Below are 53,142 nucleotides of genomic sequence, written 5' to 3'. Positions count from 1 at the left end.
GACTCCACCTGCGCTGCATCCAATGACGGCCGCACGGTCTCGCGAGCCTTGGCGACATCGGCCGCGGTGACATCGGCGGCATCGATGGACCGGCGCATCGCCGTCAAGGCCGCCTCCCGCAGCAGCGCCGCGCAATCGGCCGCGCTGTAGCCATCCAGCTCGGAAGCCAGGGCGTCGAGGTCGACATCGGGGGCCAGCGGAATGGATTTGCCTGCGGTGCGCAGGATTTCGCGGCGCGCATCGGCATCCGGCGGCTCGACGAACACCAGTTTCTCCAACCGTCCCGGCCGCAGCAGCGCGGGGTCGATGAGGTCGGGGCGGTTCGTCGCACCCAGCACGACGACGTCGTTCATCGGTTCGATGCCGTCGAGTTCGGTCAGCAGGGCGGCCACCACGCGGTCGGTCACCCCGGAATCGAAGCTCTGCCCGCGCCGGGGCGCCAGCGCGTCGATCTCGTCGAGGAACACCAGTGACGGCGCCGAGTCACGCGCCCGGGCGAACAGTTCGCGCACCGCCTTCTCGGATGAGCCGACCCACTTGTCCATCAGCTCAGCACCTTTGACGGCGTGCACCGAGAGCTTCCCGGAACTCGCCAGGGCCCGCACCACGAAGGTCTTGCCACAGCCGGGCGGGCCGTACAGCAGCACACCACGCGGTGGCTGCACGCCGAGCCGCTGGAACGTGTCAGGGTGCTGCAGCGGCCACAACACCGCCTCGGTGAGGGCCTGTTTGGTCTCGACCATGTCGCCGACGTCGTCGAGCGTCACCGAGCCGACCGACACCTCTTCGGTCGCGGACCTCGACAGCGGGCGGATCACGGTCAGCGCCCCGGCCAGGTCCTCCTGCCACAGGACCGGTTCGTTGCCGTCGGCGCTGGCCCGCGATGCGGCCCGCAGCGCGCCCTCACGGACCAGGGCGGCCAGATCCGCAACCACGAAACCTGGTGTGCGGTCCGCGATCTGACCCAGATCCAACTCGGCGGCCGGCACGCCGCGCAGCAGCACCTCCAGCAGCGCCTTGCGGGTGGCGGCATCGGGCAGGGTCAGGGCGAGCTCACGGTCACACAGATCGGGCGCCCGCAGTCGGGGGTCCACCCCGACCGGAACGGCCGACGTCGCGATGAACGCCACGCCGCGGGTTCCCACGGCCTCACGTAGTTCGGCGATGATCAGGGCCGCGACCGGTTCGGGGCCCCGGTCTGTGGAGGCCGGCAGCAGGGCGTCGATGTCGGAGATCAGCAGCACCCCACCACCGTCGCGCACCGTGGCGACCGCGTCGGATATCCGGCGCAACCGGTCGTCGGCGGCCAGTGCCCCCACCTGCGGCCCGTCGAGTTCCACCAACCGCCGCTCGGCGCACACCGTCCGCACCATCGTTGCCTTGCCGACGCCGGCGGGACCGGTTACCAGAACACCGAGATTCGGTGTGGCGCCCAGGGTTTCGAGAAGTTGAGGTTCATCGAGCGACAGCTTGAGCCATTCGGTGAGCTTGCCGGCCTGGGTATGGGAGCCCTTGAGGTCATCGAAGCTGACCGCCGGCTCGGCGCGCGCGGGGCTGATCGTGTGCGCCCCGGTGGAATCCGATGTGCTCGGCTCGAGGCCCGATCCCCACGACACCACCGAATTCGGTTGAATGCTCACGGGTCCGGACGGATCGACCCCCGTGACCGTCAGCAGCTCCGAGGTCCAGGTGATGCCCACCGAGGACGCCAGCGCCGCAGTGGCCGCCGAGGTCGACGTTCCCGGCCCCAGATCGCGGGGCAGCAGCGACACCGTGTCGCCGACCGTCATCACCTTGCCCAGCAGCGCCTGGCGCAGCGTCGCCGACGAAATCGAGTCGGTCGCCAGCCTCGACCCGCTCACCGTGACGGCCCTCGCGCCGTACACCGTCACCGGCGCGACGATCACCGTGGCGGTTTCGCGCACCCCGGCGTTGGACAACGTGACGTCGTCGAGCAGGGCGGTTCCGGTCGGGGTACCGCCGGGGGCGATGCCGACGACTGCGGCGGTGGTGCGGGACCCGGTCAGCGAGATCGCGTCCCACTCGCGGATTCCCAGGGCGGCGATCGCCTCCGGATGCAGCCGGACCACCCCGCGACGCGAGTCGAGTGCCGAGGTGTTCAGCCGTGCCGTCAGACGCAGATGCCCGAGCGCGTGATCCTCATCGACCTCGAGCTGCGACATGTCAGCGGCCCGGCTTCCGCAGTCCCAGGCGGGCCATCGACCGGCGGTGCGGCTGTGCCCGGCGAATCGCGCGCCGCGTCGCACGGCGCTGTTGCGGTTTGTCGTCCCATGATTCGGGGTGGCTGGCCACCCACTTCTTGGTGCGTACCGCGAACGGGATGTGGATCACGTAGGCCACGATGATCACCATGATCACGATGTAGCCGTAGAAGACGGACGCCGCCACGCCGATCGCGACCAGGGCGAGCAAGGGCGCCACCATGTTCGGCGGCACCGCGAACGTGTGGATCTTGCGCATCGGGATCCGGCTGACCACCAGCAGCGAGACGCCGATCATCCAGATCGACACGGCCCACTCGCTGGTCCACCAACCGTCGCCGAACTGCATCTTGGCCGCCAGCGGTCCGATCGCGCCGAGCGCACCCGCCGGGGCGGGCATCCCGACGAAGTACTCCTTCTCGTACGCAGGCTGATCCACGTCGAGCAATGCGTTGAACCGGGCCAGCCGCAACACGATGCACACCGCGTAGAGCAGCACCACGATCCACCCGACCCGCGAGTGCGACAGCAGGGTGCCGTAGACGATGAGGGCCGGGGCGACACCGAAATTCACCGCGTCGGCCAGGGAGTCGATCTCCTCGCCCATCTTGGAGGTGGCATTGAGCATCCGCGCGACCCGGCCGTCGAGCGCGTCGAGGATCGCTGCGACCGCCAGGAACGCCATCGACTCGGTGGGCCGGTTGTCGAGGGCCATCTTGATCGCCGACAAGCCCAGGCAGATGGCGGCCACCGTCATGGCACTGGGCAGCATCCGCACGCTGAACGGCGGCGGTTTCATGCGTCCCTTGATCAACGACGGGGGTCGCATGCGGGGTTTGATCATGGCAACTCCGCCAGGACGGTTTCTCCGGCCAGCGTCCGCTGGCCCCGGGTGACGAGCAGTTTCGAACCAGCAGGCAGGTAGGTGTCCAGCCGGGAGCCGAACCGGATCAACCCGTAGGTCTCGCCGATGTCGAGCTTGTCGCCGACGTGCGCGTCGCACACGATGCGCCGGGCGATGAGCCCGGCGATCTGCACGGCGATCACCTCGGCACCCTCAGGGGTGCGGATGACGACGCTGTTGCGTTCGTTGTCCTCGCTCGCGGCTTCGAGCTCGGCCGAATGGAAGCGCCCGGGGCGGTGCTGCACGGCCACCACGTCACCGCCGATCGGCGCCCGTTGCACATGTGCGTCGAGGACCGACAGGAAGATGCTGATCCGCGGCCGCGGGGTATCGGGCAGGCCCAGCTCGGCCGGTGGGACGGCGTCCTCGATCAGGCACACCAGCCCGTCGGCGGGGGCGACCACGACGCCGGGGCGGGTCGGCGGTACCCGGGGCGGGTGGCGGAAGAACGCCGCGTTCGCCCCGGCGGCCAGCAGGCCGGCCCGTCGCACCCAGCGGTGCTTGCGGCCCAGGGCCGCGACGGCGAGGCTGGCGCCGACAAACGGTAGGCCCGCCGAATGCATCGGCGGAACACTGGATCGCACCAGCGCCGCAAGGCGTTCTGGTCCGGACTGGAGGTCGGGGCGTCTGGCCATCGGGAGGATTCTACGTGCGGGCGGCGTCGGGATTGCTAGCTCAGGTCCCAGACGGGAACCGTCGACCCGGCCGTGAGTTCGGTGATGTCCTCGCCGATCTCCAACAGACAGTTCGCCGAGGCGAGCCAACGCAGATGATGCGAGGCCGGCGGACCGTAGCTGCTCACCGAATCTCCGGTCAGCACACCCCGCCGGAACTGCCGTTTTCCGCGCGGCGACGTCAGATCTTCGGTCAGCTGCGCGGTGCGTCGCGGCCGGTCGGGTTCGGCGAGGCCCATCGCGGCACGTAACGGTGAACGGACGAACACCTCGAAAGAAACCAGCGCGCTGACCGGGTTGCCGGGCAGCGTGATGATCGGCACTCCGTCGACGGTGCCCGCGCCCTGCGGCATGCCGGGCTGCATCGCCACCTTCACGAACTTCACCTGATCCGACAGTGAGTCCTTGACCACCTCGTACGCGCCCGCGCTCACCCCGCCGGTGGTGATGATCAGATCGGCATCGCCGGCGTGCGCGGTCAGTGCGGCGCGGAAGGCGTCGACGTCGTCGGCGGACATCGGGGCGATCGTCGCCTGGGCGCCGGCGTCGCGGACCGCCGCGGCCAGCATCACCGCATTCGACTCGTAGATCTGGCCCGGTTGCAGTTCGGTGCCCGGAGCCACGAGCTCGGTGCCGGTGGACATCACCATGACACGTTGCGGCGGCAGCACGGGCAATGTGGCCAGTCCCAGCGCCGCGGCCAGTCCGAGAGCGGCCGGGGTGATCACCTGACCGGCGCGCAGCACCGCCGTCCCCGCGGTGACGTCCTCACCGGCACGGCGGATGTGCTGGCCACGGGCGGCCGCGCGGATCGTCACCGTGTCCGTCGCCCCGTCGGTGGCCTCGACCGGGACCACTGCGGTGGCACCGGACGGCAGCGGAGCCCCGGTCATGATGCGGTGCGCGGTTCCCGGCTGCAGCGTCAACGGGTCCGTGCGCCCGGCCGGGATGTCCTCGGCGACCGGCAACCGCACCGGGGTGTCCTCGGTGGCGCCCGCGACGTCATCGGCGACGACGGCGTAGCCGTCCATCGCGGAGTTGTCGAAGCCGGGCAGGGAGAGCGGGGCGACGACATCGGTGGCCAGCACCAGTCCGAGCGCGTCGTTCAGCGGAAGATCTTGCGGTGCGCGGGATTTGATCAGACCCGCGACCACCTTCTGGTGTTCTTCGACGGTCCGCATCATCACACCGGGAAGCTGACGCCGGTGAGCTCTTCGGACACCGCCCACAGCCGGCGCTGCAACTCCTCGTCATGCGACTGCTTGCTGGAGGTCACGAGCTTCGGGTAGCCGCGGAGTTCCCGGAACCCGTCCGGTCCGTAGTACTGGCCGCCCCGCACGCCGGGATCGGTTGCGGCGCGCAAGGTGGCCAGGGCGCCCTTCAGCGCGCTGTTGACGAGGAGGGTGGTGATCTTGCTGACGCCCGGCAGCCCGGCGCCGGGGATGTGCCGCGTGAGTTCGGTGTCCGAGATCCCAGGATGAGCGGCCACGGCGATCGTCGGCTCGTTCTTGGCAGCCAGACGCCGCTGCAGCTCGTAGGTGAACAACAGGTTCGACAGCTTGGACTGCCCGTACGCGGCGACGCGGTTGTAGCTGCGTTCCCACTGCAGGTCGTCGAAGTGGATGCCGGCCTGGATGTCGTGGGCGATGCTGGCGACCGCGACGACGCGCGATCCGTCCACCGGGAGCAGGTGATCCAGCAGCAGTCCGGTCAAAGCGAACGCGCCGAGGTGGTTCGTGCCGAACTGCAGCTCGAAACCGTCGATGGTGGTCTGCTTCGGCGGGTACATCACGCCTGCGTTGTTGATCAGCAGGTCGATGCGCGGATAGGCGGCCTTGAGCTCGTCGGCAGCGGTCCGGACCGAATCCAGCGAGCCCACATCCAGCTGCTGCAGTTTGAGGTCGGCCTTCGGTACGGCGGCGGTGATCTGGTCGACGGCCTGACGGCCCTTGTCCAGGTTGCGTACCGCGATGACGACGTGCGCGCCTCTGGTGGCGAGCACACGGGCGGTCTCGTAGCCCAGACCGGTGTTGGAGCCGGTGACGATCGCGACCCGGCCGGACTGATCGGGGACGTCGGCCTCGGTCCATTTGGAATTGGCGCTCATGAGTGTTGAACATACGGAATCTGGGTGCTGGACGGCACCCCGGCGCCATAGCAGTCTGGGAGCCATGCGGAACCTGCCGGCCGTCCAACCGTGCCGCAGATCCCGTTGTCCACGTGGAACGAAACAGACTGGAAGACGGTGTTCGCCCGGTGAAATTGATCGATCCGGCCCAGCCGCCGAGCCGTAAGGCACCACTGGTGTGGGCGTTGAGCGCAGCTGTCCCGTGGGCGGTGCTGGCATTCGCGCAGTTGATCTGGTTCGCAATCGACTCTCGGATGCTGTGGTTGCACGGCGCGGCCGCGATCGTCACGGTCCTGGGCGCGGTGCTGTTCATCGCGGTGGTGCCGATGTGGCGTTACCGCGTGCACCGGTGGGACATCAACGTCGGGTCCGGGACGCCGGCGGTGTACACCCGCACCGGGTGGCTGGTGCAGGAGCGTCGTATCGCGCCGATCTCCCGGGTGCAGACCGTGGACACCTACCGGGGTCCGCTGGACCGGTTGTTCGGCCTGGCCAACGTGACGGTGACGACGGCGTCCTCGGCGGGGGCCGTACGGATCGTGGCGCTCGATGACGACGTCGCCGAGCGGGTGGTGGCGCAGCTGACCGACATCGCGGCGATCGGTGAACAGGACGCCACGTGACCACGCCCGCCGAGCGGGCCACCGAGCCGACATGGCGCCGGCTGAGCCCGCGTATGCTCCTGGTCCACCCGGTTCATGAAGTGCTGCAGCAGATTCCGCTGCTGATCGGCGCGGTGGTGCTGGGCTCGGCGACCGGCAACTCGGGGTGGACGATCGCGGCCATCGCCCTGACCATCGCCGTCGGTCTGGCGCGGTGGTTCACCACCAGCTACCGCATCGAACCGGACGAGGTGCAACTGCGCACCGGGCTGTTGCAGCGCAAGGTGCTGTCGGTGCCGCGCAACCGGATCCGGTCGGTGTCCACCGATGCCCGGCTACTGCACCGGCTGCTCGGGCTGACCGTGCTGCGGATCAGCACCGGCCAGGAAGCCAAGGGCGACACCCAGTTCGCCTTGGACGCGGTCGAGGCGCAGCAGGTGCCGAGGCTGCGCGCGATCCTGCTGGCCGATGCCGTCCCGGTCGCCGATGCTCCGGCGGGCCGGGAGCTGGCCCGGTGGCAGCCGTCCTGGCTGCGCTACAGCCCGCTGAGCCTGACCGGCCTGGCGATGATCGCCGCCGCGACGGGGGTGATCTATCAAGCCGGAGTGGGTGTGGCACTGCGAAACTCGGCGATAGCCCAGTCCGGTATCGCGGTCGCAGAACGCCTGGGCGTCCTGATCAGCGTGGTGGTTGGCGTCGTGGTCGTACTGGTGGCCTCGGTGGTGCTCTCGGTGTTGCGGTCCTTGCTCACCTACGGGAATCTGGTGCTGCGCAGAGATTCCGACGTACTGCACCTGCAGCACGGCCTGCTGCGGCTGCGGGAACACACCTACGACATGCGCCGGATGCGCGGCGGCACACTACGTGAGCCACTGCTGGTCCGTGCCTTCGGTGGTGCCCGCCTCGATGCGGTGATGACCGGCGTCGGCGGCGAAGGGGAGGCCTCGCTCCTGCTGCCACCGTGCCCTGCGGCCACCGCCAGATCAGTGCTGGCCGAGTTGGTCCACAACCCCGGCGTAGTGGAAGCACCGCTGGTCACCCACGGACCGGCGGCGATGCGCCGGCGCTGGACTCGTGCCCTCGTGCTGCCCGCGGTGGTCGGGTTGGGGATGCTCGTGGTCGGGGTGCCGGCGTGGGCCTGGGTGCTGTGGGTGTTGTTGGTCGGGTGTTCGGGGCTGGTGGCCGCGGACCGGTCGCGGTCCCTGGGCCACCTGGTGCGCGACGGCTGGTTGGTGGCTCGCGCCGGAAGTCTGGAACGCCGCCGCGATCACCTGGACACCGCCGGGATCATCGGATGGACGGTGCGGCAGACGTTCTTTCAGCGTCGCGCCGGGGTGGCCACCCTGATCGCCGCGACGGCGGCGGGGGAGAAGCACTACCAGGTGCTCGATGTGCCGGCCGAACAGGCATGGTCGGTGGCGGTGGCCGCTACGCCCTGGGTGGCCGACAACGGTTGGGTTGAGAGTTGATGCGGCCGGCACCGGCACGCAATTCGTGCCAGTGCCGGCCGCTTTGCCGCTAGCGCGACGGAACCCAGGCGAGGTCTTTGACGTCGGTCGTGACCCGATCGTCGTCCCGGTGGACCTTCCCCTCCTTCATCACGAAGCACGTCGCTTTCAGATCGGCGATGTTCTGCAGTGGATCCCCGTCGACGGCGACCAGGTCCGCATATGCGCCGGCCCGCAGGCAGCCGATCTTGCCGTCCTGACGCAGGACCTCGGCCGCCACGGTGGTGGCAGACTGAATCGCCTGCAATGGCGTCATGCCGTATTCGACCATCAAGTCGAACTCGTCGAGTTGTTCCCCGTGCGGGAACGACCCGATGTCGGTGCCGAACGCGATCTTCACACCGAGTTCGAGGCCTCGTTTGAACGCACCTTCGTGTCGCTTGACGAAGCGCTTCTCGAAATCGGTGTTCTGGCGCTTGTAATACGTCTGCATCGTCGGTACCCAGTAGGTGCCGATCTGGAGCATCGCCTGCAGGTCTTCCTCAAGCAGCAGTGGACCGTGCTCGAGTGTGCGCACGCCGCCGTGAATGGCGGCCTGCGCACCGTGTCCGCCATAGGCGTGCGCGGCGACGTCGCGACGGAATCGCTTCGCCTCCTTGACGATTGCCCGAACATCCTCGATGTCGAACTGATGCAGCGGCTCCATCGTCTCTGGCTCGACATCTTTGCGAGTGCTCGTGCAGTAGATCTTGATCCAGTCGGCGCCGATCTTGATCTGGCGGCGAACCTCGCCGATGTAGGCGTCCCGTGAGTCGGCCATCGCCGCGACATCGGGCAGATTGAGCTCCGGATTGACCTTGTCGTCGATCCTCATGTCGCCGCCGGTGATGGAGATCGCGTCGGTGGCAACCCACATCCGCGGGCCGGGAACCGTGCCGGCGGCGATCGCGTCGCGTAGAGCCGTATCCCCGTGCCAGACCTGCTCGTTGTCGGTGTCGCGCTGGCTGGTGATGCCGATCTCCAGCGCGCGCGCCGCGGCCGCCACTCCTTCGATCATGCGGTACACCTGGGTCTTGAAAAGGATTGCAGGAGGCCATACCTGGTCCTCCGGCCGCAGCAGCATATGTGTGTGGCAGTCGATGAGACCGGGAAGCAGCGTGCGATCGCCGAGATCGACGACCACGGCACCGGGCGGGGGAGTGTCGACTACCGACTCGATCTTGCCGCCGCTCAAGACGACAACGGCATCCTCCAGATACGTGTCCCGCTCCGGATCGAGAACGCGCTTCGCCCGTATCGCATATTGGGTTTCGGTTTCTACTGTGTTCATTCCTTACCTTCCTGTTGATGGGTCCGGGAGTGTGTCGGCGTGCGCCGAGGTGTGCTGGGTACGAGGTGACACGAGACGCGGTGGGCGTGACCGTCGACGGGATCGAGAGACGGTGCCCGGACCCGACATTCGTCGACTGCCACCGGGCAACGCGTCTCGAACGAGCAGCCGGATGGGGGCTGGATCGGACTCGGGGGGTCACCGATGAGTGTTGGCGTCGGCAGTCCGCGTCCGGCGGCGTCCAAGGTCGGGACCGAACCGAGCAGCGCCTGGGTGTAGGGGTGCTGCGGTGTCGTCAGGACTGTGTCGACATGACCTACCTCTACGATCTTGCCGAGGTACATCACCGCGATCCGGTCACTGATCTGGCGAACGACATCGAGATCGTGGGCGACGAAGACACAGGTCAAGTCGAGTTCGTCGCGCACGAGGGCGAGTAGGTTCAGTATCTGGGCCTGGACCAGGACGTCCAATGCCGATACCGGCTCGTCGCAGACGAGTACCGACGGATTGACGGCGAGTGCGCGCGCAATGCCGATGCGCTGAAGCTGGCCGCCCGAGAACTCGTGTGGATAACGGCTCGCGACCTTGGCCGAAAGCCCCACCAGGTCAAGCATCTCCGAGACCCGGCGATGGATCGACTGCTTGTCTCCGAGCTTGTGCACGACAAGGGGTTCGCCGATGATCGCGCCGACGCTCATCCGGGGATTGAGCGAGGTGTAGGGATCCTGCAGGACGATCTGGACAGTTTTCGTCAGCTGCCGCCGGGTTCGCCGATCGGCCTGGCCGACCTCGGTCCCGCCGACATGGATCTCACCTTCGGTGGGGCGGTCCAGGCCGACGATGAGCCGGCTCAACGTTGATTTGCCACAGCCGGATTCGCCGACCAGGCCCAGGGTCTCGCCGCGCACCACTTCGAGATCGACACCGTCGACGGCGCGGAGCAGTTGGTGACGACCCAACCCGCGGGCGACCTTGTAGTGGCGTCGGACAGCCCGCAATTTCAGCATCGGCTCTGCCGCCGGCTTGGAAATGGTTTCACTCGACATGGCACGCACACGCTCCCTCAGAGGCTCGTGGACTCAGTTGGGGATCGGTTGTGGAGCAGATCTCGATGGCCTCGCTGCAGCGGAATCTGAACGGGCATCCGGTGAGCCCGGCAGTGAGTTCGGGTGGTCCTCCCGGCAGGACATCGAGCTGCCCTGCGCGCCGGTTCGGGCTGGGGATGGCGCGTAGCAAGGCTGCGGTGTACGGGTGGTGTGGCCGCGCGAGCAGAGACCGGGTCGGTCCCGTCTCGACGATGCGGCCCGCGTACATGACAGCCACCCGGTCAGCGATCGCTGCCGCCGCTTTGAGGTCGTGGGTGATGAGGATCAGGCCCATGCCGAGTTGCTCCTGCAGTGACTTCAACAGGTGCAGAATCTGCAATTGCACCGTCGGGTCGAGGGCGGTGGTGGGCTCGTCGGCGATCAGGATCCGCGGCGACTGCGCCAGGGCAATCGCGATGGCGACCCGCTGGCGCATCCCGCCGGAGAACTGGTGCGGATAGCTTCGGTACCTGGCTTCTGCGTCGGGGATGCGGACTTGGCGCATGAGTTCCAATGCGCGCTCTCGGGCCTGTATGCGCGACAGTCCCTGCCGGATGCGAAGTGCCTCACCGATCTGTGCACCGACACGGTGCACCGGGTTCAGTGCCGACAGTGAGTCCTGGAAGACGAGACCGATCCGAGCGCCACGCACGGACTGCATCTGACGTGGGGTGAGGCCGCGGAGGTCGAGGCCATCTGATTCGATGCGGCCTTCGACCGTGCAGGTTTTGGGCAGAAGCCCCATGACCGCCTGGGCGGTGAGGCTCTTTCCCGAACCGGACTCGCCGAGAAGTGCAAGCCCCTCGCCGGCCTTGACCTCGAGATCCACCCCTCGCAGGAGGGGAGTGCCGTCGCGCAGTGACACGCGCAGGTTGTCGAGGATCAGGGCTGGTTGTTGTGATTTCCCGCGCTGTTCGGGTGAAACGACGGGCATACTCGTCGATTTGGAGTTCATTTCGCATCCTTGGGATCGAGTGCGTCGCGCAGCGAGTCGCCGATCAGGATGAAGGCGAAGACGGCGGCGGTGAGAAATCCGGCTGGTGCGAGAAGCGGCAGGGGCGCATCGAGGAAGCGGCTCTGAGCGTCGTAGATGAGCTGGCCCCACGAGATGGTCGGCGGTTGGAGCCCTACTCCGAGCATCGAGACGATCGACTCGTAGGTGATGAAGAGTCCGAGGTTCGTGGTCACGACAACGAACCAGGGCGCCAGGCTGTTTCGCAGAACGTGATGCACAAGGATCCGGCTGTGGGTTCCGCCCGTCGCGCGGGCAGCCAGCACGAAGTCGCGATGCCGGACCTCGAGCACGGCCCCACGCATGATCCGCGCAACCGGGGGCCAGCCGCTGAGGGTCAGCGCGATCACCACTGCGGCCAGGCCGCCGTTTCCGACCAGAGTCAGGAGCACGCTCGCGCTCAGGAGCAGCGGGATCGACAGAGCGATCTCGGTCATCTTGGTCAGGACGGTGTCGATCCAGCCGCCGGCGTAGCCGGCGATGGCCCCGATTGCTCCGCCGAGAAGTCCGGTGAACAGAGCGACGAGCAGACCGACGGTGAGACTTGCCCTCGTGCCGTAGATCGATTGCGTCAGAACGTCGCAACCTTGCAGGTCGGTACCGAGCAGATGTTGTGGACTTGGGGAGAGCAGGGATTCGCTCAGAGAGCAGTCGCTGCTGCTGTACGGCGCGAACAGCCCGGGCATGACGGCCAGGGCAATCATCAGCAGAAGGAGGAAGGCTCCGATCTGCGCCTGCCGGGACTGACGTAGCTGGGTCCAGGACCGCTGCCGGTGTCCACCTGCCGGCTCTTCGACGGGCGGAGCGGACAGGTCGAGGTTATGCATGACGAATCCTCGGGTCTAGGAGGAGGTAGATGGCGTCTATTGCCAGGTTGATCAGTGCGTAGACCAAGATGATCGCGGTCACGATGCCCACCACCGCCGGTTTGTCGCCGAGGTAGATCGCGCGCGCGAGAGCCTGTCCCAGGCCGGGGATGTTGAAGATGAGTTCGACGATGACCGCCCCGCCGAACAGCGCTCCGAACTCGATGCCGGCAAACGTCACCACCGGGATGAGGCTGTTTCGCAACGCGTGATGCCGAACGACGCGCCAACGTCCGAGCCCCTTCGCCGTGGCGAGACGGACGTAGTCCTCGTCCAGCTGCTCGATGAGCTGTGATCGGGTAAGTCGTGTGATGTAGGCCGTCGAGGCAACTGCCAGAACGAATCCGGGCAACAGGAAGCTCTTCCATCCGGCCTCCAGACCCGACACGGGAAGCCACTGGAGCTTTACGCCGACGACGAGTTGGAGAACGAACGCGATGACGAAGAACGGGATGGACAATCCGGCCAGGGTGGCTGCGCGGACGATGTGGTCGATGGTGCGGTGGCGGTTGAGGCTGGCCAGCATGCCGGCACCGATCCCCAGGACACACGCGATGAGTACCGCAACGGCGGCGAGTTGTGCACTGACACTGAGCCGTTCGGCCAGCATGGGCGCGATCGGCTGGCCGGTGACGGTCTGGCCGAAGTCTCCGTGCAGAAGCCCTTGCACGTAGTACAGGTACTGGCGCCACAGCGGCTCGTTGAGGTGGTAACGGCTCTCGATGGCGGCGACGAAGGCCGGATCCGCGGCTCGTTCACCGGCGAGTGCGGCCGCCGGATTGGTCGGCAGTGCAAAGGCTAGAGCGAAGATCACCATTGTGCCGCCGAACACCACACTGAGCGTTTGCAGCGCGCGACCGAGGATGTATTTGACCATGATCAGTTGAACGCGACGTCTTCGACATGGATCCTGCGGAAGGCGTCCATGTGCACGCCGGTGACGCGTTCGGAGCTACCTACCGGGACCCGCTGTGTCCACAGCGGGACGTAGGGCATGTCCTTGAGCACGATCTGCTCTGCCTGGAGGTAGGTGTCGCGCGCTTGATCTGCCGACGCGGAGCCTTTGGCGCTCGCCAATTTCTCTTCGAAGGAAGGGTTTTGGTAGCCGGAGAAGTTCTCGGGAGATTTGGCACCGAAGACCGGCTCGAGATAGTTCCCGATGCTGGGGTAGTAGAAGGTCCAGGCAGTTCTGAACGCGGAGTCGACCGATCCGTTGCCCAGCTTTTCGAGTACCACCGCCAGGGTTGGATACGGCTTCGGCGTGACCTGAATACCGAGACTGTCCGACAGTTGCCGGGCCACAGCCTCGACCCAGGGCTTATTGTCGGGGCTGTCGGTGCTGTACGCGATCGAGAATCCATCACGGATGCGGTTGTTCGCGGCTTGATCGAAGAGGCGTCTGGCGGCCTCGGGATCGTGCGTGCATGTCTGGCCGCATGCGTCTGCCGCTGCCCCCGGCACGAGGCTGGGCACGTAGCCGGTTGCGGGCTCGCGAGTGCCCGCGAATACGGCGTTGCTGACGGTCTGCCGGTCAATGGCCATCGAGACGGCGTGACGAACGTCGGCGGAATCGAATTGCGATGAAGAGAGCGGGAATCCGAGGTACTCCAATCGCCCGCTGCCGAACTCCTCGTAGTTCCCGCCGAGGATTCGCCGCGCTTCGTCGACCTTCGACGCGGGAATCCCCGGCACGATGTCGACCCCGCCGGAGACCAGGTCGTTGTACGCGGTGTCGAAGCTCTGGTAGATCCGGTAGGTCAGAGACGAGGCCTTGGCCGGAGTGCCGGCATACTCGTCGAACCGGGTCATCTGGATCTCTTGGTCGTGGACCCATTCCCCGTTCATCTTGAAGGGGCCGTTACCGATCGGCGCCCGCTCGAATGCTTTCGGATCCTTGAAGGCCGCTGTCGGCAGAGGTGAGAAGGCGGGGTAGCCGAGCATGATCTCGAACTGCGAGTCGGGTGTTTTCAGGTCGATCCGGAATGACTTGTCGTCAATCACGCGAAGACCACTCATCGCGGTCGCTGAGCCTGCGGAGACGTCGTCGTAGCCCTGAATGTTGTTGAACACGTATGAATTGAGCTGGGCCGCATCGCGGCTGGCGTTGAAGTTCCACGCGTCGACGAATGAGGAAGCCGTCACCGGTTCGCCGTTGTGGAACGTCCAGCCGGGGGCGATACGCACATCCCAGTGCTGGCTGTCGGCGCTCTTGATCTCGGAAGCGACCCCGAGTCTCGTTTCATTGCTCCCTGGATCGAACGTCACCAGCGGCGTGAACAGTGATGTCACGACCTGCGAGCCGTACACCTCCGAATAGTTTGCTGGCATCAGCGATGAAGGTTCCAGGATCGCGACCGACATCTTGCCGCTCGACGCGTCCCCGGAACCTCCATTTCCACATGCAGTCGCACTGATGGCGATCGCCGCGATCGCTAGTCCTATGAGTCGTCGCATGGCCCTCTTTCCCGCTACTGTGTTCTGAATACAGTGTGCTACATTTTGGCCCGTGTCAAGGCTTTCTGCGGGATTCGGTGAACTTGATCACCGGTCGGCGGACGGTCGTGTGGCTGCATTCGTGGTGGTTGTCGAACGATGGAAAGGGCACCGATGCAACGACGTACGCTCCTGAAAGGCGCTGGGATCGGCATGGTGGGTGCATCCACCTTGGCCGCGGCCGGATGTGGAAGTGAGGCAGCGACGCTGCGGGTCCGCAGCATGTCGGGCTTCCATGTCGGCGGACGATCGCTGTCGGTGCGCGGCGAGGCGACCCGGCCGATGTTCACCGCGGCCGGCGTGCCCGCGGCGACCGTTGATCCGAACGGCGACATCGAAATCGGGCAGCTGTACGCGCACGAAGTGAGACTCGACAACCCGCGCACCGAGGCCCCGGTCGTGTTCTGGCCCGGCGGCGGACTATCCGGGGTGTGCTACGAAGGCACGCCCGACGGGCGTGCGGGTTGGCAGGAGCGGTTCTTGCGCGATGGATACGACACGGTCGTCTGCGACCCGGTCGGTGGTGGCCGAGCGCCGTCGGCCCGCTATCCCGAGGTCTATCCGAGCGAGCCCCTGTTCCGCACCAAGGCGGAGATCTGGGACATCTTCCGGATCGGGCCGGGCAGCGGGTACGCGACGGACCCGGGGAGTCGCACGGCGTATCCGGGAACGCGCTTCCCGGTCGACGCGTTCGATCAATCGATGCGACAGGTGATTCCGCGGTACAAGCTGTCGGACGATCTGCGGTTGCCCGCTTATGACGCGCTGTTCGAGCGGCTCGGTCGCGGCATTCTGCTCTCCCACAGTGCCTCCGGGCCGGACGCATTCGCCACCGTCGTGGGGAACCCTGATCGCGTGGTCGCGCACATCGCGGTCGAACCGAGCGGTTCAGCGGTTCCGGCCGGCACTGATCTGAGTCCGATCAAACACATTCCGCACCTGGTGATCTGGGGTGACCGCATCGATGACGAGCCGGCCGCCGGGTGGCGAGATCTCTGGAACTCGACCCGCGAGTACACCGACCGGCTGCAGGCGGCGGGTGGCAACGTCACCTGGATCGACCTGCCTGCCAGTGGCATCACCGGTAACACGCACATGTCCATGTGGGACGACAACTCAGACCAGATCGCCGGCCTTATCCTCCGGTGGTTGAAAGACGTTGTCTAGCAGTCCGCGTGCGCTGGACTGCTTTCAGTGGGTGTGGCCTGTCTCGTCACTCCAACCGCCGAGCAGCCGCTGGAGACCCGACATGGCGTCCACCACGTCGCGGTCGCTGGCGGCGAACGAGAGTCGAATATGGCCGGGTGCGCCGAAGGCCTCGCCGGGGACCACTGCGATCCCGAGTTCGTCGAGAAGGTAGGTGGCGAACTCGATGCTGTCGGCGAACTGACGCCCGTTGACGCCTCTGCTCAGCACCTCGGAGACATCCGGGAAGCAGTAGAACGCGCCGGCGGGCTCAGCGGTGTGGACACCGGGCAGTCCGTCGAGCACCTGCAGCATGAGGTCGCGGCGACGGGTGAACGCGGCCACTGCGGCCGGAACATGCTCAAGTCCACCCCGCAGGGCGGCCAGCGCGGCCGCTTGGGCGATGTTGCTGACATTGGATGTCAAGTGCGACTGCACTTTTGCCGCCGCAGCGGCAATTGGCCCGGGAGCGTGCAGCCAACCCACTCGCCAGCCGGTCATTCCATAAGTCTTCGAGACTGCGTGCACGGTGACGGTGGCCGCCGCGATCTCCGGACTGACCTCGCGGATGGTCGCAAACTCACGGCCATCGAAGATCAGGTGTTCGTAGACCTCGTCACTGAGTACGAGGAGACCCCGGCGAAGGGCCCACTCGGCAATCGCCCCGAGTTCTTCGGCGGAGTACACCGCGCCGGTCGGATTGGACGGCGAGCCGATCACCACGATGCGGCTGCGGTCCGTCCAGGCCGCCTCCAAGGACTCGACGACTACCTTCCCTTCCGGATCGGTGGGCACGAATACCGGTTCCGCCCCGACCAGACGTGCGGCCTCTGGGTAGGTCGTCCAGTACGGGGTTGGTATCAGGACCTCGTCGCCGGGGTTGAGAAGGACTGCCATGGCGATATATACGGCCTGCTTGGCCCCGTTGGTCACCACGATCTCGTCCGGGCCGGCGACTCCGGCCATGGCGCTCGCCATCGCCGCCCTCAACTCTGGCAGGCCTGATGATCCGGAGTAGCGATGGGTCGCGCGTGCCGAGCACGCTTCAGTAGCTGCTTCGAGGACATGATCGGGAGGCGTGAAGTCGGGTTCGCCGGCGGCCAGCGACAGCACGTGTCGTCCCATTGCTCGCAGTTGTGCCGACCTGGCAGCGACTACCATTGTGGCCGAAGGTGATACGGCATTGACTGTGCGGCTAACGGTAATCATCGTTGCGCTCCTCAGAATCGGTGAAGGACGCGCTGGCGGGGTTGGCGCGGTCCAGTACTGCCAGGAAGGCTCGGTTGTCTGCAGGCGTGCCGATCGAGACGCGCAGCCATCCTGCCGGTCCGACATTGCGGATGGCGATCTTGGCGGCCGCCAGATCTTCGAAAAGGCTCTCGGAGCACGTCATGCCAGTGAACAGAAGGAAGTTCGCGTCGCTGTCGGCCGTCCTGAACCCTCGGCTTTCCAATTCTGCTCGTAGCCAGTCACGTTCGTCGAGGATGGCCGGAATCCGCTCGAGTAGCCGTGGGGCGTGAGCGAGAGCGACTTTCGCTGTCGCCGCGGCGAGGCTGCTGACCGGGTACGGCAACGACATCATCCGTAGGTCGTGTATGCGAGCCTCCGCCGCGACGATGTACCCGATTCGCACGCCCGCGAGGGCAAAGGCTTTGGACAGTGTCCGGGCGACGACCAGGTTTTGATGTTCGTGGATGCGTGGCACGACCGACCGTGTGCGGGCGAACTCGTGGTACGCCTCATCGACCACGACGATCGAGTCCCGGGCCGCATCGACGAGCTGCTCGATGGTGTCCGGCGGCAGCGGCATTCCGGTGGGATTGTTCGGATTCGAGACCATGATGATGTCGGGACGCACCCGTGCGATGACGGAGCGGGCGTGCTCGGCAGTCAACGTGAAGTCGTCTGCTCGCATCCCGTCGTGCCATTCACTTCCCGTGATGGCTGCCAGCTGCCGGTGCATGCCGAAGTCGGGGGTGAAACCCAAGATCCGGCGCCCGGGGCCACCGTAGGCGAGGAGCAGCTGAAGCAACACCTCGTTGGAGCCGTTGCCGGCCCAGACCTCAGCGGGTTGTATGTCGTGGCCAACGTAGCGGGCCAACGACTCCCGTAGACCGGTAACGGTCGTGTCGGGGTATCTGTGCGCGCCTTCGAGGGCTTGTTTCAGCTCGGCGAGCATGTTGGACAACACGTCGGCGGGCGGCGGGTACGGGCTCTCATTGTTGTTGAGACGGTGCACAACTCCGCTGAGTGCAGACGCTGCCGTGTAGGTTGCCAAACCCGCCAAGTCGTCCCGAATGGAAATCTGTCGTCGCGATGTCCCTATGGTTGTCACCCGGCGCCGCCGCCGTTGATGCGCTCGATGAGTCGTTCCATCCCGGTCAGCCAATTGCGGTCCAGCTCGCGGCAGGCTTCCTTGATGTCACCTGCCGCTATCGCGTCCGCGATACGTGTGTGCTGTCCGGCTGACTCCCCGAGGGCGGAGGGGTCACTGAGGTACGCGTGCTCATAGCGGTGCACCACCAATTTCTGGTCGCAGATAAGGCGTTTCAGGCGCCCGTTCGGGCAGGCGCTCATCAGCAGGTCATGCCACTCGTCATCGGCGGCCTGCGCCACGACAGCGTTCGACGATTGCTGAATATCGCGAGCGTGGTCACCTAGCCGCGGTGCGATCGCGGCGAGCTGGGCGGCATCGGACGTCCGCAACGCGAACTGCTCCAACGCGGAGATGATGGGGTAGGTCTCCCGGACCTCCGTGTCAGTCAACGGCGACAGCCAGAATCCGCGGCTCGGGCGCGCTTCGATCAGGCCATCGTTGGCGAGGGCAGACAGTGCCTCGCGTAACGGTGTGCGACTTACGCCGAGCTCTGCCGCCAGATGAACTTCATTGATTCGCGTGCCGACGGGGTAATCGCCGCGAAGCAACTTGTCCAGAACCGCAGACTGAACGGCGTCGCGGAGCAAATGTCTCTCTACGACCATTGCAATCCCTCCTCGGGTGTGTACTGTACCGCAACAGTAGACTGAATACAGTAGGCAATGGAGGATTTGGTGGTCGAGATAACCCCAATAGCACGGTCGGCATCCGTCATCCGCGAGCTGGCGCTGACTGCTTCGCCGGACGACTACTGGCCTGGTTGCCGTCGATGGCACACGACAATGCCCGGCTATGTGCCGACTGAGCTGGTTCATGTCCCCACGCTTGCGGAATCGATGGGCGTCAAGAACGTCTGGGTAAAGAACGAGCAGGAGCGCTTCGGCCTGCCGTCGTTCAAGATCCTCGGGGCCTCGTGGGCGGTGAACCTGACACTCAGTGCGCTGTGTGGGAAGCCCCCGGCAGGCAGCTTCGCCCATCTCCGGCGACGGGTGAGCGGACGCGAATTCACGTTGACATGTGCCACCGATGGCAACCATGGCCGTGCTGTCGCGCGGATAGCGCGCGATCTTGGTCTCGGCGCTGTCGTCTATGTGCCCAGCACCATTTCCAGACCAAGGATCGACGCCATTCGTTCTGAAGGCGCCGACGTGGTCGTGGCGTACGCCTCATACGACGACACTGTGCAGTTCGTCGCCGACCAGGCCCAGAGAAACCCCCACTACGTGCTGATCTCGGACACGTCATGGCCGGGTTATGAGGACGTCCCCGCGGCGGTGATCGCGGGCTACGCGACCATCATGGCCGAAATCCAACAGCAGCTCGATGCCGGCGGCGTCCAGCCTGCCGAGTCACTGGCAGTCTTTGCACCGGCCGGCGTGGGGGCTCTCGCCGCGGCGGTCGCCCGCCATTTCCGATCCCGGCCCCGGACCTTGTTGGCGACCGTGGAACCGCAAGGGGCCGACTGCATTGCCAAATCGCTACGCGAAGGCAAGCGGGTTGAGGTCCCGGGCCCACATCGTTCGATAATGGCGGGGCTCAACTGCGGTGTTCCGTCGCTGCTGGCATGGGGGGAGCTCTACGGATCGATCGATGCCGCGATAACGGTCGACGACGACGATGCCCGAACCGCCATGCGGGAGTTGGCCGACGTAGGAGTCGAGTCGGGTGAGAGCGGGGCGGCATCGCTTGCCGGCGCGACGGCGTACTTCCGGCACCACCGGGACGGCGCCACCGAAGCCGGCGAGGCGTACGACCATGTCCTGATCTTGAACACCGAGGGGGCGGCGGATCCAGATGCCTACGCCGCCACCATCGCCGGCGACGAGGACACGGTCCAACCCGGCGGCGAGACGATCCATGCCGGGTGAATCGGAAGACGGCCGTTCGGCGGAATCGGAGGTTCGATCGGTAGCGGAAGCCATTGTCGTCGGCCGTCGCATCCGACTCGGCCATGGTCAACCACGCCCGGAACCGGCCGCGATCCTGGTGCGGGGCGGCCTTGTCGAAGAAGTCAGCCCGGGGTGTGATCGTGCTCCGTCGAGTTGGCCGACGGCGCCGACGATCGACCTCGGTGAGCTCGTCGCCGGTCCGTCGTTCATCGACATGCATGTGCACGTCACTGAGCCGGCCCAAGGCGATTCAGACGTCGTGGCCGGCCCCGTCGACAACGGCGAATGCCGTGCGCACGCACGTCACGCACTTGAATCGCTTCTCAGCGTCGGGGTGACCACAGCTCGCGATTGTGGTGGGCCCGCACCGCTCATCTTCGAGATCGCCCGGGATGCGTGGCCGGCGTCAGACCGAGCCCGGCTCTATCCGGCCGGTGCGCCGCTGACACCGCCGGGAGGGCACGCCGCGCGGATGGGCGGCGAAGCATCGGGCGGGTTCGCACTGGAGAAACTCGTGGAGAAATTCGCGGCTGCCGGGGCAACCCAGATTAAGGTCATGGCCTCTGGTGGCGGTACAACGGGATCGAATCCCTGGGATGCCGCGTTCACAACAGCCGAGCTCGAGAGAATCGTCGCGGCCAGTCGAGCAGCCGACCTTCCGGTGACTGCTCATTGCCTGTGTGCCAACTCAATTCGGCAGGTCCTCTCCGTCGGCATTCGCGTGATCGAGCACGCGAAATTCCGCTCTCCCGGCGATCGGCGGATCGATGCCGGAATACGTGCCGAGGTGGCACGCGAACTCGTGGACCATGAGGCGGTGGTGGTATCGACACTCAGCGTGGGCCACTACGTGCTGGACCGAGCTCCCGCCGCGGCGGCCATCCGCGAGGTGTGGACCCGTCGGCAACGAAACGACCTGCTCGACACGCGGGACCTCATCGACGCGGGTGTCACCATCGTGGCGGGTACGGACGCCGGTTGGCGATGGACACCCTTCGACGCCCTGCCCACCGAACTACGCCTCCTTACCCAATCCGGTATGTCCGCGGGCGAAGCGCTGCGCGCCGGGACCGAGACCGCAGCGGCGGCGGCACGGCTGCCGGGGGTAAGCGGGAGACTGGCCGTCGGGAGCTTCGCCGACTTGGTTGCCTATCCGGCCGATCCGCACCGGGACATCACTGTGCTCGAATCAGCCGCACTCGTCGTACGCGGCGTCGCGGCGAAAGGTGCCAGCCCCGAGTTGCGCTGAAATCGCGGGCGTTTACTGTCGCTGCATGGCTATCGGTGGAGTGCTGTTCGACATCGATGGTGTGCTGGTCACCTCCTGGCAGCCCATCGACGGCGCAGCGCAGACGCTGCGGGTTCTGGCCGAGAACCAGATCGCCCGGTCCTACCTGACCAACACCACTACCCGTACCCGCGCGCAGATCGCCGACCTGCTGACCGCGGCCGGCATGGACGTCGCCGCCGACGAAGTCATCACCGCGGCGGCGCTGACCGCCGAGTACGTGCGCGACCGCTATCCCGGCGCCCGGTGTTTCCTGGTCAACAGCGGGCAGATCGGTGAGGACATGCCGGGCGTCGACGTCGTCTACTCGAGTGACTTCACCGGACCGGCCGCACCTGACACCCCCGACGTGGTGCTGCTCGGCGGGGCCGGGCCGGAGTACAACCACCTCACGCTGAGTTGGGTCTACGACTGGATGGCGCAGGGAGTGCCGGTCGTGGCGATGCATCGCAGCACCGCGTGGACTACCACCGACGGACTGCGGGTGGACACCGGCATGTACCTGGCCGGTATGGAGGAGACCTCGGGCCGCAAGGCCACCGCCGTCGGCAAGCCGGCCCCGGAAGGGTTCCTGGCCGCCGCGAACCGCCTCGGCGTCGACCCCGAAGAGATGTACATGATCGGCGACGACCTCAACAACGACGTGCTGGCCGCGCAGGTGGTGGGGATGGCAGGCGTGCTGGTGCGTACCGGCAAGTTCCGTCAGGCCACGCTGGACCGTTGGGCCGCAGACGAATTCGCGATGCAACCCAACTACGTCATCGACTCGGTCGCCGACCTTCCTGAACTGTTGGAGCTGTAGCCGTCCCGGTCGTGGTCCTGGTCGTCGTCCTGGCAGCCGTCCCGGCGTCGGCGCCGCGTCGTTTTCTACACCTGGGTAGTACTTTTCGGCGAGCGCGACGCTCACGTAGAAATCGGCGAGCGCGTTGTCGGGCGCAGGAGCGCCCCGCTACACCGTGTAGCGCCTGTCGTACCCGGCCTGGCGTTCGGCGATCTGCTGGGCGCGGTCATAGTTCAACTGCTCGGGGTTGTAGTTGGGATCATTCGGGTCGTTCACGATGCCCGCGACCTCAGAAGCCTTCACCACACGCGTCGTCACCGTCGGGTTGTTGGTGGAATCCGGGTCCACCCCCTGGAACCGCATCGAGATGGTGCCCTGGTTCAGCCCGCCGGTGGACACCCAGTTCGCCACGCCAGGATCGTTCTTGGACACCACGATCGTGTACGTGCCGTCCGCGTTCTTGATGGCCTGACTGTTGTTGAGACTGGTCTGCTGGTTGCGGGTGTCGTTGGTGATGGTCCAGTCGTTGGTCACCGGCACCACGAAGTACTCCGCATCACCGGGATCCACGGTGATGATCATCGCCTCGTCGTCTTTGAGCTGGAAGTAACCGGCGCTCTGCAACTGCGTGGAGAGGAACTGGGCGTTGTGCTGTGGCTGGGACAGCGTGTTGGGCTGGCCGGTCGCGGTCGCAACCGACATGTAGGTGTTCTCGCCGCTGATACCGGTGACCAGCATCAGGATGGCGGTCTCGGCGGACGACAACAGCAGCGGCACCCTGTCGAACGCCGGGACGATCGACACCAGGCTCATCAGAAGCGGGTTCTTCACCACCGTCTCGCCGATGACCGGGATGGCGAACCCGCCGATCTGGCTGAACAAGCTGCTGGGCGGCCCGGCGGTCTTCTCGATGGTCAGCGTCATCGGCGTCTCGGTATTCCAGTCTCCCAAGGTGTTTCGGGTGGCCAGGATGGTCGAGTTGGCGGGCGCCTGCAGGTAGTTCATCCCCTTCTCGGGGTTGGCCGGCGCCGCGTCCGGGCTCACCACGATGGTGAACGTCCCGTCGTCCCTGACGCTGAGTTCCTCACCGTTGAGATTCGCCGCGGTGACGCCATTGATGCCGGTCAGCACACTGAAATTGGTGTTGGCGGAAGTGGGGTGGGTGCTCGGGTCGGTCGGATCGTATCCCTGGACCTTCCCCTCGATCTTGTAGGTCGAGGCGCCGTTGATACCCGTGAATCGATAGACGGTGTCGGGATTGTCGTACCAGATCCGGGTGCCGCCGGCGTTCTGCCCGTTCCAACTGTGCGGCGGGTTGACCTGCAGCAGCAGCTTCGGATCGTTCGAATTCAGCAGCAGGAACTCGGTCGCCGACTGATTGGCGTACTCGGTCGCGGCCTCGTTGAGCTGTGCCAGGTTCGTGAAGTCGGGGCCGCCGACGGTCGCGAAGTTCTTGGCCGCCTCGACGTACCAGGCCGCCATCAGGACCACCTTGGCCAGCTGAACGAATGGCGTGTTGACGATCTGGCTGACCTGTCGCTCGGCCTCGAGCTGGTCCTCGGTGGCCAAAGTGCTCGTTGCCGCGCCGGTGACCTGCGAGGTGGTGACGGTGCTCTCGACCTGTTGTCCTTCCCGCGACCGGCCGAGGAGATCGAACGACGGGCCCTGCAGGCCGTCACGGCGCGACCAGCCCAGCAGCGCCGCAAGGCTGAGGTCCTGGACCGGGCTCACCGGAGATTCCGGGATGCGTGGTTTGAGCCGCTGGGTCACGTCAGCCACCAACTCGGGTACGGCCTGGGCGGGCGGCGCCTGGATGCGGGGTGTCGACACCGGAATCACCTTGTTCACAACATCATTCGTCACAGTCTTGGTGACGACGGTCAGCGATTCCAGGGGTGTGGTGGCCTCGTCCTCGATCGAGCCTTGTGGCCTGGTGTCGAGCGTGGCCGGTCGCTTGCGGGGCGCATCAGCCGGCGTGCCTACGGCCCGGAAGACCTTCTGCCGGACATTGCCGACGGCGGTCTCGACGGCTTCGGCGGCCGTGGCGGATTTGGCATCGGTCTTGCGGTCAGTTGACGTTGTCGACGTTCGGCGCTCACCGGCCTTCGAGCTACCAAGGGCCGACTCCACTTTGGCGGACACCTCGCCGAGTCGTTTGGCCGGCTTGTCCGGGCCCGAGAGCGACGGCTTGCGGGGACCTCGCTTGGGGGTCGAGCTATCCGATTTCGGATTGTTGGTCGCCCCTGATGACGTTCCGGGCGAGTCCGGGCTACCGGTCCCGGCGGAAGCGATCGCGGTGCCGTTGGCAACCGCGACACCGATGCCCAACGCGACGGCGAGCCCGCCTACCCGTCCGATGAATCGTGCCCCTCCGGCGGTAGCGGACGTCGACGTCATTTGCTCTCCCCCAACTGTTCTGGCTGCAACAGAACGCAATTGGCCGACTGTAACAAGTTCCAGTTCGGTCTCGGGGGAGTTTGGCGGGACTCTGATTTCTTGTCGTGAGGGTGCTTGTCAGGCCTTCAGGTCCCGCACGGCTTCGATACGGGCCTTCAACTGATCGGTCGTCGCCGCGGCCACCGGCGGCCCGCCGCAGATGCGCCGGAGCTCGTTGTGGATCCAGCCGTGCGGCTTGCCGGTGCGGTGATGGGCGATGGTCACCAAGGTGTTGAGTTCACGACGCAATTCCCGTATCTGCCCGTGCGTGGTGCGCGGTGGTGGGGGACCACCCGATGCCGCCGCTTCGGCCGTGCGCTTCGTGAGTTGCTCATCCTGCCTGCGCCGCAGCAGGTCTCGCATCTGCTCGGCATCGAGCAGGCCGGGGATACCGAGGTAGTCGGCCTCCTCGTCGCTGCCGGCCGGGGTGGCGGTGCCGAACGAGGCGCCGTCGAAGATGACCTGGTCCAACTCGGCGTCCGCACCCAGGGACTCGAAGCCGTTCTCCAGCTCGCCCTTCTCGTCCTTGCGTTTCTCGGCGGCTTCGAGCGCCTCGTCGTCCAGCCCGTCGGATTCCCGATGCGGCTTGCCCAGCACGTGGTTGCGCTGGGCTTCCATCTCGCTGGCCAGCAGGAGCAGATTCGGTACCGACGGCAAGAAGATGCTGGCCGTCTCGCCGGCCCGGCGGGACCGCACGAACCGGCCGATGGCCTGAGCGAAGAACAGCGGTGTCGATGCACTCGTCGCGTACACCCCGACGGACAGGCGCGGCACGTCGACACCCTCGGACACCATGCGCACCGCGACCAGCCAACGGCTGGTGCTGGCCGAGTACTGACTGATCCGGTCGGACGCGCTCGGGTCGTCGGAGAGCACCACGGTGGGCACTTCGCCGGTGATCTTCGTCAGCAGATCGGCATAGGCGCGGGCGGTGGTCTGGTTGGTGGCGATGATCATGCCGCCGGCGTCGGGCACATGCTGACGCTTCTGCTGCAACCGCTTGTCGGCGGCCGCGATGACCGCCGGCATCCACTCGCCCGTCGGGTTCAGCGCGGTGCGCCAGGCCCGCGCGGTGTGCTCGGCGGTCAGCGGCTCGCCGAGGCGTGCCGCGTGCTCCTCGCCGGCGCTGTCACGCCAGCGGGCCTCACCCGAATAAGCCAGGAACACCACGGGCCGGACCACGCCGTCGGCCAGCGCGTCGGAATAGCCGTACACGTGGTCGGCCTGCGAGCGCTGGAACCCGGCCTCGTCGGGCTCGTAGTTGACGAACGGGATCGGGCTGTCATCGCTGCGGAACGGCGTACCGGTGAGTGACAGCCGCCGCGTCGCGTCATCGAAGGCTTCGCGCATCGCGTCGCCCCAGCTCTTCGAATCACCGCCGTGGTGGATCTCATCGAAGATGACGAGCGTCTTGTGGTTCTCGGTGCGCACCCGGTGCCGGGTGGGGTGGCTGGCCACCTGGGCATAGGTGACGACGACGCCGTGGTACTCGGCCGAGGTCCGGGAGTCGGAGTTGCTGAACTTCGGATCCAGCGCGATGCCGTTACGCGCCGCCGACTCCGCCCACTGGATCTTGAGATGCTCGGTGGGCACCACCACAGTGATGGCGTCGACTGTGCGGTCGTTGAGCAGCTCCGCCGCGATCCGCAGCGCAAACGTCGTCTTACCTGCGCCAGGCGTGGCGACCGCCAGGTAATCCCGCGGTTTGGCGGTCAAATACCGCACCAGCGCCTTGCGCTGCCAGCCCCGAAGTGCCTGGGTGCTGGGCGCTGCATCAGCCCGCACCCTAGGACTCCTCTCAGTCGGAAAGCATTCTAGGCCAGTGCGTTACGTCAGCGCATATCCGCAGGAGCGCGCCGGGCGTGTCGTTCAGATGAAGTAGTTGTCATTCTTGATGAACCACTCGGCGCGTTCCTCGTCGCTGAGGTCGGCCAACTGGGCGAACCCTTCGAAATAGGCCTCCCGCGGCGCGCCTGGAGCAAACAACATCAACAGGGATGTCGGCGCGTCGGCCTCATTCCGGAAACCGTGGATTCCGCCCGGTGGAACATACAGGAAGTCGCCCTGGTTGCCGTCCACCCAGTCGTTTCCGTCGTAGAGCTTGACGGTGCCAGACAGGACGAAGAAGGCCTCTGACATGGCCCGGTGAAAATGCGGGCCGGGCCCGCCGCCCTGCGGGCTGATGTCGATGCGATACAGGCCGTAATCGCCGTTGGTCTGCTGCTGGTTGGCCAGGTAGTGGTACTTGATGAGGCCGAGCGAATCGTAGTCGGGCGGTTCGTCGCCGCGTCTCAGCCGGGCGCTGACTTCGGGCTCGTCTCTGGTGTAGCGGGCCGGGGGATATGGGGGCACATTCTTGGGATCCCAGAACGACACGAGCGCCAGCCTAGCCGCGGCGAGCTTGTTCGCGCCGAGATCGACGCCAGGGTCGTCCGCGTCGCGCCGGAGCGGCCGTGGTGTCGAAATCGGCGGCGAGAATTCAGGCGTGCGCGTCCTGCAGCTGTGGGTACGTCACGCCGCTGAGCTCCTCTGACACCGCCCACAGCCGACGCTGCAGCTCCAGGTCATGGGACTGGTCACTGGACGGCACGACCTTCGGGTAGCCGCGGGTGGTGAGGTGCGGCCCGAAGTACTGGCCGCCGAGGGCGCCCGGATCGGTGGCTGCCCGCAACGTCGGCAGTGCGCCGGCCGCGGCGTCCTGGAACAGCGGACGCAGCAGCGGGATCGCGCTTTGCAGGATGCCGGGCAGGTGACGCATCAACTCGGTGTCCGAGCCGCCCGGGTGCGCGGCGAGCGCGGTGGTGTGTCGGCCGGTGAGGCGGCGCTGCAGTTCGTAGGTGAACAGCAGGTTGGCCAACTTGGACTGACCGTAGGCGCCCACGCGGCTGTAGCTGCGTTCCCATTGCAGGTCGTCGAAATGGATTGCGGCCTGGATGCGATGCCCGATGCTGCTCACCGTGACCACCCTGGATCCGGTAACCGGCAGTAGGCGGTCGAGCAGCAGGCCGGTCAGTGCGAAGTGGCCGAGGTGGTTGGTGCCGAACTGCAGCTCGAACCCGTCCTTGGTGGTCTCCTTCGGCGGGTACATGACGCCGGCGTTGTTGATCAGCAGGTCGATGGTGTCGTGCTTTGCCTTGATCTCGGCGGCGGCCTCACGCACTGACGCCAGTGACCCGAGGTCGAGGCGTTGCAGTTCGAGATCGGCTTGCGGCACCGACCGCGAGATCCACTCGACGGCGGCCTCGCCCTTGTCCAGGTTGCGGACGGCGAGGACGACGTGGGCGCCCTTGGCGGCGAGGGCCTTGGCGGTCTCGAGTCCGAGGCCGGTATTGGCGCCGGTGACGACGGCCGTGCGGCGGCTTTGGTCCGGAATGTCGGCGGTGGTCCACTTGGTCATGAGAGACTCCTAGGAGGCTAAGCGGAGTGAGCACTCCGGTTGTGTACGAATATACGGAACGTGCGCCCCGTTTTGTCAATGGTTTGCCGCTGACTGATTTGTGAGGTGTGGACGAATGCGTGCGGATGCGGCCCGGAACCGGGCCCGGGTGCTTGAGGTCGCCTACGAAACATTCGCGGCCGACGGACTGTCCGTGCCCATCGACGAGATCGCGCGTCGGGCGGGCGTCGGCGCGGGAACCGTCTACCGGCACTTCCCGACCAAGGAGGCGTTGTTCCAGGCGGTGATCGCCGAGCGGATCCGCGGCGTCGTGGAGGAGGGGCGAACCTTGCTGGCCGAGGATGATCCGGCCGATGCGCTGTTCAGCTTCCTGCGGTCGATGGTGCTGCAGTGGGGTGCCGCCGACCGCGGACTGGTCGATGCCCTCGCCGGTCTGGGCATCGACGTCAAGAACGTGGTACCCGAAGCCGAGGACGAGTACCTCGCGGTCCTCGGCGACCTCCTGGCCGCCGCGCAACGCGCGGGCACGGTACGAGGTGACGTCACCGTCGCCGAAGTGAAAGCACTCCTGGTCGGCTGCCAGGCGATGCAGGCCTATAACGACGACGTGGCCGAGCGGGTTACCTCAGTGGTGTTCGACGGGTTGCGGGCGGGAGTAGCGTCGGCCAAGTGAAGTTCGGCATCGCCACGTTCGTCGACGACGACACCATCGACACCGTGTCGCTTGCTCGTGCGATCGAGGAGCGGGGGTTCGCCTCGCTCATCATCGCCGAGCACAGCCACATCCCGGCGAGCCGGGAGTCCCCGTACCCGGAGGGCGGCGAGCTGCCGCCGTGGTACTACAACACCCTCGATCCGTTCGTGACTCTGGCCGCCGCGGCGGCGGTGACCACCACGATCGAACTGGTCACCGGAGTCGCCCTGCTCATCCAGCGCGATCCGATCCACACCGCCAAAGAAACCGCGAGCATCGACCTCCTCTCCGGCGGCCGGTTCGTCTTCGGCGTCGGCGCCGGCTGGAACCTCGAGGAGATGCGCGACCACGGCACGGATCCCAAGACCCGTGGGGCCCGCCTCGACGAGAGCATCGAGGCGGTCAAGGCGCTGTGGACCACCGAGCCAGCCGAATATCACGGCAAGTACGTCAACTTCGATTCGTCCTACTGCCGCCCCAAGCCGGTCCGGCAACCGCACCCGCCCATCTACATCGGCGGTAACTCCGACGCCACCGTCAAGCGGGTGATCCGCCACGGCGCGGGCTGGATCTCGACCGCGCAGCCACGCGATGTGCTGGCCAAGCGAATCGGGCAACTGCGTGCGGGCGCGGACTACGACGTGCCGCTGCTGATGTTCGGCGCACCCATCAAGGCCGACTATTGGCGTGCCGCTGAGGATCTCGGCTTCGGCCAGCTAGGGCTGTTCCTGCCGTCCGTCGGCAAGGATGAATCGCTACGACTGCTCGATGAGTTCGCAGAACAGGTGCAGAAGTATCGGGCGTAACTGGTGGTTGGTGGCGTTGACCGCGGTCGCCTTCCTGGTATCCGGTGTGGGCCTGTTGATCGTGGCATCGGTGGTTGCCTTCGCTGTATTCGGCTTCGGTGACGATGACCTCGGTCTCCATGACCTCGACGCCGACGGGGCCGCGAAGGCGATGGAACTGCGTCATGTCGGAATCCCCGACGACTTCGCCTTCGAGGACATGACTCAGGCCCGGGTGTTCACCGGGGCCGACTTCTATCGAGGCCGGTACTCGGTGGTCGGGAGCTTCGGTTCGGCGAAACAAGCTCTTGCCCAAGCAAATCCGGATTTCCCGCCATTGCGCGGTGTCGCCTGCGATGACGAGATCGTGGACCGGGACTTCGCCGGCAAGCCGAAATTTCACTGCGATGCCCGAACCCAGCTTGCGGTCAGCACCCGTGCCCTGCACGGTGCTGATGTTCTGACCGACAACTACGCGGGTACGCCTCCCGACTGTGAGACCGTGTTGTTGGCACGCAACGGCGATCGCACTGAGCTGTTCGTGCTGTCCCAGGGGCACTGACGACGCAGGGCCCCAGCCAACCCACAGCTAATCGACGGCCGATCATCAAGAAGCGCTCCTACCGTCGGCAGAGTGATCACCAGGCGTACGTTCCTGGCGGCGTCCGCGGTCGGTTCGATCGCCGCCGGCTACGCATTGCGGGTCGGGGTGCCGGCAGCTCAGGCCGACCCGAACGCGATCGACCCGCCGTCGGTCGCGGTAACCAACAAGCGACGCGCGCCCACACAGTGGGGGATGGCCCTGCCCGGAATCACCACGTCGTTCGCCGCGGCCGGCCGTCAGATCGCCTTGACGTTCGACGCCTGTGACGGTGCCTGCGACGACGCGTTGCTCGACACCCTGCAACGCAACGGTGTGCCTGCGGTGCTCATGCTCAACTCGAGATGGATCGACAGGAATCCGGACCGGGCGCGGCAGTTGGCCGGCAATCCGTTGTTCGAGATCGGGAACCATGGCACCCGGCATGTGCCGCTGTCGGTGACGGGTCGTTCTGCCTATGGCATCGCCGGGACCCGCTCGGCCGACGAAGTGGTCAACGAGGTGTGGGGCAATCACGAGCGACTGACCGCATTGACCGGCCGGCCCCCGACCTGGTTCCGCCCCGGCACCGCACATTACGACGACGTGGCCGTCGAGATCGTGCACGAACTCGGCGAGCAACCATTGGGGTTCACCGTCAACGCGGACAACGGTGCGACGGCGTCCGCCGCGGCCGTACGGTCCAACGTCATGAATGCGGCCCCGGGGTCGATCGTCATCGCCCACATGAACCATCCGCAATCGGGTACCCACGCCGGCTTCGCCGATGCGATCCCCGCCATGCAGGCGGCGGGCTGGCAGTTCGTGTCACCGACCGGGCGGGCCGCGGGGTAGTCAGCATTACCCGTCGAGTGGCCAGTTATGTCACGGATTTTCACGTTCCGCGTGCCACAACTGGCCATTCGCAGGGCCAACGCCGCCAATCGTTCCCAGCCGTTGACTAATCTCGGCGCATGGGGATCGAGGGGGCGGATTCATCTGGTGACGGGCGCAAGACCTATCCGCATTTCAGCGTTCCCATCGGTCTGACCTTCGGGTTCACCACTGCTGGGGTGCTGTGTCTCGCATATGCCTGGATCAACCGGATCCCGGAGACACCGTTCGAAACAGACCACTCCGCGATCACCGCAATGTTGTGGCACACCACGATCGCCGTCGGCGTCGCTGTGGGTTTGGTCCTCGCGACGTTCGTGCCGCGATCAGGGCGCACACGTTCGACGAGTCGCTGTGCCCTGTGGCGGATGTGGGTGGCACCGGGTCTGCTGATCGTTGCACTGGGTGGCCTGCTCTACCTCTACCGGGGCACGCCGAAGAAGATCTTCGACGGCGCATCATGGCAGCAGGCCGGACTGGATCTTGTGCAGGTGACCACGGTGGCGCGGGTTGCCTGGTGGTGCGCCTGCCTGGCGGTATTCGGCTTGGCGTTCGTCTGGCTGGCGGGGCATGTGTTGTCCGAAGATCGGCCGCGACCGGAGATGACCCTCGCATCCAACCCGAGGCTCGTCCTCCCGGTCGCGATCGTCACTGTCCTCGCCGTCGTCGTGGGACTTGCGGTGCACACGGTCAGGGCGGCACCCGGCAGCACGACCGCAGCTCGCATCGATTCCGCGCTGCCGGATCAGATCTCGGGGGAGGTGGCCTACCGGATTGATCTGCCGCACACCCGAAATGTCACGGTGTTCCCCGGCGGCGCCGGTTTCCTCCGGATTCACAGCGGCAGCTTCGATACCCAGATCGAGGGCTACGACGGAGCCACCGGTCAACGACGGTGGGTGTTCAAACTGCCGGGAAACGGTTATCTCCAAGCCCTCGCTGTCACCGGGTTCGGGCCCGACAGCGTCGCAGTGCTGCAGGCGTCATACCGCACCGCGGGCGCACTGATCGGACTCGATGCCACGACGGGTGAATTGCTGTGGGTCTCGCACGGCGACACGGAGCGCAAGTTCCAGGTCGGACCGATAGACACGCCGCAGCTGTCCGAGCAGGTCGTGTTGATGGGACAGGCGGTGTCGGAAGGCATCTCAAGCTGGAGAAATCCCGCGAAAGTCGACTGGACGGCGTTGTCACCGCGGACCGGGGAAACCCTGTGGTCCACGACTGTTCGGCAAGGTTGCCGGGCCCAGCCCCGGGTGGCCCGCGACGTCGTCGTCATGGTGCGGTGCGACGCCGGACCCTACGACGACGAGGTCGCCTACCTGCTCGATCCGCAGACCGGCCAGCGGCGAGGCTCGATCACCGCGTCGCAGTTGGGCATTGATCGTCGCGCGAGTGGCTTGGACGGCGAGGTCTGGGTGTACACCGACCCGGACAGCACGTTCGCCACCCTTTACTTCCACAGCGCCGACCCGCATCGTGACGGCGTAGGCCGGGCGGTCGATCTGGCGTCCGGCCGCCCCGTCTACTCGATTCCCGAGAGCATGTCGGCGGCGCTCATACCTCCGGACTGGTTGAGATCAGCGGACCCTCGCGTGTCGCCTGAAACCCTGGTCGATCTTCCGAGCGGGAGAACGCTGCCCACCGACCGGATCGGGACCCGGAGGCTGCTGGGCATCGGCGGACAGTGGGCACGGGTCGGACCCGAGCTGGCGACACTGCTGCCGTCCGCGGCTGCACCCGACGACAGCCATGCGCCGCTGACCCTGATCGATGACACCGGCGCGGTGCGCACGCTCACCAACCCGTGCGAGGACCCGGATCTGCCCGACACGGCACCTTCCGTGACGACCATCCCCGGCGCCCTCCTCGTGGACTGCGGTTGGCAACTGGTCGGGCTGCGGTGACCGGTGAACATTTGCGGTGGGCCCACTCCCGGACGGGTTAGGTTTGACAGGTGACCGCGGGGGAGCTCGACGAGACTGTCATCGACAGCACGCAAAAAGAGTCATATCGGCAACCCGCTGTGCTGCTCGGGCTGATGCTGGGTCTGCTCCTCGCCGCTGTCGTGTGCCTTGTGTTGGGTTGGCTGCACCGCACACCGGAACTGCCGTTGGGGGAAAACTTTTCGTCGCTGACGACGGTGTTGTGGCGGACCACATTCGTCGTCGTGGGCGTCCTGGTGTTGGTCGTTACCTACATCGTCGTGGGGCGGGCATACCAGCAGGCGGCGGGGTGGCGGGCCAAGTTCGTGGCCTACTCCAGCCCGGCGCTGTTCGTACTCGTCGTGGCGGCATTGATGGCACAGGGCCGGGGAACCATCGCGAACGCCTTCCGCGACGCCGCAGAGGATCAACTCGCGCTGGATCCGTTCGCCGTCACCACGGTCGCGCGCGCCGCCTGGTGGTTCGCGTGCCTGGCACTGGCGGCACTGGCGCTGCTGTGCGTTCTCGCCTACCGCGGTCACCCACCGCACCCGGCACCGCGCCCGCTCATGGTGAGCCGATGGGTGGCCGCGGCAGCGGCCGTCATCGTCGCCGCGATCGGCGTTGTACCAGTGCTGGTGCAGGCCAAGGCTTCACCGTTCCACAACGAGACCGCCGAGCGCATCGACCCACCCACACTGACGACACTGACCGGCAAGGTTGCCTACCGGGCCGAGGTGTCGTCTCTGGCCACCTACTCCAGGCCCGGTGGCGCGGGTTGGGTACACGTCGAGAACGGCCCCGAGTATCGACAGGAAACCGTCGTGGGCTTCGATGGCGCAACAGGGGAGCGGCGCTGGACGTTCAGCGTGCCCCGATTCAACGTCAGCGAACTGCGGACGACTGGAATCGGGCCCGACAGTGTGGTTCTGGTGAAGGCCTTCATTCCCACCGATGCGATGATCGCACTCGATGCCACGACCGGAGCGCTGTTGTGGACGCGGGTGGATCATGACGTGTTCGACGAGGACTATCCCCTGTCGTCCAGCGTGCTGTTGACCAGCAGCCCGGACCCGGCCGGTGGCATGAAGTGGACCTCCCTGGCGGCACGAACCGGAAATGAGTTGTGGGCCAAGGCATTCGCTCGTGACTGCAAGACGTCGATGCGTGCCACCGAGAATTTCATCCTGATGCGCACCTGCGATGACGGTCCCGACGTGGTGACACAGGTGCTCGATCCGCAGACCGGGCAGCAGCGCGGCGTAATCACCGCCTCGTCGCTCGGTATTCAGCCCAGCGAGATCCCGCCGAACTCCAGCCTGAGGATCGGTGCCACGTCAGGCGACCGTGCGCTGGTGTCCGGTGCGGGCGCGCCGCTGGTCGTCGATGTCGCAGCGGGCCGGGTGATCGTCCGGGTCCCCTACCACCAGGACGCCATATTCATCGATGCGGAATCACTCATGCTGACCCCCTCGGTCGGGAACCGCGAAGAGCTGCAACCAGTTTCAATCCACGACTTGCGTGATGGCGTCACCATCGACACGGGCCTGCTGTTGGCGTGGCAAGGCCGCGAGGAGACCTGGGGAGCGATGGCACGGGTCGGGGACCAGTGGCTGACATTGCTGCCCGACGCCCCACTCGCGCCGCTGCCTGTGGGGTCGACGCGTGATCCGGTCCCGATGCGCATCATCGGCAAGTCAGGACCCGCCCAAACGCTGCCCAACCCGTGCGACGGCCGCATGCAAGTCGCTCCGACGGTTTCCCGCGTGCCCGGGTCGGTACTTGTCGAATGCGGCACGTCGGATGCCGTCGCCGCCGTGCGGTAACGCCCTCAGCGCAGTCCGACTACGTCGTAGCCGATGATCGACCCGTTGTCGGACTCGTTGGCGCACAACGCCAGTACTGCTCCGGGGACGGGTACGACACTACTCATGCGGTCGCCGCACGGATTGGGTTTCAGTGCCGCTTGCCCACCGGCCACCGGCACGGCGGCCACCTTTTCGTCGAAATCACCTTGATAGGCCGAGGCGGTCACGAACTCGTCGCCGACCAGAGCCCAACGTTGCGCAGCAGGATCTCTGAACATCTCCAGGCCCGTGACGTGCACGCTGCGCCGCTCTGCAGGGACGTGCAGGGTGACCGTCTGCGCGCTTCCGTCCCTGTCGATTTCGAGGACGGGCCCCGGAATCAGTGCCTCGGACTCTGGTCCGCGTGCGTAGGGTCCCGGCACGATCTGCACATCCTTCGTCTGGGTATCGACGATGAGAAGGACGCCATCCATGATCCTGATTCCCGCTGCCTGAATCACGGCGAGGCCCTTGTCGACGGCGACGAGCTCCGTGGATACGTCTCCCGACGGGAAGCCGGGCTGCTTGGTGAAATCGATCGTGGACTCGGATTCCGCGTCGTACACGTGGAGCGCATCGCCACACGCGTCGACGAAGATCAGGGTGGAGCCGACGGCGTCGTAGCGGCTTCGACTGCAGTCGTCATCCGGACGCTCCTTGACCCACAACGGTTTACCGGTCCGCGGATCGAGCGCGCCGACCTTGCCGGGGCTGACCGCCGCCAGGATGTCACCGTCGCCATTCGCCCGGCCCCGAAGATGCCAGTCCGCGTCGTTGAGCCACAGCCGTTCGCCCGTCGTGGCATCGAGGCCGACCAGGAAGGCGACATCATCATCGTGGTCGGACGAGTACCTGTCGGGATCATGGGTATTGGGCGGGCGAGTGCACTGCACCGCCACCACCGCATCGTCGCGGACCCCGGTCGACCACAACGACACGTCGCCGCAGCGCTCGGGGAGGTCCGCCCTCGGGAAGCGCCAACGCTGAGCACCGGTTGTTCCGTCGAAACCGATGACCGCGCCATCCGTGATGCCGACGAATCCGGGCCCGGCCGGACGAACCCCCCGCGCGTCGACCTTCACCGTGTAGGCCACATTCGTGCCGACGGACGTGGGCAGGGCGGGTGTCGCCACCCGATCGGCCGTGGTCGCCGATGATGTGCCGACTCCACTGGCCGACGTCACCATGATGCCGGCCACGGCGGCCAGAGCGACGCCGGAGGCGGCCGAGACGGCGACCGCAGTCCGGCCCGGCCTACGCGCAGAGTCGGGAGATGCGGACGTGGCACCGGCGAGCAGGAACAGGGCCGCGCACACGAGCACCACCCACGAGATCTGCGCGATCAATACGACGGGACGCGCGCCCGGCCCTGAGATCAACATCGCGTGCTGTGCGGATTTTGCGTTGAGGAATCCGTAGGCCGCGACGGCGACGGTTCCCGCCAGGAGTACCGAGGCATGCCCGGCAGCGTTGAGGCCGACGATGGCCCGCGCACCGAGCCAGATGACGGCCGCCCCGGCGACACCCCCGCCGATCAGCGAGATGAGCAGTAGGTGGCCCGCTGGAGCCAGGTAGGTCGCGGTTTGCCCGGACGGAACTCGTGCCGCATAGGCATAGATGGCAAGGCCCACTGCTCCCAACGCCAGACCCACGCTCAGTGCGATGGCCAACCGGCCCACCCGCGTCACCGTGGAACTGTGCTCGTCGTCGCCGGTACTCGTCTCGTCGCTCACTCAGCTACCCCCTCGGGCCAGACTCTGCCACAGCGTCGGGCCACATCAGGGCGGGAAATCGCGGCGGTCGGTACGTCATCCTCGGTGGACTGCCACCGTTTTCTACCCAGGGGTCGCCGGACCGCGCCGGGAACGGCCCCGAGGTAGAAATCGGCGACGCGTAGCCCATACGACGCGTAGCCGATATGGGTGGCGATGGGGCGGTCCGCAGGGGTTTCGCCACGGGCGTAGGCGGGAAGCGGGAGCAAGCACCCGACAACCTTGCACTCACCCTGGTCGAGTGCTAAGAATGCAGTTGGCACTCTCGATCAGTGAGTGCTAGGTCGGGACAGTGAGACCGGGGCCGCACCTGCGGGAGCACACCCAGTCGTCCGTCGCGGGCACTGAACCCGACCAATGAACGTGCGATCCCCTATCCGGAGGAATCACTTCGCAATGGCTAAGACAATTGCGTATGACGAAGAGGCCCGTCGCGGCCTCGAGCGGGGTCTGAACGCCCTCGCCGACGCGGTAAAGGTGACGCTGGGCCCCAAGGGTCGCAACGTCGTCCTGGAGAAGAAGTGGGGCGCCCCCACGATCACCAACGATGGTGTGTCCATCGCCAAGGAGATCGAGCTGGAGGACCCGTACGAGAAGATCGGCGCTGAGCTGGTCAAAGAGGTCGCCAAGAAGACCGACGACGTCGCTGGCGACGGCACCACCACCGCCACCGTTCTGGCCCAGGCCCTGGTTCGCGAAGGTCTGCGCAACGTCGCTGCCGGCGCCAACCCGCTCGGTCTGAAGCGCGGCATCGAGAAGGCCGTGGAGAAGGTCACCGAGACGCTGCTGAAGAGCGCCAAGGAGGTGGAGACCAAGGAGCAGATCGCTGCCACCGCCGGTATCTCCGCCGGAGACCAGTCCATCGGTGACCTGATCGCCGAGGCCATGGACAAGGTCGGCAACGAGGGTGTCATCACCGTCGAGGAGAGCAACACCTTCGGGCTCCAGCTGGAGCTCACCGAGGGCATGCGGTTCGACAAGGGCTACATCTCGGGCTACTTCGTCACCGACGCCGAGCGTCAGGAAGCCGTCCTGGAGGATCCCTACATCCTGCTGGTCAGCTCCAAGGTCTCGACCGTCAAGGACCTGCTGCCCCTGCTGGAGAAGGTCATCCAGTCCGGCAAGCCGCTGCTGATCATCGCCGAGGACGTCGAGGGCGAGGCCCTGTCGACCCTGGTGGTCAACAAGATCCGTGGCACCTTCAAGTCTGTGGCCGTCAAGGCTCCGGGCTTCGGTGACCGCCGCAAGGCCATGCTGCAGGACATCGCCATCCTCACCGGTGGCCAGGTCATCAGCGAAGAGGTCGGCCTCTCGCTGGAGACCGCCGATGTCGCACTGCTGGGCACCGCCCGCAAGGTCGTCGTCACCAAGGACGAGACCACCATCATCGAGGGTGCCGGCGATGCCGACGCGATCCAGGGCCGTGTCGCCCAGATCCGCGCCGAGATCGAGAACAGCGACTCCGACTACGACCGTGAGAAGCTGCAGGAGCGCCTGGCCAAGCTGGCCGGCGGTGTTGCGGTGATCAAGGCCGGCGCTGCCACCGAGGTGGAGCTCAAGGAGCGCAAGCACCGCATCGAGGACGCCGTCCGCAACGCGAAGGCTGCCGTCGAAGAGGGCATCGTCGCCGGTGGTGGCGTGGCTCTGCTGCAGTCGGCTCCGTCGCTGGACGAGCTGTCGCTCACCGGTGATGAGGCCACTGGCGCCAACATCGTGCGCGTCTCGCTGTCGGCCCCGCTGAAGCAGATCGCCTTCAACGGTGGTCTGGAGCCGGGCGTCGTCGCCGAGAAGGTGTCGAACCTGCCCGCGGGTCACGGCCTGAACGCCGCGACCGGTGAGTACGAGGACCTGCTGGCCGCCGGCGTTGCCGACCCGGTCAAGGTCACCCGCTCGGCGCTGCAGAACGCGGCGTCCATCGCGGCGCTGTTCCTCACCACCGAGGCCGTCGTCGCCGACAAGCCGGAGAAGTCGGCCCCCGCGGCCGACCCGACCGGTGGCATGGGCGGTATGGACTTCTAAGTCCTGCTCTTTACGGGAAGGCCCGGCTCGCTTGGCGAGTCGGGCCTTTTCGTGTCCAGTGGCCGGTTATTGCACGCTCGGAGGCCAGCTGCGTGAGATAACTGGCCACTCGGCGCGGCGACGTGTTGTGTCGAGATCAGTTCTCCGAGAGGACGATGCAGTCACTGTCGCACTGACCGGGCGGCCCGGGCTGCGCTGCCTTGCGATGCAGCACCGCGCGGCTGGGCACGATCTGGTGCGTCTCGTCCCCGGCGGTACCCGCTTGCCCGCGCCCGTCGACGATCAACGAATACCCACCGGGCTGACGCGGCGGACAGACCAGCGTCGCGTGCTCGTGGGACGCGAGGTTTCTACGGGTGTGCCCTCCGACCGGGCCGACGTGAATCACGCCGTTGACCAGGTGCGGCTCCACCGCGACGGTGTGTGCGTGGTAGTTGTCGTCGACCGTGACGAGGTAGGCGAACGTGTAGTCCGCCAGCTTGTCGGCCAGCTGGTTGAGATCCACTTTCACGCTCATGACGTGAGAATAGTTCTGTTGGCGCCGCGTCGTGGCGGACCTGTCACATGGGTGCGGGTTGTTTGCCTCGGACCAGACGACCGGGGCGCGCCTCGGTCGGCACACCGTTCTCGGCGATGATCTCACCAGACACGACAGTCGCGACGTAGCCGTCTGCGGTCTGGTCGAGACGACGCCCGCCGCCGGGCAGGTCGTAGGCGACGACCGGCCGGTGCAACCGCAGCGCCGCGTGATCGATGACATTGAGATCAGCCTTGTAGCCCAACGCAATTCGACCGCGATCGGCGAGCCCGGCGACCCTGGCGGGCACCGAGGTCAGTTCCCGGACGGCATTCGCCACGCTCAGCATGCCGTTGCCACGGTCCCGTACCCAGTGCGTCAGTAGGTAGGTGGGGAAACTCGCGTCGCAGATCATCCCGTAATGCGCGCCACCGTCGCCGAGGCCGAGTATGACGTCGTCGCGTCGAATCATCTCGGCGACGGTGTCGAGGGAGTTGTCGCGGAAATTGGCCAGCGTGACCAGCAGCATGGCGTGCCCGTCGTCGTCGAGCAGGCGGTCGTAAGCCTCCTCGAGCGGGTCGACGTCGCGGGCCCGGGCCCGGGCACCGATCGAGTTCGACGGGTCGGGCTCGTAGTCGGGCTGCTCGCCCAACGGATACATGTAGTCCCAGGCCTGCACCGCGAACATCAGCGGATGCCCGTCGCTGGCCGCCGAATCACTCAGAATCCGTTGGCGGACTTCGGTTTTACGCATCTCGGCGACCCGCTCGGCAAGCGGCAGGTGGGCGATCTCGCGGTAACTCGGGTAGAGGACGAACGGGTTGCCGGACAGCTCAAGACCGAGGACCAGTCCGATCGGCCGGGGGAAGATCTGGGCGGTCACGACGGGATCAGGTGCCGCCGCGTTCGTATTGGCCTTCTCCACCATGCGCAGCGCGTCCTCGAAGAACGGCGGCCCGGCATTGCCGACCGCCAGCGTGAACGTGACGGGCAGTCCCACGTCGGCCGCGACGTCGAACACCGTCTGCAGTGCCGGTTCGTAGTCGCCTGCGACCAGATCGGGCACGAACTGGATCAGTCCGCCGCCGGCGTCGTCGACGCCCCGGGCGATCGCCTCGATCTCGGCATAGCCGGCGTCGTAACTGGGAATCGGCCTGCCGCTCTCGGTCTTGTGGATCGTCAGCCTCGACGAGGCGAATCCCAGCGCGCCGCAGTTCACGGCCTCGGCGGCAAGCTTGCGCATGAGTGCCAGATCTTCGGTGTTCGCGGGCTCTCGATCTATGCCGCGCTGGCCCATCACGTACACCCGCAACGGGGAGTGCGGCAGGAACGCCGCCACATCGATATCGAGCTGTCGAGACCCCAACGCGTCGAGGAATTCGGGGAACGTCTCCCACGTCCAGGGCAGGCCGTCGACCATGACGACCCCGGGGATGTCCTCCACGCCGGCCATCACATCGACCAGCACGTCGTGATCGTCGGCGCGGCACGGCGCGAACCCGACGCCGCAGTTACCCATCACGGCCGTGGTGACCCCGTGGGCAGAGGACGGGTTGAGCCGGTCCGACCAGATCGCCTGACCGTCGTAGTGGGTGTGCAGGTCGACGAAACCCGGGGTGACCAAGAGACCGGTGGCGTCGATCTCACGTTCGGCGGTCCCGGTCACGGATCCCAATTCGACGATGACGCCATCTCGCACGGCGACGTCGCCCACATACGGGTCGCCACCGAGGCCGTCGACGATGGTGCCGCCGCGGATGCACAGGTCATAGCTCATCTAACTAACTTACGACGACGATGCGCGTATGCCTATGGGGTACGCCAAAATACGTTTCATGTCGGTGGGCCATGCCAGGATCGGGACGTGATCGATCACTTCGGCATCAACTGCACCGATTTCACCAAGGCCAGCGAGTTCTACGACACCGTGCTGGGCGTGCTGGGCTACACCCGGCAGCTCGACTACGGCGTGGCCATCGGCTACGGCACGGAAGGGCATCCGGATTTCTGGATCGCCGACGCCAACGCCGGCGATGCCAAGGGCCCCAACCGGGAAATCCACGTGGCATTCCAGGCCGCAGGCGTGGACGCGGTCACGGCGTTCTACGACGCCGCGCTGAAACTGGGAGCCGAGTCACTGCATGCCCCGCGGCTCTGGCCCGAATACCACCCCGGTTACTTCGGCGCGTTCGTCCGCGATCCCGACGGCAACAATGTCGAGGCGGTCTTCCATGGGGCGGCACCCGCAGCGCAGTAGCCGCTAGAGCTGTTCCAATTCCGAGATCAGCCAGTCGCCGTGGGCGCGGGTGAGGCTGACCCGGTATGCCAACGCATCCTTGGTCGATTGGCCGCCACCCGCGGTCTCGGTTTTCTGGTCGACGAACGCCACCACAGTCGCCTCGTCGGCCTTCAACGACTCCACGCCCGTGTTGCGGACGGTCGCGGTCTGGGTGACTTTGTCCGGCTTGGTGCGGATCGTCTTGCGGTACTCGTCGACCGCTGCGCCGGTCAGCAGTTCGGTGACCGCGTCGATATCAGCTCGGCTGGTCGTGGGGGTGTAGCTGAGCGCCTTGACCACGTTGGTGGCCACGAACTCGGTGACCTGCTCACGCGCATGGTCGTCGTCGGCGATGGGTGCCGGCGCCGGCCGGCTCTTGACCGACAGCTGCCAGGAACCCAGGCCGACGGCCACGACGATGCCGACGATGAGGGCCACGACCAATAGCGTCCAGCCTCGTGTGCGGGTTCCCATCAGTTCACGAACTCCAGCTTCGAGGCCTTGTAGCTGCCGTCGACATGTTCAACGGTGACCCGCACCCGTTGCAGTGAAACCACACCGACCCGATTGCTCGTGACGGTGACCTTGGTGTCGACGGTGACGAGCACGACCGCTTCATCGGAGAACAACAATTCGACGCCGGCCCCGGTGACTGTTCCGTCGGTCTTGACGCCCAATTCCTGAGCCTTGCGTTTGATCTGCGGCGCCTGGTCCTTCAGGTTGGCGCGGAACTCGTCGGTGGCGCCGGCCATGATCGCCGCGAGATCGGTGTCGACGGTGTCCGCGCTCACGGTCACGGTGTGCAGCGCGAAAGTCTGAGCGGCCTCGACGTACGGCTGCCACGACGGCGTGCTGCGCGGCGCCGGGGTGGCGCGGACGAACTGGCTGATCGCGAAGCCGAGGGCGCACGCCAGCAGTACCGCCAGCACGGTCGGCGCCACAACCCTTGCAGCGCTGCGCTTCTGAGGGATGCGCGGTTGCGGGATCGGGCTGGGCCCCGACCAGGTGGGGGAGTGGTGCGGCGCAGTGACCACCGGGGGGCCGGGTGCGGTGAAGGTCGGGGCGATGATCCGTGGGGGCTCGGCGGAGACCGGCCGCGGCGAAACCGGTTGTGGTGGCACCGGTTGTGGCGCGGGAGGCCGCTGCGTAACGGGGGCGGTCGCCCGGGCGTCGGCGAGTGCCTTCGCGAAATCGCTGCACCGCGTATAGCGGGCATCGCGGTCCTTGGCCATGCCCTTGAGCATCACCTCGTCCAGGTGGGCCAGTTCCGGACGAATGGTGCGCAGGCTCGGCGGGAGCTCGTTGAGTTGCTTGCTGATGACCACGGCGGGATTGGAGTGATAGAACGGCGAGTGCCCGGCCAGGAGCTGAAATGCGCTGGCGGCCAAGGCATATTGGTCGGCCCGACCGTCCATCGTCTGCCCCAGTAGCTGCTCGGGGGCGGAGTAGGCCATGGAGCCCACGGCCATGTTGGTGGCGGTGATCCCGCTGATGTCGTCGATCCGGCGGGCAACGCCGAAGTCGGCCAACAGAATTCGGCGACGAGCGGCTTCGGGTCCGGTCAGCAGGATGTTGGCGGGCTTGACATCGCGGTGGAGCAGGTGGCGCTCGTGTGCGTAGTCGAGTGCTTCGGCGATGGCGGTGACGATCTCGACGGCCTCAGGCAGGGGCATGCCCCCGGGATGCCCCTCACGCACGTGTCGAGCGGCGTCGGTGCCGTCGACGTAATCCATCGCGATCCACAGCTGCCCCTCGTACTCGCCGCGATCATGCAGGCCGACGATGTGGGGATGCCAGAGCGAGGCGGCGATATCGGCCTCGCGGTTGAACCGGTCGCGGTACTGGGCGTCACCGGTCAGCGAGGCTGGCATGATTTTGAGGGCGTCCTGGCGGGGGAGGCGCGGATGCTGCGCCAGATACACCTCGCCCATGCCGCCTGAGCCGAGTAGACGCTGAATCGTGTACCCGGCGAACACGTCGCCGGAATTCAACGCCATGTCCGTGATCGTAGTCGGGACGGTGACGAGGCGGTTCGCGAGTAGCGTCGAGGCCATGGCTGCCGCTGATTCCGATGCCGTCCGAGAATTGCTGCGCGACGCATTCACCAGGCTCATCGAGCACGTCGACGATCTCACCGAGGGGTTGACCGAGGAGGCCTCTAGTTACCGGCCCACCCTGCAGGCCAACAGCATCGCGTGGCTGATCTGGCACAGCGCCCGTTGCCAGGACCTGCAGTTGTGTGACATCGCCGGGATCGAGCAGGTGTGGATCCGTGATGGCTGGAAGGATCGCTTCGGGCTCGACCTGCCGGCCGACGACATCGGGTACGGGCACAGCCCCGAAGACGTTGCGAAGGTGCACGCGTCGGCCGAACTGCTGGCGGGCTACTACCTCGCCGTGCACAAGGTGACGCTGGCCTACATCGCCGGTGTGACGTCCGAGGATCTCCGCCGCATCGTCGATACGCGGTGGGATCCGCCGGTGACGGCGAGCGCGCGCCTGGTCAGCATCGTCGACGATTGCGCTCAGCACCTCGGCCAGGCGGCGTACCTGTGCGGCATCATCCCTTGATTGCCCGGTGGTGGCCACCGATCGCCCTGGCATGCATGGTGCTGCTCGGTTGGGCTGTTCATGGCGCTCCGGTTTCGATCGACGAGTGGTTTCAGGCGCTCGGCCATGAGATGGGCCGGCGAAGGATCGTCTTCCTCCTGTTCACCGATCCGCCACTGGTGGCTGTTGCGTTGGTGATCGGCATCGTCGTGGCCGTGCGGCAGCAGCGAAAGCGACTGGCGGTCGCCATGGTGGTGAGCCCGCTGCTGGCGATCACCATCGTGCGGTTCATCAAGCCCCTCTTCGGCAGGGAGAAAGAGGGGGCGCTGGCCTATCCCAGCGGCCACACCACGTTCCTCGTGACGGTGACGGGGCTGCTCGTGCTGGTGGCGTACATGCGACTGTGGGCGCTGGCGGTCGCGGTCATCGTCGTCCTGCTCGGCATCTTCGGTTTGGCGACGACGTTTCACTACTTCACCGACACCGTCGGCGGCGTGTTGCTGGGCACTTCGGTGGTGTGTATCGCCGCGATCTTCGCCCGCCAGGGGCAATTCGACCCGGTGAACGGCGCTTCGCCCGATCTTCGCTGAGCGATCACCTGTCGCGGGCTGCGCAGTGGGTGGCGATGGGGGGCGCCACCCACTGCGCGGCTCGTCGAGATCGCCCTCGAGCCTGCGTTCAGATCGCAAATTCGGGCGTTCGGGCGATCCGGGCGCAGGGTCGGCGAAAAGTCCATCGCAGGCCGTACTTGACAGGTGTCAACCCCAATGCGACGTGGGTCACAAACGGTGATTAACATAGGCCGCATGACAGCGACGCCAGATGTAGATCTGACCGGAGAGTTCACGGGTTCCGGCACCATTCACAACCCCGCGACCGGTGCCGTCGCGGGCCAGGTGACCTGGACCGACGCCGCCGACGTACCGCGCATCGCGGCCGGGCTGCGGGAAGCCCAGAGGGAGTGGGAGGCCCGCGGCGCCAAAGGCCGCGCCAAGGTGCTGGCCCGCTACGCGGTGTGGCTGGGGGACCACCGCGACGAGATCGAGAAGCTCCTGATCGCCGAGACCGGCAAGTCGGCCATGGACGCCGCACAAGAGGTCCCGCTGCTGATCATGATCCTCTCGTACTACATCAAGGTCGTCGAGAAGGCGATGGCGCCGGACTCCCGCCCGGCCCCGCTGCCCTTCTTGTCCATCAAGAAGATCGCCGTGCATTACCGGCCGCGTCCGGTCATCGGGATCATCGCGCCGTGGAACTACCCCGTGGCCAACGCAATGATGGACGCCATCGGCGCGCTGGCCGCCGGATGTGCGGTGCTGCTCAAGCCGTCGGAGCGCACCCCGCTGACCGCCGAGGTGCTGCTGCGCGGCTGGCTGGATTCCGGCGCGCCCGAGGTGTTCGCCCTGGCTCAGGGTGCACGCGCGGTGTCCGAGGCCGTCATCGACAACTCCGACTACATCCAGTTCACCGGCTCCAGCGCGACGGGCGCCAAGGTGATGGAGCGCGCCGCACGGCGCCTGACCCCGGTCAGCCTGGAGCTCGGCGGCAAGGATCCGATGATCGTGCTGGAAGACGCCGACGTCGAGCTGGCCGCCAACGCCGCGGTGTGGGGCGCGATGTTCAACGCCGGTCAGACCTGTGTGTCGACCGAGCGGGTCTATGTGCTCGACCCGGTCTACGACCAGTTCGTCGCCGCCACCGTCAAGGCCGTGGAGAACCTCAAGATGGGCACCGGCGAGGGCTACCACTTCGGCTCCCAGATCGACGAGAGCCAGGTGGCGATCACGGAACGCCACGTCAATGAGGCCGTTGCCGCCGGCGCCAAGGCGCTGACCGGAGGCAAGCGACCCGAAGGCGGGGGCAGCTTCTTCGAACCGACCGTGCTCGTCGACGTCGACCACTCGATGGCCTGTATGACCGAGGAGACCTTCGGGCCGACGCTGCCGATCATGAAGGTGTCCTCGGTGGAGGAAGCCGTCCGGCTGGCCAACGACAGCCCGTACGGGTTGAGCGCGGCGGTGTTCTCCAAGGATGTCGAGCGGGCCAAGGCGATTGCGCTGCAGCTGGATTGCGGTGCGGTCAACGTCAACGACGTCATCTCCAACCTGATGTGCACCACGGCCCCGATGGGCGGCTGGAAGACCTCGGGCATCGGAGCCCGCTTCGGCGGTGTCGACGGGGTGCGCAAGTTCTGCAAGCAGGAGACCGTGGTGGTACCGCGCACCAACGTGGGTGCCGGCGGCAGCTACTACAACAACTCGGAGAAGGCGACCGCGCGGATGAACAAGCTGATGACCAAGCTGGCATTGGCACGTCCGCGCCGTAAGTCCAAGTAAGGCCGGGTAAGGCCGGGTAAGGACCTACCGGGCGTTCACCCCGGCGACACCTTCGTGTTCGCCGGGGTGGATACCGTCGGCCGGTGACTCTCGACATCACCGGTTACGCGGTCCGTGACGACGACGATGACGACCCTGAGTTGTTGCTGGAACCCAGCGGCGAGGTTGTCGACACCTGGCGGGAGAACTACCCGTACTCCGACCGCATGTCGCGTCAGGAGTACGAGGAGCAGAAGCGCCTCCTGCAGATCGAACTGCTGAAGCTGCAGAAGTGGAGTCAGGGCAACGGGTTGCGGCACGTCATCGTCTTCGAGGGCCGTGACGCCGCAGGCAAGGGCGGCACCATCAAGCGGTTCATGGAGCACCTGAACCCCCGCGGGGCCCGCGTCGTCGCCTTGGAGAAGCCGACCGAAAAAGAGCGCACCCAGTGGTACTTCCAGCGCTACGTGCAGCACCTGCCCGCAGCCGGTGAGATCGTGCTGTTCGACCGCTCCTGGTACAACCGCGCCGGGGTGGAACGCGTGATGGGTTACTGCTCGCCCAAGCAGCAGGCCGAATTCATCCGCCAGGCCCCGTTGTTCGAGCAGATGCTGGTCAACGACGGCATCAGCCTGACCAAGCTGTGGTTCTCCGTCACGCAGTCCGAGCAGCGCACCCGGTTCACCATCCGCCAGGTCGACCCGGTGCGGCAGTGGAAACTCTCACCCACCGACCTCGCGTCGCTGGACAAGTGGGAGGACTACACCGCGGCCAAAGAAGACATGTTCGCCTGGACCGACACCGAAATCGCGCCCTGGACCGTGGTCAAGAGCAACGACAAGAAACGCGCCCGCATCAACGCCATGCGTCATGTGCTCGGTAAGTTCGACTACGACAACAAGGATTTTGACGTGGTCGGCCACGCCGATCCGCTGATCGTGGGGCGTGCCCTGTCGGACTGAGCAGTTCCGGCCGCCGCCTGAGAACTAGGAGGACGGCGTGCGATTCGTCATGACGCTGTTCCTGTGGGTGCTGACGACGATCCTGCTGGCGGCCGCGGTGCCGTCGGCGTGGGTCCAGAAGAACATCATCGACCAGCAGGGCTACTCGGCGTTCGCCACGGCCGCGGCCGAGGATCCGCAGCTGCAGCAGGCGGTGGCCGGCGAACTGACCACCCAGGTGCAGTCCCTGGCCGCGCAGAGCGGGGCGGACGTGGACTCGCGGCGGATCCGCGCTGCGGCAGGGGCCTACACCACCGGCCCGGACTTCCCCGGGCAGTTCGCCCTCGCCAACCAACTCGCGCACACCTGGATGTTCACCGACCGGTTGTCCCGGAACGAGAACGGCAGCTGGGTGATCGACCTGGCCCCGATGCTCTCGGATGCCTCCTTCCGCAAAACCCTGTCCGATTTCGGTGTCGAAGTGCCGCAAACGCTTACGGTCCCCATCGCCTCGACGGCGCCGGACAGTCTGCGACCCGGAATCTTGCGTCCGCTGGCGGTGTGGGGTCCGTGGGTCAGTGTCGGGGTGACGGTGCTGGCGGGCGTCTTCGCCCTGCTGACGTTGGCTGCCGCCCGCGCTCGCGGTAAAACCCTTGCTGCGCTGGGCATTTCCGCGTTGCTGGTGGGTGCGGCCGGCTGGGCAGGCTTGGAGGTGGGCCGACGCTATCTCAATGAGGCGCTCAACCACACCAGCGGGGACATCCGGCAGATCGCCGACGCCATGGTCGGCCATGCCATCGCCAGCCTGCACCAATGGCTCAACCTGACCCTGGCCGCCGGCGGTGCGCTGGTGGTGTTCGGGATCGTCGTGGCGCTGTTGGGTGGGTTGCGGCGGCGGGGGACAGGGTAGGGGTCTCCTGGTGCGTCGAGTTCTGCGTCAGGGTCGTGATCCGGTGGGTGAACCCGCCGTGTGATCCACAGCCGTGGCGCAGAAGTCGATGCGGTCAAGCGCGCCGGCCCTGGAATGTCTATGTGTGTCCGGTGGTTTCCGCTGGCCGGCCAGCGTCACGGATTCCGCCCACGGAGCCGCTCGCTACGGCGACGAGCATGAGCGAGCTGAGGCATCTCGCCTTGCGGGTGAACGTCTCGCAGACTCCAACCTGGGCAACTCGACCGAGCTCGGCCGCGGTCGTCAACCAACTCCCCTTGCCTGTTCGGTGTTCGGTCCCCAACCCGTGATAGAAGTCGAATGTCGGCAGTCACGGGATGGGTGGACGATATGTAATGCTGAAACCGGTACCTCCCGTAACAAGCAGCTGTGGGGGTCGATGCACCGGTTGCGTTGGAGCGCTTGTGGCTTGCGCAGCCACAGTCTTGTGTGGTTGCCGCCGCAACCCTGACCCTGGCGCGCCTCCTCGAAGACGGTGACTCGGCAGGAGGTCCTGAAGAGTCTTACCAACCACATCATGGGCCGAAAGGGCTCTCACCCATGCTGGATGAACCAATCGGGTCAGGGCGCCGGCGTTTAGTCCAGCCTCAGGTGCAGTCTGGCTACTGGGAGGCGAGCTGTGCTTTTGAACTGGCCGTAGCGGTCCGAGCCTCTTTGGCCTTCATCCACCAGTAGTAGACCGGGCAGGTGACGGCCAGTCCGACCAGCCAGGAAATGTCGACGCCTTCCAGAGCGGAGGCAGCCGGCCCCGTATACATATGGGTGCTGAGGAACGGGATCTGAACGGCTATCCCAATGAGATAACAAGAGATGGCCACCCAGTTGTACCGACCGTATTCACCGCCGTCCCGTCGGTAGAGCGCATCGATGTTGTAGTGCCCCTTCTTCAGCAGGTAGTAATCCACCAGATTGATGGCCGTCCAGGGGATGAGCACGCAGAGCAGTAGCAGGAGGAAATTCATAAAATTCACGAGGAAGTCGTCTTTACCCACGAGAGACATGAGCAGTGCCACGGGGAAGAGGCACAGAGTCACGATCACACGTGCGACGGCGCGAGGTTTCCACTTGGGCCATATCGTTTGTCCCACCGTGATGGTCGACAAGGCGCCGCAGTACAAGTTCATCGAATTGGTGCATGCCACCCCGGCGGCGAAGATGAAGACGATCAGTGTGCTGACGCTGCCTGTGGCCTCGGTCAGCCCGTCGATCGGTTCGGCGTCGGGGAAAGCGGCACCGATGAACACTCCCAAGCCCATCAGAAGTACCGAACCGATGACAGTGCCGCCCAGCGTTGCCCAGAACGCGATTTTGGCACCCGATTCGGGTGGTAGGTAGCGACTGTAGTCCGAAACGTATGGAGCGTAGGCAATCTGCCACAGCGCCCCGACTGATACGGCACCCATGAATCCCAGCCAGGTGAACGATCCGGTGGCCAGCGAGGATTGAACGGTGTCATTCGTCGAAGCCATTACGATTGCGAGAACAACCACAACTCCCGAGGCAACCGTGAGCACACGCCCAAGCATGTGGATGAATCGATAACCGACGATGGCCGCCACTACGCTGAGTAGACCAAGTGACGCGATGCCGATGACATCGTTGAACTTCAACAGTTGAGCCAGTGCCTGGCCGCCCAGAGTCATGCTTGAGGCGAAGAAGCCCAAGTACATGACGATGACGATGACGATGACCAGCAGACTTCCGTACGAGCCGAACTGGGCCCGCGTCTGCAGCATCTGCGGGATTCCCATCCGGGGCCCTTGGGCGGCGTGCAGTGCCATCACAACGGCTCCGACAAGATTTCCGAGAAGTAGCGCCGCAAGAGCCATCCATACGGAGAGGCCGAAGACGGCTGTCCCGAGAATTCCCGTCGATACCGCAAGCAGGGTGAGGTTTCCGCCGAACCAGATGGTGAACAGATCTCGAGCCTTGCCGTGGCGCTGGTCCACCGGGATCGGAGCGATCGTAAACGCCTCGATTCCGGGCGGCGAGTTGGATTGCATGCGTACCTGGTCCTTTCGAAATTGGCAGTGACGCTGCCGCATCATGAAATCCACGGGATGAAGCCGTAGGTGACGCGAAGGTTAATGTGATCCGCAGCACTGTGGCGTCTGGCTCGCATGATCTTCACCCAAGCGGGGGCCGGGTTGCATAATCCACCGAACTTGATGTGTTACGTGGTTGCGTCGCTGGCGAATCTGTGGCTAGGGCAGCCCACGGCTCATGGAGCCGATGCTTGTGTTGTGCGCTCCTGTCGGCTCCGGTCGAAAAGTGAGCAGGTAGTGCCCAATCGAAAAGTGAGCACCTTTCGATTGGAGGGTGATCACTGTGGGGTTTGGGCGGAGATTCGCCGGCTGCATCGGGCGCGGATCCGCCCGGAGTATGCCCCGGTCGATCCGTGTGATCGGTTGGTGCATCTGCCTGGTGAGCAGGTGCAGTGTGACTTGTGGTTCCCCGGCCAACTTGTTCCTGACCATGGTGGGGTGCTGCGATCGTCTCCGGTATTGGTGAGGGTCGCCGCGTACTCGCGGTTCATCGCCGCGATGATGATCCAGTCGCGGGTTGCCGGGGATCTACTGGTCGGGATGTGGCAGCTTCTCTCCCGGCGCATCGGGGCTGGCCTCAAAAACTGTTGTGGTACAACGTGTCTGGTATCGGTCAAGGAGGTCGTCTGGTCGAAGGGGTCGCCGGATTCTGCGGTGTGCTGAGCACCCGGCTGATCCAGGACCGACCGTATGACCCCGAAACTCAGCTGGGTAGGGGCGTGGCACGACTGTCAGCCTTTCGCGCTAACTGTCGGTTCGTCACGGATTCTGGAACCCAAACGGTACGTCAGCAGCAGACCCGATCGGCTGAGGAGGATGCCTCGGTCCTACATCCGGAAGAAGTCGCCCAGCAGGCTGGCACGCTGCCAGTGCTCCGAGACGAGGTACGTCTGCGTGTTGGCGATGTGCTGGTACTGCGTCAAGGGGTCGATGACCTGAGTCAATAGATGATCGCTGTCGATAACGACGGCATTGACCATCAAGTCGAAGGGCCCGGTAGTTCTCAAAACTGCTGTCACATGGCACATCTGGCGGATGTAGGTGACAGTGCTGCCCACGGCGGCCGGTTCCTTATTCCTGAGCGTGACGCCGACCAGCACATCGAGCTTCAAGCCGAGGGCTTCCCAACTGATACGCGAGTGCTGGCCGACAAGAACTCCGCGGTCAGCAAGGCTTCGCATCCGGTTCAGGCAAGTCGATGCGGGTATGCCGGCGTACGCGGCGAGCGAGGCGTTGGTCATACGCCCGTCATCGGCGAGAAGCGTCAGCAGTCGTGCATCGAGTGGGTCAAGGTCGACCTGCGACTGCAGCTGAAGCCACGGTTTCTGCATAGATAGCTCCTAAGCGGGAGAAAATTCAACAAAGTGGCACGTTCGGCGTAGATCACACCATCTGCAATCAGCAGTCTGGCAGAAAGAGCTAGATTTTCGCTCGTGGTCACAGAAGCTACAGGCCCATTGACGATTGAGAGGAACCTCATGCGAGTCTGCGGAGTTGTCCCAGATCGGATACTTCCTCAGGACGTACGAAACGAGCGCGTCGCGTGGCTACGAGGCGGAATACGGCGAGAAATGCCCCGCGGGCGCAGGCTTTCCTCGACTCGCTCTCGACCACGCAGCCTTCATTGAAACCTCACTCATGATGTACCTGCATCCCGAACTCGTGAGTGCTCATCGGGCGCCCAGCGAGATCGCAGACTTTCCGGTGTACGACATTTACCCTGCCAATCGTGACAACCTGCCCGCCTCGGGCAGCCTCGCGCCCGTCATCGGAGCTAGCGCAGAAAGAAGCGAGCAGATCCTTTCGGAGGAGCTTGGCAGACTGCTTCTCGCAATGAACGAGGCATTCAGCGGTCATTTGCCCACACTCTGAGGGTTTCCGGGAATTTGCCTCTTCGATCCCATTTCGACTCAATCCACATCGCAAGGAGTAACGCATTCCGATGGCTGAACCAATGGTAGATCCCACATTTCTCGGAGGACCCAGAGCTCGGGCCGATTCATCGCCCGACACCCCTTATGTCTATCTGGGCATCCCCTATGGTCCGCCCTATGAGCCCCAAGACTTGACGGTCTGCGCCGGCGCTGCCGACGCAGTTCGTGTAATGAGTCATCGGATGGAGTACGCCAAACTGGCGAGCCACTACGATTTTGACTTAGGCCGCGAACTCTTTGCCGCTGGAGAAGAACTCGTGACAGACCTCGGGAATCTGTCGTCCGATGTCCGCCATCCGGATGCGATTGCGGATGAAGCGTCAAAGACAATCCGGTCCCACGTTGTGGCCGGCCGAATCCCCCTGGTAATTGGTGGGCTGGATTCGATTCCGCCGATGGTGGTACGAGCCTTTGACGGCGTCGAGACGGTGAACGTGCTGCACGTCGACGCTCATCTCGACTTTCGCGAAGACGTCGATGGTGTCCGCTTCGGATATTCGAGTCCCATCAGGCGCATACGCGAACTAGCTTGCGTTCAAGAGATCGTCCAAGTAGGTCTTCGGGCCGTGGGAACCGCTCGACCTAGCGACGTGAAAGACGCTCTAGCCAGCGGGAATAATTTGGTAACGGCATGGGAGTTACATGAGGGCGGAGTGCCCGCATTCATTCAGTCACTCCCGTCCGACCACAGATGGATCGTGACCATTGACTGCGACGGCCTCGATCCTTCAATCGCACCAGCGGTGGGTTGGCCTGAGCCCGGCGGGGTCACATTCACCGAGATCCGGCAGATCCTTGCTCATCTTGCGAAAGCCTCTGCCATCGCGGGTGTGGTCTTTACCGAATTCAGGCCGGAGATGACGGGCGCTGACATGACAGCTCAGACAATTGCACGGCTCCTGATAAATGTGATCGGGCTACAACGCTGAAAAGACCGGCGCGCACCGCGTGCGCCAGCAGACGAGACGTCTGTGATT

Annotated in this window: 46 protein-coding genes and 1 pseudogene; 22 read left to right on the top strand and 25 right to left on the bottom strand. The window is 65.7% G+C overall.

What is annotated here, in order from left to right:
* From EYZ64_RS27730 to EYZ64_RS27710, 5 genes are all read right to left on the bottom strand, one after another.
* On the bottom strand, window positions 1–2,183 hold a 2,183-nt coding region (locus tag EYZ64_RS27730; RefSeq protein WP_135460296.1), incomplete at its 3' end, for an AAA family ATPase.
* Between the two features lies 1 nt (window position 2,184).
* Window positions 2,185–3,066: a CDP-diacylglycerol--serine O-phosphatidyltransferase gene (gene pssA, locus EYZ64_RS27725; RefSeq protein ID WP_286175169.1), complete on the bottom strand. Its 882-nt coding sequence runs from the start codon at window positions 3,064–3,066 to the stop codon at window positions 2,185–2,187.
* Window positions 3,063–3,761 (bottom strand): phosphatidylserine decarboxylase, encoded by a 699-nt coding sequence (locus tag EYZ64_RS27720; protein WP_135458621.1) that lies wholly within the window; start codon window positions 3,759–3,761, stop codon window positions 3,063–3,065. The genes pssA and EYZ64_RS27720 overlap by 4 nt, the downstream gene beginning before the upstream one ends.
* 35 nt (window positions 3,762–3,796) lie before the next feature.
* Entirely contained in the window at window positions 3,797–4,981 is a 1,185-nt protein-coding gene (moeA, locus tag EYZ64_RS27715; protein ID WP_135458620.1) for a molybdopterin molybdotransferase MoeA, read from the bottom strand.
* A gap of 2 nt (window positions 4,982–4,983) precedes the next feature.
* Window positions 4,984–5,907 (bottom strand): SDR family NAD(P)-dependent oxidoreductase, encoded by a 924-nt coding sequence (locus EYZ64_RS27710; protein WP_135458618.1) that lies wholly within the window; start codon window positions 5,905–5,907, stop codon window positions 4,984–4,986.
* Between the two features lie 149 nt (window positions 5,908–6,056).
* Here EYZ64_RS27710 and EYZ64_RS27705 point away from each other — a divergent pair, with 149 nt between their 5' ends.
* Window positions 6,057–6,551, top strand: coding sequence for a PH domain-containing protein (locus tag EYZ64_RS27705; RefSeq protein ID WP_167857998.1), 495 nt, complete (start codon window positions 6,057–6,059; stop codon window positions 6,549–6,551).
* Window positions 6,548–7,999 carry a PH domain-containing protein gene (locus tag EYZ64_RS27700; protein ID WP_502702991.1) on the top strand — a complete coding sequence of 484 codons (1,452 nt, stop codon included), beginning with the start codon at window positions 6,548–6,550 and terminating at the stop codon, window positions 7,997–7,999. Before EYZ64_RS27705 ends, EYZ64_RS27700 begins: the two co-directional genes overlap by 4 nt.
* 49 nt (window positions 8,000–8,048) lie before the next feature.
* On the opposite strand, the gene EYZ64_RS27695 is transcribed toward EYZ64_RS27700, so the two are convergent.
* Genes EYZ64_RS27695 through EYZ64_RS27670 form a run of 6 tightly spaced genes read right to left on the bottom strand, consistent with a single transcriptional unit; the run spans window position 8,049 to window position 14,635 of the window.
* Window positions 8,049–9,308: a metal-dependent hydrolase family protein gene (locus tag EYZ64_RS27695; protein WP_135458615.1), complete on the bottom strand. Its 1,260-nt coding sequence runs from the start codon at window positions 9,306–9,308 to the stop codon at window positions 8,049–8,051.
* On the bottom strand, window positions 9,305–10,357 hold the full coding sequence (locus tag EYZ64_RS27690; RefSeq protein WP_135458613.1) for an ABC transporter ATP-binding protein: 1,053 nt from the start codon (window positions 10,355–10,357) through the stop codon (window positions 9,305–9,307). Before EYZ64_RS27690 ends, EYZ64_RS27695 begins: the two co-directional genes overlap by 4 nt.
* Window positions 10,347–11,351: an ABC transporter ATP-binding protein gene (locus EYZ64_RS27685; RefSeq protein ID WP_135458611.1), complete on the bottom strand. Its 1,005-nt coding sequence runs from the start codon at window positions 11,349–11,351 to the stop codon at window positions 10,347–10,349. The genes EYZ64_RS27690 and EYZ64_RS27685 overlap by 11 nt, the downstream gene beginning before the upstream one ends.
* Window positions 11,348–12,235, bottom strand: coding sequence for an ABC transporter permease (locus EYZ64_RS27680; protein WP_135458609.1), 888 nt, complete (start codon window positions 12,233–12,235; stop codon window positions 11,348–11,350). The genes EYZ64_RS27685 and EYZ64_RS27680 overlap by 4 nt, the downstream gene beginning before the upstream one ends.
* A complete protein-coding gene (locus EYZ64_RS27675) occupies window positions 12,228–13,151 on the bottom strand; it encodes an ABC transporter permease (RefSeq protein ID WP_135458607.1) in 924 nt (307 codons plus the stop codon). The genes EYZ64_RS27680 and EYZ64_RS27675 overlap by 8 nt, the downstream gene beginning before the upstream one ends.
* Before the next feature lie 2 nt (window positions 13,152–13,153).
* Complete coding sequence (locus EYZ64_RS27670) at window positions 13,154–14,635, bottom strand: peptide ABC transporter substrate-binding protein (RefSeq protein ID WP_167857997.1); 1,482 nt, start codon at window positions 14,633–14,635, stop codon at window positions 13,154–13,156.
* A gap of 246 nt (window positions 14,636–14,881) precedes the next feature.
* Between EYZ64_RS27670 and EYZ64_RS27665 the strand changes: the two genes are divergently transcribed.
* On the top strand, window positions 14,882–15,934 hold the full coding sequence (locus tag EYZ64_RS27665; RefSeq protein ID WP_135458603.1) for an alpha/beta hydrolase family protein: 1,053 nt from the start codon (window positions 14,882–14,884) through the stop codon (window positions 15,932–15,934).
* Window positions 15,935–15,958: 24 nt separating this feature from the next.
* Here the strand turns inward: EYZ64_RS27665 and EYZ64_RS27660 are convergent, their stop codons facing one another.
* From EYZ64_RS27660 to EYZ64_RS27650, 3 genes are all read right to left on the bottom strand, one after another.
* Complete coding sequence (locus EYZ64_RS27660; protein ID WP_286175166.1) at window positions 15,959–17,077, bottom strand: pyridoxal phosphate-dependent aminotransferase; 1,119 nt, start codon at window positions 17,075–17,077, stop codon at window positions 15,959–15,961.
* 70 nt (window positions 17,078–17,147) lie between these two features.
* Window positions 17,148–18,287 (bottom strand): histidinol-phosphate transaminase, encoded by a 1,140-nt coding sequence (gene hisC, locus EYZ64_RS27655; protein ID WP_286175165.1) that lies wholly within the window; start codon window positions 18,285–18,287, stop codon window positions 17,148–17,150.
* A complete protein-coding gene (locus tag EYZ64_RS27650) occupies window positions 18,284–18,916 on the bottom strand; it encodes a GntR family transcriptional regulator (RefSeq protein WP_167857995.1) in 633 nt (210 codons plus the stop codon). The genes hisC and EYZ64_RS27650 overlap by 4 nt, the downstream gene beginning before the upstream one ends.
* A gap of 75 nt (window positions 18,917–18,991) precedes the next feature.
* Here EYZ64_RS27650 and EYZ64_RS27645 point away from each other — a divergent pair, with 75 nt between their 5' ends.
* From EYZ64_RS27645 to EYZ64_RS27635, 3 genes are read left to right on the top strand one after another with little or no spacing between them, the layout of a single operon-like run.
* Window positions 18,992–20,197: a diaminopropionate ammonia-lyase gene (locus EYZ64_RS27645; protein ID WP_135458595.1), complete on the top strand. Its 1,206-nt coding sequence runs from the start codon at window positions 18,992–18,994 to the stop codon at window positions 20,195–20,197.
* Entirely contained in the window at window positions 20,187–21,467 is a 1,281-nt protein-coding gene (locus EYZ64_RS27640; RefSeq protein ID WP_167857993.1) for an amidohydrolase family protein, read from the top strand. The genes EYZ64_RS27645 and EYZ64_RS27640 overlap by 11 nt, the downstream gene beginning before the upstream one ends.
* A 25-nt stretch (window positions 21,468–21,492) precedes the next feature.
* Complete coding sequence (locus EYZ64_RS27635; RefSeq protein ID WP_135458591.1) at window positions 21,493–22,308, top strand: HAD-IIA family hydrolase; 816 nt, start codon at window positions 21,493–21,495, stop codon at window positions 22,306–22,308.
* Window positions 22,309–22,455: 147 nt separating this feature from the next.
* Here EYZ64_RS27635 and EYZ64_RS27630 read toward each other — a convergent pair whose 3' ends face one another.
* From EYZ64_RS27630 to EYZ64_RS27615, 4 genes are all read right to left on the bottom strand, one after another.
* Window positions 22,456–24,684, bottom strand: coding sequence for a DUF1214 domain-containing protein (locus tag EYZ64_RS27630; protein WP_135458588.1), 2,229 nt, complete (start codon window positions 24,682–24,684; stop codon window positions 22,456–22,458).
* A 117-nt stretch (window positions 24,685–24,801) separates the two neighbouring features.
* A complete protein-coding gene (locus EYZ64_RS27625; RefSeq protein WP_135458586.1) occupies window positions 24,802–26,508 on the bottom strand; it encodes a DEAD/DEAH box helicase in 1,707 nt (568 codons plus the stop codon).
* An 84-nt stretch (window positions 26,509–26,592) separates the two neighbouring features.
* Entirely contained in the window at window positions 26,593–27,099 is a 507-nt protein-coding gene (locus EYZ64_RS27620; RefSeq protein WP_135458584.1) for a cupin domain-containing protein, read from the bottom strand.
* Between the two features lie 103 nt (window positions 27,100–27,202).
* On the bottom strand, window positions 27,203–28,120 hold the full coding sequence (locus EYZ64_RS27615; RefSeq protein ID WP_135458582.1) for an SDR family NAD(P)-dependent oxidoreductase: 918 nt from the start codon (window positions 28,118–28,120) through the stop codon (window positions 27,203–27,205).
* Window positions 28,121–28,235: 115 nt separating this feature from the next.
* On the opposite strand from EYZ64_RS27615, the gene EYZ64_RS27610 reads away from it, so the two are divergent.
* The 6 genes from EYZ64_RS27610 to EYZ64_RS27585 all read left to right on the top strand — a co-directional run bounded on the left by EYZ64_RS27610 (window position 28,236) and on the right by EYZ64_RS27585 (window position 34,824).
* Window positions 28,236–28,793 carry a TetR/AcrR family transcriptional regulator gene (locus EYZ64_RS27610; protein ID WP_135458580.1) on the top strand — a complete coding sequence of 186 codons (558 nt, stop codon included), beginning with the start codon at window positions 28,236–28,238 and terminating at the stop codon, window positions 28,791–28,793.
* Window positions 28,790–29,620: an LLM class F420-dependent oxidoreductase gene (locus EYZ64_RS27605; protein WP_135458578.1), complete on the top strand. Its 831-nt coding sequence runs from the start codon at window positions 28,790–28,792 to the stop codon at window positions 29,618–29,620. Before EYZ64_RS27610 ends, EYZ64_RS27605 begins: the two co-directional genes overlap by 4 nt.
* Window positions 29,583–30,161: a hypothetical protein gene (locus tag EYZ64_RS27600; protein WP_135458575.1), complete on the top strand. Its 579-nt coding sequence runs from the start codon at window positions 29,583–29,585 to the stop codon at window positions 30,159–30,161. The genes EYZ64_RS27605 and EYZ64_RS27600 overlap by 38 nt, the downstream gene beginning before the upstream one ends.
* A gap of 72 nt (window positions 30,162–30,233) precedes the next feature.
* A complete protein-coding gene (locus tag EYZ64_RS27595; protein ID WP_135458573.1) occupies window positions 30,234–31,034 on the top strand; it encodes a polysaccharide deacetylase family protein in 801 nt (266 codons plus the stop codon).
* A gap of 119 nt (window positions 31,035–31,153) precedes the next feature.
* Window positions 31,154–32,980 carry a PQQ-binding-like beta-propeller repeat protein gene (locus tag EYZ64_RS27590; protein ID WP_135458571.1) on the top strand — a complete coding sequence of 609 codons (1,827 nt, stop codon included), beginning with the start codon at window positions 31,154–31,156 and terminating at the stop codon, window positions 32,978–32,980.
* Window positions 32,981–33,030: 50 nt separating this feature from the next.
* The gene (locus EYZ64_RS27585; protein WP_135458569.1) at window positions 33,031–34,824 is read left to right on the top strand and encodes an outer membrane protein assembly factor BamB family protein; all 1,794 of its coding nucleotides are present in this window, start codon (window positions 33,031–33,033) and stop codon (window positions 34,822–34,824) included.
* A 5-nt stretch (window positions 34,825–34,829) separates the two neighbouring features.
* On the opposite strand, the gene EYZ64_RS27580 is transcribed toward EYZ64_RS27585, so the two are convergent.
* Entirely contained in the window at window positions 34,830–36,578 is a 1,749-nt protein-coding gene (locus tag EYZ64_RS27580) for an outer membrane protein assembly factor BamB family protein (RefSeq protein WP_135458567.1), read from the bottom strand.
* 435 nt (window positions 36,579–37,013) lie between these two features.
* Between EYZ64_RS27580 and groL the strand changes: the two genes are divergently transcribed.
* Entirely contained in the window at window positions 37,014–38,636 is a 1,623-nt protein-coding gene (gene groL, locus EYZ64_RS27570; protein WP_135458564.1) for a chaperonin GroEL, read from the top strand.
* 136 nt (window positions 38,637–38,772) lie between these two features.
* Here groL and EYZ64_RS27565 read toward each other — a convergent pair whose 3' ends face one another.
* Together EYZ64_RS27565 and EYZ64_RS27560 are read right to left on the bottom strand one after the other, a co-directional pair.
* A complete protein-coding gene (locus tag EYZ64_RS27565; RefSeq protein ID WP_090516059.1) occupies window positions 38,773–39,153 on the bottom strand; it encodes a hypothetical protein in 381 nt (126 codons plus the stop codon).
* 43 nt (window positions 39,154–39,196) lie between these two features.
* A complete protein-coding gene (locus EYZ64_RS27560) occupies window positions 39,197–40,930 on the bottom strand; it encodes an N-acyl-D-amino-acid deacylase family protein (protein ID WP_135458562.1) in 1,734 nt (577 codons plus the stop codon).
* Between the two features lie 87 nt (window positions 40,931–41,017).
* Between EYZ64_RS27560 and EYZ64_RS27555 the strand changes: the two genes are divergently transcribed.
* Window positions 41,018–41,410 carry a VOC family protein gene (locus EYZ64_RS27555; RefSeq protein ID WP_135458560.1) on the top strand — a complete coding sequence of 131 codons (393 nt, stop codon included), beginning with the start codon at window positions 41,018–41,020 and terminating at the stop codon, window positions 41,408–41,410.
* 3 nt (window positions 41,411–41,413) lie between these two features.
* On the opposite strand, the gene EYZ64_RS27550 is transcribed toward EYZ64_RS27555, so the two are convergent.
* Window positions 41,414–41,869, bottom strand: coding sequence for a hypothetical protein (locus EYZ64_RS27550; protein ID WP_135458558.1), 456 nt, complete (start codon window positions 41,867–41,869; stop codon window positions 41,414–41,416).
* Between the two features lie 35 nt (window positions 41,870–41,904).
* Entirely contained in the window at window positions 41,905–43,428 is a 1,524-nt protein-coding gene (locus tag EYZ64_RS27545) for a serine/threonine-protein kinase (RefSeq protein ID WP_135458556.1), read from the bottom strand.
* 55 nt (window positions 43,429–43,483) lie between these two features.
* Here EYZ64_RS27545 and EYZ64_RS27540 point away from each other — a divergent pair, with 55 nt between their 5' ends.
* The 5 genes from EYZ64_RS27540 to EYZ64_RS27520 all read left to right on the top strand — a co-directional run bounded on the left by EYZ64_RS27540 (window position 43,484) and on the right by EYZ64_RS27520 (window position 48,147).
* Window positions 43,484–44,002 (top strand): mycothiol transferase, encoded by a 519-nt coding sequence (locus tag EYZ64_RS27540; protein ID WP_135458554.1) that lies wholly within the window; start codon window positions 43,484–43,486, stop codon window positions 44,000–44,002.
* A gap of 35 nt (window positions 44,003–44,037) precedes the next feature.
* On the top strand, window positions 44,038–44,571 hold the full coding sequence (locus tag EYZ64_RS27535) for a phosphatase PAP2 family protein (RefSeq protein WP_135458552.1): 534 nt from the start codon (window positions 44,038–44,040) through the stop codon (window positions 44,569–44,571).
* 216 nt (window positions 44,572–44,787) lie between these two features.
* Window positions 44,788–46,317: an aldehyde dehydrogenase family protein gene (locus EYZ64_RS27530; protein ID WP_135458550.1), complete on the top strand. Its 1,530-nt coding sequence runs from the start codon at window positions 44,788–44,790 to the stop codon at window positions 46,315–46,317.
* A gap of 83 nt (window positions 46,318–46,400) precedes the next feature.
* A complete protein-coding gene (gene ppk2 / locus EYZ64_RS27525) occupies window positions 46,401–47,258 on the top strand; it encodes a polyphosphate kinase 2 (RefSeq protein WP_135458548.1) in 858 nt (285 codons plus the stop codon).
* A gap of 37 nt (window positions 47,259–47,295) precedes the next feature.
* Window positions 47,296–48,147, top strand: a complete 852-nt coding sequence (locus EYZ64_RS27520) for a hypothetical protein (protein ID WP_135458546.1) — start codon at window positions 47,296–47,298, stop codon at window positions 48,145–48,147.
* Between the two features lie 641 nt (window positions 48,148–48,788).
* Here the strand turns inward: EYZ64_RS27520 and EYZ64_RS27515 are convergent.
* On the bottom strand, window positions 48,789–50,189 hold the full coding sequence (locus EYZ64_RS27515; RefSeq protein ID WP_135458544.1) for a purine-cytosine permease family protein: 1,401 nt from the start codon (window positions 50,187–50,189) through the stop codon (window positions 48,789–48,791).
* A gap of 360 nt (window positions 50,190–50,549) precedes the next feature.
* On the opposite strand from EYZ64_RS27515, the pseudogene EYZ64_RS27510 reads away from it, so the two are divergent.
* A pseudogene (locus EYZ64_RS27510) lies at window positions 50,550–50,938 on the top strand (IS21 family transposase); the annotation flags it as partial.
* Window positions 50,939–51,058: 120 nt separating this feature from the next.
* On the opposite strand, the gene EYZ64_RS27505 reads toward EYZ64_RS27510, so the two are convergent.
* A complete protein-coding gene (locus tag EYZ64_RS27505; RefSeq protein ID WP_135458542.1) occupies window positions 51,059–51,562 on the bottom strand; it encodes an Lrp/AsnC family transcriptional regulator in 504 nt (167 codons plus the stop codon).
* 163 nt (window positions 51,563–51,725) lie between these two features.
* Between EYZ64_RS27505 and EYZ64_RS27500 the strand changes: the two genes are divergently transcribed.
* Both EYZ64_RS27500 and EYZ64_RS27495 read left to right on the top strand, forming a co-directional pair.
* Entirely contained in the window at window positions 51,726–52,103 is a 378-nt protein-coding gene (locus EYZ64_RS27500) for a creatininase family protein (protein ID WP_135458540.1), read from the top strand.
* A 70-nt stretch (window positions 52,104–52,173) separates the two neighbouring features.
* The gene (locus tag EYZ64_RS27495) at window positions 52,174–53,094 is read left to right on the top strand and encodes an arginase family protein (protein ID WP_135458538.1); all 921 of its coding nucleotides are present in this window, start codon (window positions 52,174–52,176) and stop codon (window positions 53,092–53,094) included.
* Window positions 53,095–53,142 lie beyond the last annotated feature (48 nt).

The sequence above is a fragment of the Mycobacterium sp. DL99 genome (genome assembly GCF_004762045.1).
Taxonomy (GTDB): domain Bacteria; phylum Actinomycetota; class Actinomycetes; order Mycobacteriales; family Mycobacteriaceae; genus Mycobacterium.
This window is presented reverse-complemented; position numbering and strand designations above follow the sequence as displayed.

What these genes read in the sequence shown, in the direction of transcription:
- EYZ64_RS27615 (WP_135458582.1), bottom strand. Translation starts at nt 28,120, where the DNA reads ATGACCAAGTGGACCACCGCCGACATTCCGGACCAAAGCCGCCGCACG.
- EYZ64_RS27610 (WP_135458580.1), top strand. Translation starts at nt 28,236, where the DNA reads ATGCGTGCGGATGCGGCCCGGAACCGGGCCCGGGTGCTTGAGGTCGCC.
- EYZ64_RS27600 (WP_135458575.1), top strand. Translation starts at nt 29,583, where the DNA reads ATGAGTTCGCAGAACAGGTGCAGAAGTATCGGGCGTAACTGGTGGTTG.
- EYZ64_RS27640 (WP_167857993.1), top strand. Translation starts at nt 20,187, where the DNA reads ATGCCGGGTGAATCGGAAGACGGCCGTTCGGCGGAATCGGAGGTTCGA.
- EYZ64_RS27545 (WP_135458556.1), bottom strand. Translation starts at nt 43,428, where the DNA reads ATGGCGTTGAATTCCGGCGACGTGTTCGCCGGGTACACGATTCAGCGT.
- EYZ64_RS27635 (WP_135458591.1), top strand. Translation starts at nt 21,493, where the DNA reads ATGGCTATCGGTGGAGTGCTGTTCGACATCGATGGTGTGCTGGTCACC.
- EYZ64_RS27560 (WP_135458562.1), bottom strand. Translation starts at nt 40,930, where the DNA reads ATGAGCTATGACCTGTGCATCCGCGGCGGCACCATCGTCGACGGCCTC.
- EYZ64_RS27690 (WP_135458613.1), bottom strand. Translation starts at nt 10,357, where the DNA reads ATGTCGAGTGAAACCATTTCCAAGCCGGCGGCAGAGCCGATGCTGAAA.
- EYZ64_RS27515 (WP_135458544.1), bottom strand. Translation starts at nt 50,189, where the DNA reads ATGCAATCCAACTCGCCGCCCGGAATCGAGGCGTTTACGATCGCTCCG.
- EYZ64_RS27590 (WP_135458571.1), top strand. Translation starts at nt 31,154, where the DNA reads ATGGGGATCGAGGGGGCGGATTCATCTGGTGACGGGCGCAAGACCTAT.
- EYZ64_RS27565 (WP_090516059.1), bottom strand. Translation starts at nt 39,153, where the DNA reads ATGAGCGTGAAAGTGGATCTCAACCAGCTGGCCGACAAGCTGGCGGAC.
- EYZ64_RS27675 (WP_135458607.1), bottom strand. Translation starts at nt 13,151, where the DNA reads ATGGTCAAATACATCCTCGGTCGCGCGCTGCAAACGCTCAGTGTGGTG.
- EYZ64_RS27720 (WP_135458621.1), bottom strand. Translation starts at nt 3,761, where the DNA reads ATGGCCAGACGCCCCGACCTCCAGTCCGGACCAGAACGCCTTGCGGCG.
- EYZ64_RS27535 (WP_135458552.1), top strand. Translation starts at nt 44,038, where the DNA reads ATGGTGCTGCTCGGTTGGGCTGTTCATGGCGCTCCGGTTTCGATCGAC.
- EYZ64_RS27630 (WP_135458588.1), bottom strand. Translation starts at nt 24,684, where the DNA reads ATGACGTCGACGTCCGCTACCGCCGGAGGGGCACGATTCATCGGACGG.
- moeA (WP_135458620.1), bottom strand. Translation starts at nt 4,981, where the DNA reads ATGCGGACCGTCGAAGAACACCAGAAGGTGGTCGCGGGTCTGATCAAA.
- EYZ64_RS27530 (WP_135458550.1), top strand. Translation starts at nt 44,788, where the DNA reads ATGACAGCGACGCCAGATGTAGATCTGACCGGAGAGTTCACGGGTTCC.
- EYZ64_RS27645 (WP_135458595.1), top strand. Translation starts at nt 18,992, where the DNA reads ATGGAGGATTTGGTGGTCGAGATAACCCCAATAGCACGGTCGGCATCC.
- EYZ64_RS27505 (WP_135458542.1), bottom strand. Translation starts at nt 51,562, where the DNA reads ATGCAGAAACCGTGGCTTCAGCTGCAGTCGCAGGTCGACCTTGACCCA.
- pssA (WP_286175169.1), bottom strand. Translation starts at nt 3,066, where the DNA reads ATGATCAAACCCCGCATGCGACCCCCGTCGTTGATCAAGGGACGCATG.
- EYZ64_RS27540 (WP_135458554.1), top strand. Translation starts at nt 43,484, where the DNA reads ATGGCTGCCGCTGATTCCGATGCCGTCCGAGAATTGCTGCGCGACGCA.
- EYZ64_RS27710 (WP_135458618.1), bottom strand. Translation starts at nt 5,907, where the DNA reads ATGAGCGCCAATTCCAAATGGACCGAGGCCGACGTCCCCGATCAGTCC.
- EYZ64_RS27665 (WP_135458603.1), top strand. Translation starts at nt 14,882, where the DNA reads ATGCAACGACGTACGCTCCTGAAAGGCGCTGGGATCGGCATGGTGGGT.
- EYZ64_RS27685 (WP_135458611.1), bottom strand. Translation starts at nt 11,351, where the DNA reads ATGAACTCCAAATCGACGAGTATGCCCGTCGTTTCACCCGAACAGCGC.
- EYZ64_RS27680 (WP_135458609.1), bottom strand. Translation starts at nt 12,235, where the DNA reads ATGCATAACCTCGACCTGTCCGCTCCGCCCGTCGAAGAGCCGGCAGGT.
- EYZ64_RS27495 (WP_135458538.1), top strand. Translation starts at nt 52,174, where the DNA reads ATGGCTGAACCAATGGTAGATCCCACATTTCTCGGAGGACCCAGAGCT.
- EYZ64_RS27695 (WP_135458615.1), bottom strand. Translation starts at nt 9,308, where the DNA reads ATGAACACAGTAGAAACCGAAACCCAATATGCGATACGGGCGAAGCGC.
- EYZ64_RS27660 (WP_286175166.1), bottom strand. Translation starts at nt 17,077, where the DNA reads ATGGGACGACACGTGCTGTCGCTGGCCGCCGGCGAACCCGACTTCACG.
- groL (WP_135458564.1), top strand. Translation starts at nt 37,014, where the DNA reads ATGGCTAAGACAATTGCGTATGACGAAGAGGCCCGTCGCGGCCTCGAG.
- EYZ64_RS27670 (WP_167857997.1), bottom strand. Translation starts at nt 14,635, where the DNA reads ATGTCGGTCGCGATCCTGGAACCTTCATCGCTGATGCCAGCAAACTAT.